The 56632-nt window shown below is 58.9% G+C and carries 57 protein-coding genes and 1 tRNA gene (1 of these 58 cut by a window edge); 22 read left to right on the forward strand and 36 right to left on the reverse strand.

Annotation, left to right across the window (positions count from 1 at the left end; all coding sequences use genetic code 11):
- Positions 1-140: 140 nt before the first annotated feature.
- The 6 genes from IAI51_RS07880 to queA form a co-directional block, all read right to left on the reverse strand.
- On the reverse strand, positions 141-689 hold the full coding sequence (locus IAI51_RS07880) for a glycine zipper 2TM domain-containing protein (protein ID WP_187677955.1): 549 nt from the start codon (positions 687-689) through the stop codon (positions 141-143).
- A gap of 121 nt (positions 690-810) precedes the next feature.
- Entirely contained in the window at positions 811-1725 is a 915-nt protein-coding gene (gene secF / locus IAI51_RS07885) for a protein translocase subunit SecF (protein ID WP_187677956.1), read from the reverse strand.
- A 9-nt stretch (positions 1726-1734) separates the two neighbouring features.
- Positions 1735-3603: a protein translocase subunit SecD gene (gene secD, locus IAI51_RS07890; RefSeq protein WP_187677957.1), complete on the reverse strand. Its 1869-nt coding sequence runs from the start codon at positions 3601-3603 to the stop codon at positions 1735-1737.
- A gap of 64 nt (positions 3604-3667) precedes the next feature.
- Positions 3668-4006, reverse strand: coding sequence for a preprotein translocase subunit YajC (yajC, locus tag IAI51_RS07895; RefSeq protein ID WP_007916913.1), 339 nt, complete (start codon positions 4004-4006; stop codon positions 3668-3670).
- A gap of 43 nt (positions 4007-4049) precedes the next feature.
- On the reverse strand, positions 4050-5165 hold the full coding sequence (tgt, locus tag IAI51_RS07900) for a tRNA guanosine(34) transglycosylase Tgt (RefSeq protein WP_170947342.1): 1116 nt from the start codon (positions 5163-5165) through the stop codon (positions 4050-4052).
- Between the two features lie 14 nt (positions 5166-5179).
- On the reverse strand, positions 5180-6244 hold the full coding sequence (gene queA, locus IAI51_RS07905; RefSeq protein WP_187677958.1) for a tRNA preQ1(34) S-adenosylmethionine ribosyltransferase-isomerase QueA: 1065 nt from the start codon (positions 6242-6244) through the stop codon (positions 5180-5182).
- 108 nt (positions 6245-6352) lie between these two features.
- Here queA and IAI51_RS07910 point away from each other — a divergent pair.
- Positions 6353-6437: transfer RNA gene (locus IAI51_RS07910), tRNA-Leu, on the forward strand.
- 166 nt (positions 6438-6603) lie between these two features.
- Here IAI51_RS07910 and IAI51_RS07915 read toward each other — a convergent pair.
- Together IAI51_RS07915 and IAI51_RS07920 are read right to left on the reverse strand one after the other, a co-directional pair.
- Positions 6604-6960: a hypothetical protein gene (locus IAI51_RS07915; RefSeq protein WP_187677959.1), complete on the reverse strand. Its 357-nt coding sequence runs from the start codon at positions 6958-6960 to the stop codon at positions 6604-6606.
- A gap of 74 nt (positions 6961-7034) precedes the next feature.
- Positions 7035-7295, reverse strand: a complete 261-nt coding sequence (locus IAI51_RS07920) for a DUF6429 family protein (RefSeq protein WP_187677960.1) — start codon at positions 7293-7295, stop codon at positions 7035-7037.
- Between the two features lie 228 nt (positions 7296-7523).
- Here IAI51_RS07920 and IAI51_RS07925 point away from each other — a divergent pair, with 228 nt between their 5' ends.
- Positions 7524-7853, forward strand: a complete 330-nt coding sequence (locus IAI51_RS07925) for a hypothetical protein (RefSeq protein WP_187677961.1) — start codon at positions 7524-7526, stop codon at positions 7851-7853.
- Between the two features lie 19 nt (positions 7854-7872).
- On the opposite strand, the gene IAI51_RS07930 is transcribed toward IAI51_RS07925, so the two are convergent.
- The gene (locus IAI51_RS07930; protein ID WP_187677962.1) at positions 7873-8241 is read right to left on the reverse strand and encodes a PH domain-containing protein; all 369 of its coding nucleotides are present in this window, start codon (positions 8239-8241) and stop codon (positions 7873-7875) included.
- Positions 8242-8286: 45 nt separating this feature from the next.
- Positions 8287-9033, reverse strand: coding sequence for a hypothetical protein (locus IAI51_RS07935; protein ID WP_187677963.1), 747 nt, complete (start codon positions 9031-9033; stop codon positions 8287-8289).
- Between the two features lie 119 nt (positions 9034-9152).
- Between IAI51_RS07935 and IAI51_RS07940 the strand changes: the two genes are divergently transcribed.
- The 5 genes from IAI51_RS07940 to IAI51_RS07960 all read left to right on the forward strand — a co-directional run bounded on the left by IAI51_RS07940 (position 9153) and on the right by IAI51_RS07960 (position 13086).
- Positions 9153-9518: a hypothetical protein gene (locus IAI51_RS07940; protein WP_187677964.1), complete on the forward strand. Its 366-nt coding sequence runs from the start codon at positions 9153-9155 to the stop codon at positions 9516-9518.
- Positions 9519-9619: 101 nt separating this feature from the next.
- Positions 9620-10357, forward strand: a complete 738-nt coding sequence (locus IAI51_RS07945; RefSeq protein ID WP_187677965.1) for a hypothetical protein — start codon at positions 9620-9622, stop codon at positions 10355-10357.
- Between the two features lie 72 nt (positions 10358-10429).
- Entirely contained in the window at positions 10430-12349 is a 1920-nt protein-coding gene (locus tag IAI51_RS07950; protein WP_187677966.1) for an alkaline phosphatase D family protein, read from the forward strand.
- A 231-nt stretch (positions 12350-12580) separates the two neighbouring features.
- A complete protein-coding gene (locus tag IAI51_RS07955; RefSeq protein WP_187677967.1) occupies positions 12581-12835 on the forward strand; it encodes a type II toxin-antitoxin system prevent-host-death family antitoxin in 255 nt (84 codons plus the stop codon).
- Complete coding sequence (locus IAI51_RS07960; protein ID WP_187677968.1) at positions 12832-13086, forward strand: Txe/YoeB family addiction module toxin; 255 nt, start codon at positions 12832-12834, stop codon at positions 13084-13086. Before IAI51_RS07955 ends, IAI51_RS07960 begins: the two co-directional genes overlap by 4 nt.
- Before the next feature lie 8 nt (positions 13087-13094).
- On the opposite strand, the gene IAI51_RS07965 is transcribed toward IAI51_RS07960, so the two are convergent.
- Complete coding sequence (locus IAI51_RS07965) at positions 13095-14267, reverse strand: aspartate aminotransferase family protein (protein ID WP_187677969.1); 1173 nt, start codon at positions 14265-14267, stop codon at positions 13095-13097.
- Positions 14268-14369: 102 nt separating this feature from the next.
- Here IAI51_RS07965 and IAI51_RS07970 point away from each other — a divergent pair, with 102 nt between their 5' ends.
- From IAI51_RS07970 to IAI51_RS07980, 3 genes are all read left to right on the forward strand, one after another.
- Positions 14370-15275: a LysR family transcriptional regulator gene (locus IAI51_RS07970; RefSeq protein ID WP_187677970.1), complete on the forward strand. Its 906-nt coding sequence runs from the start codon at positions 14370-14372 to the stop codon at positions 15273-15275.
- A gap of 54 nt (positions 15276-15329) precedes the next feature.
- The gene (locus IAI51_RS07975) at positions 15330-15746 is read left to right on the forward strand and encodes a GNAT family N-acetyltransferase (protein WP_187677971.1); all 417 of its coding nucleotides are present in this window, start codon (positions 15330-15332) and stop codon (positions 15744-15746) included.
- Positions 15747-15877: 131 nt separating this feature from the next.
- A complete protein-coding gene (locus IAI51_RS07980) occupies positions 15878-16582 on the forward strand; it encodes a hypothetical protein (protein WP_187677972.1) in 705 nt (234 codons plus the stop codon).
- A 69-nt stretch (positions 16583-16651) separates the two neighbouring features.
- Here the strand turns inward: IAI51_RS07980 and IAI51_RS07985 are convergent, their stop codons facing one another.
- The 9 genes from IAI51_RS07985 to hmpA form a co-directional block, all read right to left on the reverse strand.
- Entirely contained in the window at positions 16652-17143 is a 492-nt protein-coding gene (locus tag IAI51_RS07985) for a RidA family protein (RefSeq protein ID WP_187677973.1), read from the reverse strand.
- 333 nt (positions 17144-17476) lie between these two features.
- Positions 17477-18364, reverse strand: a complete 888-nt coding sequence (gene cyoE, locus IAI51_RS07990) for a heme o synthase (protein WP_187677974.1) — start codon at positions 18362-18364, stop codon at positions 17477-17479.
- A 10-nt stretch (positions 18365-18374) separates the two neighbouring features.
- A complete protein-coding gene (gene cyoD / locus IAI51_RS07995; protein WP_007916940.1) occupies positions 18375-18710 on the reverse strand; it encodes a cytochrome o ubiquinol oxidase subunit IV in 336 nt (111 codons plus the stop codon).
- Positions 18710-19333 (reverse strand): cytochrome o ubiquinol oxidase subunit III, encoded by a 624-nt coding sequence (cyoC, locus tag IAI51_RS08000; RefSeq protein WP_187677975.1) that lies wholly within the window; start codon positions 19331-19333, stop codon positions 18710-18712. The genes cyoD and cyoC overlap by 1 nt, the downstream gene beginning before the upstream one ends.
- A 3-nt stretch (positions 19334-19336) precedes the next feature.
- Complete coding sequence (gene cyoB / locus IAI51_RS08005; RefSeq protein ID WP_042560959.1) at positions 19337-21367, reverse strand: cytochrome o ubiquinol oxidase subunit I; 2031 nt, start codon at positions 21365-21367, stop codon at positions 19337-19339.
- 3 nt (positions 21368-21370) lie between these two features.
- Entirely contained in the window at positions 21371-22312 is a 942-nt protein-coding gene (gene cyoA, locus IAI51_RS08010) for a ubiquinol oxidase subunit II (RefSeq protein WP_187677976.1), read from the reverse strand.
- An 825-nt stretch (positions 22313-23137) separates the two neighbouring features.
- Positions 23138-23647, reverse strand: a complete 510-nt coding sequence (locus IAI51_RS08015) for a disulfide bond formation protein B (RefSeq protein ID WP_187677977.1) — start codon at positions 23645-23647, stop codon at positions 23138-23140.
- Positions 23648-23672: 25 nt separating this feature from the next.
- Positions 23673-24233: an ester cyclase gene (locus IAI51_RS08020; RefSeq protein ID WP_187677978.1), complete on the reverse strand. Its 561-nt coding sequence runs from the start codon at positions 24231-24233 to the stop codon at positions 23673-23675.
- 218 nt (positions 24234-24451) lie between these two features.
- The gene (gene hmpA / locus IAI51_RS08025; protein ID WP_187677979.1) at positions 24452-25633 is read right to left on the reverse strand and encodes an NO-inducible flavohemoprotein; all 1182 of its coding nucleotides are present in this window, start codon (positions 25631-25633) and stop codon (positions 24452-24454) included.
- A 163-nt stretch (positions 25634-25796) separates the two neighbouring features.
- Between hmpA and norR the strand changes: the two genes are divergently transcribed.
- From norR to IAI51_RS08050, 5 genes are all read left to right on the forward strand, one after another.
- A complete protein-coding gene (norR, locus tag IAI51_RS08030; RefSeq protein ID WP_187677980.1) occupies positions 25797-27356 on the forward strand; it encodes a nitric oxide reductase transcriptional regulator NorR in 1560 nt (519 codons plus the stop codon).
- A 113-nt stretch (positions 27357-27469) separates the two neighbouring features.
- Positions 27470-28372, forward strand: a complete 903-nt coding sequence (locus IAI51_RS08035) for a chemotaxis protein CheV (protein ID WP_187677981.1) — start codon at positions 27470-27472, stop codon at positions 28370-28372.
- Positions 28373-28399: 27 nt separating this feature from the next.
- Positions 28400-28858 (forward strand): GNAT family N-acetyltransferase, encoded by a 459-nt coding sequence (locus tag IAI51_RS08040; RefSeq protein WP_187678077.1) that lies wholly within the window; start codon positions 28400-28402, stop codon positions 28856-28858.
- 73 nt (positions 28859-28931) lie between these two features.
- Positions 28932-29258 (forward strand): hypothetical protein, encoded by a 327-nt coding sequence (locus IAI51_RS08045; protein WP_187677982.1) that lies wholly within the window; start codon positions 28932-28934, stop codon positions 29256-29258.
- An 83-nt stretch (positions 29259-29341) separates the two neighbouring features.
- Positions 29342-30091 (forward strand): YkgJ family cysteine cluster protein, encoded by a 750-nt coding sequence (locus IAI51_RS08050; protein ID WP_187677983.1) that lies wholly within the window; start codon positions 29342-29344, stop codon positions 30089-30091.
- Between the two features lie 84 nt (positions 30092-30175).
- Here IAI51_RS08050 and IAI51_RS08055 read toward each other — a convergent pair whose 3' ends face one another.
- The 4 genes from IAI51_RS08055 to IAI51_RS08070 form a co-directional block, all read right to left on the reverse strand.
- Entirely contained in the window at positions 30176-31321 is a 1146-nt protein-coding gene (locus IAI51_RS08055) for a transporter substrate-binding domain-containing protein (protein ID WP_187677984.1), read from the reverse strand.
- Positions 31322-31439: 118 nt separating this feature from the next.
- On the reverse strand, positions 31440-31679 hold the full coding sequence (locus tag IAI51_RS08060) for a hypothetical protein (protein WP_187677985.1): 240 nt from the start codon (positions 31677-31679) through the stop codon (positions 31440-31442).
- A gap of 111 nt (positions 31680-31790) precedes the next feature.
- Positions 31791-32096 (reverse strand): type 1 fimbrial protein, encoded by a 306-nt coding sequence (locus IAI51_RS08065; RefSeq protein WP_187677986.1) that lies wholly within the window; start codon positions 32094-32096, stop codon positions 31791-31793.
- A 286-nt stretch (positions 32097-32382) separates the two neighbouring features.
- Positions 32383-32742 carry a DUF6124 family protein gene (locus IAI51_RS08070; protein ID WP_187677987.1) on the reverse strand — a complete coding sequence of 120 codons (360 nt, stop codon included), beginning with the start codon at positions 32740-32742 and terminating at the stop codon, positions 32383-32385.
- An 880-nt stretch (positions 32743-33622) separates the two neighbouring features.
- Here IAI51_RS08070 and IAI51_RS08075 point away from each other — a divergent pair.
- The 7 genes from IAI51_RS08075 to IAI51_RS08105 all read left to right on the forward strand — a co-directional run bounded on the left by IAI51_RS08075 (position 33623) and on the right by IAI51_RS08105 (position 43574).
- On the forward strand, positions 33623-34783 hold the full coding sequence (locus IAI51_RS08075; protein WP_187677988.1) for an efflux RND transporter periplasmic adaptor subunit: 1161 nt from the start codon (positions 33623-33625) through the stop codon (positions 34781-34783).
- The gene (locus tag IAI51_RS08080; protein WP_187677989.1) at positions 34780-37881 is read left to right on the forward strand and encodes a multidrug efflux RND transporter permease subunit; all 3102 of its coding nucleotides are present in this window, start codon (positions 34780-34782) and stop codon (positions 37879-37881) included. The genes IAI51_RS08075 and IAI51_RS08080 overlap by 4 nt, the downstream gene beginning before the upstream one ends.
- Positions 37882-37889: 8 nt before the next feature.
- A complete protein-coding gene (locus IAI51_RS08085) occupies positions 37890-38567 on the forward strand; it encodes a heavy metal response regulator transcription factor (protein WP_007916978.1) in 678 nt (225 codons plus the stop codon).
- The gene (locus IAI51_RS08090) at positions 38557-39921 is read left to right on the forward strand and encodes a heavy metal sensor histidine kinase (RefSeq protein ID WP_187677990.1); all 1365 of its coding nucleotides are present in this window, start codon (positions 38557-38559) and stop codon (positions 39919-39921) included. The genes IAI51_RS08085 and IAI51_RS08090 overlap by 11 nt, the downstream gene beginning before the upstream one ends.
- Before the next feature lie 321 nt (positions 39922-40242).
- Positions 40243-40464, forward strand: coding sequence for a hypothetical protein (locus tag IAI51_RS08095; RefSeq protein ID WP_187677991.1), 222 nt, complete (start codon positions 40243-40245; stop codon positions 40462-40464).
- 193 nt (positions 40465-40657) lie between these two features.
- A complete protein-coding gene (locus tag IAI51_RS08100; RefSeq protein WP_187677992.1) occupies positions 40658-41974 on the forward strand; it encodes an OprD family porin in 1317 nt (438 codons plus the stop codon).
- A gap of 91 nt (positions 41975-42065) precedes the next feature.
- Positions 42066-43574 carry a sensor domain-containing diguanylate cyclase gene (locus IAI51_RS08105; protein WP_187677993.1) on the forward strand — a complete coding sequence of 503 codons (1509 nt, stop codon included), beginning with the start codon at positions 42066-42068 and terminating at the stop codon, positions 43572-43574.
- 100 nt (positions 43575-43674) lie between these two features.
- Here the strand turns inward: IAI51_RS08105 and lpxC are convergent, their stop codons facing one another.
- The 12 genes from lpxC to IAI51_RS08165 all read right to left on the reverse strand — a co-directional run.
- Positions 43675-44586 (reverse strand): UDP-3-O-acyl-N-acetylglucosamine deacetylase, encoded by a 912-nt coding sequence (gene lpxC, locus IAI51_RS08110; RefSeq protein WP_007916984.1) that lies wholly within the window; start codon positions 44584-44586, stop codon positions 43675-43677.
- 112 nt (positions 44587-44698) lie between these two features.
- Entirely contained in the window at positions 44699-45895 is a 1197-nt protein-coding gene (gene ftsZ, locus IAI51_RS08115; RefSeq protein ID WP_187677994.1) for a cell division protein FtsZ, read from the reverse strand.
- A gap of 67 nt (positions 45896-45962) precedes the next feature.
- Positions 45963-47222 (reverse strand): cell division protein FtsA, encoded by a 1260-nt coding sequence (gene ftsA, locus IAI51_RS08120; RefSeq protein WP_187677995.1) that lies wholly within the window; start codon positions 47220-47222, stop codon positions 45963-45965.
- Between the two features lie 15 nt (positions 47223-47237).
- On the reverse strand, positions 47238-48104 hold the full coding sequence (locus tag IAI51_RS08125) for a cell division protein FtsQ/DivIB (protein ID WP_187677996.1): 867 nt from the start codon (positions 48102-48104) through the stop codon (positions 47238-47240).
- A 4-nt stretch (positions 48105-48108) separates the two neighbouring features.
- On the reverse strand, positions 48109-49068 hold the full coding sequence (locus IAI51_RS08130; protein ID WP_187677997.1) for a D-alanine--D-alanine ligase: 960 nt from the start codon (positions 49066-49068) through the stop codon (positions 48109-48111).
- Positions 49065-50525: a UDP-N-acetylmuramate--L-alanine ligase gene (gene murC, locus IAI51_RS08135; RefSeq protein ID WP_187677998.1), complete on the reverse strand. Its 1461-nt coding sequence runs from the start codon at positions 50523-50525 to the stop codon at positions 49065-49067. The genes IAI51_RS08130 and murC overlap by 4 nt, the downstream gene beginning before the upstream one ends.
- Complete coding sequence (murG, locus tag IAI51_RS08140) at positions 50518-51588, reverse strand: undecaprenyldiphospho-muramoylpentapeptide beta-N-acetylglucosaminyltransferase (RefSeq protein ID WP_187677999.1); 1071 nt, start codon at positions 51586-51588, stop codon at positions 50518-50520. Before murG ends, murC begins: the two co-directional genes overlap by 8 nt.
- The gene (ftsW, locus tag IAI51_RS08145; RefSeq protein ID WP_370872556.1) at positions 51578-52795 is read right to left on the reverse strand and encodes a putative lipid II flippase FtsW; all 1218 of its coding nucleotides are present in this window, start codon (positions 52793-52795) and stop codon (positions 51578-51580) included. Before ftsW ends, murG begins: the two co-directional genes overlap by 11 nt.
- The gene (gene murD / locus IAI51_RS08150; protein WP_187678000.1) at positions 52792-54138 is read right to left on the reverse strand and encodes a UDP-N-acetylmuramoyl-L-alanine--D-glutamate ligase; all 1347 of its coding nucleotides are present in this window, start codon (positions 54136-54138) and stop codon (positions 52792-52794) included. Before murD ends, ftsW begins: the two co-directional genes overlap by 4 nt.
- Positions 54139-54143: 5 nt before the next feature.
- Positions 54144-55226, reverse strand: coding sequence for a phospho-N-acetylmuramoyl-pentapeptide-transferase (gene mraY, locus IAI51_RS08155; protein WP_187678001.1), 1083 nt, complete (start codon positions 55224-55226; stop codon positions 54144-54146).
- Positions 55226-56593, reverse strand: coding sequence for a UDP-N-acetylmuramoyl-tripeptide--D-alanyl-D-alanine ligase (gene murF, locus IAI51_RS08160; RefSeq protein ID WP_187678002.1), 1368 nt, complete (start codon positions 56591-56593; stop codon positions 55226-55228). The genes mraY and murF overlap by 1 nt, the downstream gene beginning before the upstream one ends.
- Positions 56586-56632, reverse strand: partial view of a UDP-N-acetylmuramoyl-L-alanyl-D-glutamate--2,6-diaminopimelate ligase gene (locus IAI51_RS08165; RefSeq protein WP_187678003.1) — the end only. The gene runs 1417 nt beyond the window's last position; 47 of the gene's 1464 nt are visible here — the last part of the coding sequence; its start codon lies beyond the right edge, outside the window — the gene reads right to left on this strand; its stop codon occupies positions 56586-56588. Before IAI51_RS08165 ends, murF begins: the two co-directional genes overlap by 8 nt.

Raw genomic sequence — 56632 nt, forward strand, 5'->3', positions numbered from 1 at the left:
GGCTGCGATCTTTTGGCTTTGTTTTTTTAGAACAGGATCAAAAGATCGCAGCCTTCGGCAGCTCCTACATTGGGGACTGGTTTAACTGCAGGGCACAAAAAAGCACCCCGCAGGGTGCTTCTTTTTAAACGCTCGGACGATTACTGAGCAGGCTCATTCTGCGACAGAACCAGCTTGCCTTCCTTGTCGACCGGAATCTGGTTGCCCGGATCACGATCCATCCGCACCTTGCCTTCCTTGCCATCCAGCGAATAACGCACGTCGTAACCGACAACTTTGTCACTGATGTCATTCACCGTGTTACAGCGAGTCTGCGTGGTGGTGTAGGTATCGCGATTCTGCATACCTTCCTGCACCTTGTTACCGGCATAACCGCCACCAACCGCACCGGCCACGGTGGCGATCTTCTTGCCAGTACCGCCGCCGACCTGATTACCCAGCAAACCACCCGCTACCGCGCCAATCGCGGTACCGAGGATCTGGTGTTGATCCTTGACCGGCGCCTGGCGGGTCACGGCTACATCCTTGCACACTTCACGTGGAGTCTTGATCTGTGTTTTGACCGGTTCAACAGCCAGTACTTGCGCATACTCAGGGCCGCTTTTAACCAGGCTGTAGGTGGCAACAGCACCCCCGGCAGTCACACCGACAGCACCCAATACCGCACCAACCAGCAACGACTTGTTCACATGAACCTCCTGACCATCACATGCGGGACGCGCCCGCGCTTCTCCCAGCCTTGGAGCATAAAAAAAGGCGCGAGTTCAACTCGCGCCTTTTTCGGCTGACAGCGGGGGAAAACGATGGCCGTTATGGACGGTCGTCGACTTCCTTCTCGGTGTTGACCGGAGGAATCAGATCCTCAGTGGTCAGGTTCAGCCAGATCAGCACCACGTTAGCGATGTAGATCGACGAGTAAGTACCCGCCAGAACACCGATAAACAGGGCGATGGAGAAGCCGAACAGGTTGTCGCCACCGAAGAACAGCAGTGCCGCGATCGCCAGCAAGGTGGAGATCGACGTCGCCATGGTGCGCAGCAGGGTCTGAGTGGTCGAGATGTTGATGTTCTCGATCAGCGTCGCCTTGCGCAGCACGCGGAAGTTCTCGCGAACCCGGTCGAATACCACGATGGTGTCGTTCAGTGAGTAACCGATGATCGCCAGCACCGCCGCCAGTACCGTCAGATCGAAAGTGATCTGGAAATACGACAGGATGCCGATGGTCACGATCACGTCGTGGATCAGCGAAACAATGGCGCCGACCGCGAACTTCCACTGAAAGCGGAAAGCCAGGTAGATCAGGATGCCGCCGAGCGCCAGCAGCATGCCGAGGCCGCCCTGGTCGCGCAGCTCTTCACCGACCTGCGGGCCGACGAACTCGACACGCTTGACCGTTGCCGGATTGTCGCCGCCGACCTTCAGCAGCGCTTCCGCTACCTGATGGCCCAACTGCGGGTCTTCACCCGGCATCCGCACCAGCAGATCGGTAGTCGCACCGAAGCTCTGCACGACGGCTTCGTGATACCCCGAAGTCACCAGTTGCTCGCGCACCTTGGTGACATCGGCCGGACGCTCGTAGGTCAGCTCGATGAGCGTACCGCCGGTGAAGTCCAGCCCCCAGTTCATGCCCTTGGTGAAGACACTGAACATAGCCAGCAGGGTGAGGAATACTGTGACGCCGAACGCGAAGTTGCGAACGCCCATGAAGTTGATTGTACGTAACATGGCAGCCCCTTAAATCCACAACTTCTTGAAGTCACGTCCGCCGAAGATCAGGTTGACCATTGCGCGGGTCACCATGATGGCCGTGAACATCGAGGTAAAGATCCCGAGGGACATGGTCACTGCGAAGCCTTTGACCGGGCCGGTGCCCATCGCAAAGAGAATCCCGCCAACCAACAGAGTTGTCAGGTTGGCGTCGAGAATCGCAGTGAATGCCCGGCCGAAGCCTTCGTTGATTGCGCGCTGCACGGTCATGCCGGCGGCGATCTCTTCGCGGATCCGCGAGAAGATCAGTACGTTGGCGTCAACCGCCATACCCATGGTCAACACGATACCGGCGATACCCGGCAGGGTCAGCGTTGCACCCAGCAGCGACATCAGCGCCAGCAGCAACACCATGTTCACCGACAGAGCGACAGTGGCGATGATGCCAAAGAAGCGGTAGATGGCGATGATGAACAGCGACACGAACAGCATGCCCCACAGCGATGCATCGATACCTTTGGTGATGTTGTCAGCACCCAGGCTCGGACCGATTGTGCGCTCTTCAGCGAAGTACATCGGCGCTGCCAGACCACCGGCACGCAACAGCAGCGCCAGCTCGGACGATTCGCCCTGACCGTTCAGACCAGTGATGCGGAACTGAGCACCCAGCGGCGACTGGATGGTCGCCAGGCTGATGATCTTCTTCTCTTCCTTGAACGTCTGCACCGCGACGTCTTTCTCGACGCCATTAACCATTTGCTTGGTGTAAGTGGTGACCGGACGCTGCTCGATGAAGATCACTGCCATGCTGCGACCGACGTTCGAACGAGTCGCGCGGCTCATCAACTCACCACCGTGACCATCCAGACGGATGTTCACTTCAGGTGTGCCGTGCTCGCCGAAACCGGCCTTGGCGTCAGTCACCTGGTCACCGGTGATGATCAGGCCACGCTCGATCTGCGCAGGTGGACGGTTGCCCTCACGGAATTCAAAGCTCTCGGAAGTGGCTTTCGAAGCACCCGGCTCTGCAGCCAGACGGAACTCAAGGTTGGCCGTCTTGCCCAGAATACGCTTGGCTTCGGCAGTGTCCTGCACGCCTGGCAGCTCAACCACGATGCGGTTGGCGCCCTGACGCTGAACGATCGGTTCGGCAACACCCAGCTCGTTGACGCGGTTACGTACCGTGGTCAAGTTCTGCTTGATGGAGTATTCACGGATTTCCGCCAGCTTGGCCGGGGTCATCGCCAGACGCAGCACCGGTTGACCGTTGAGGTCGGCCGGAACAATGTCGAAATCGTTGAAGTTCTTGCGGATCAGCGCACGGGCCTGTTCGCGGGAATCTTCATCGCTGAAGCCCAACTGAATGGCACCGCCCAGTTGCGGCAGACTGCGATAGCGCAGCTTCTCTTTACGCAGCAGGCTCTTGACGTCGCCTTCGTAGACTTTCAGGCGTGCATCGAGGGCTTTATCCATGTCCACTTCCAGCAGGAAGTGCACACCACCGGACAAGTCCAGGCCCAGCTTCATCGGGTGCGCGCCCAGATTGCGTAGCCATTGCGGGGTGGTCTGTGCCAGGTTCAGCGCGACGACGTAGTCATCACCCAATGCCTTGCGCACAACGTCTTTTGCCGGCAGCTGGTCTTCAGCTTTGGCCAGACGGATCAGACCGCCCTTGCCGTTGTCCGCCAGCGTGGCAGCCTTGACGTTGATCCCGGACTCTTTGAGCGCGGTGCTTACGCGATCCAGATCGGCCTGATTGACCTGCAGTGCCGTGCTGGCGCCACTGATCTGAATGGCCGGGTCATCGGGGTATAGATTGGGAGCGGAATAAATCAGACCGATCGCCAGCACCGCCAGGATCAGAATGTATTTCCACAGAGGGTATTTGTTCAGCATCACGCCGCCCGTTATGAACGCGGGGCGCCTTGCGCGCCCCGTCGATTGAGTAGAAGTTGGAACCTTAGATCGCTTTCAGCGTGCCTTTTGGCAGCGTGGCGGCGATGGCGCCTTTCTGGAACTTCATTTCCACGGTGTCGGAAACTTCCAGAACCACGAAGTCATCGGCCACTTTGGTGATCTTGCCGGCGATGCCGCCGGTGGTGACCACTTCGTCGCCCTTTTGCAGGCTGCTCAGCAGGTTCTTCTGCTCTTTGGCGCGCTTGGCCTGTGGACGCCAGATCATCAGGTAAAAGATGACCAGGAAGCCGACCAGGAAAATCCACTCGAAGCCGCCGCCCATTGGGCCGGCAGCAGCCGGTGCAGCTGCGTCAGCCATGGCATTAGAGATAAAAAAGCTCATTTAGCACTCCAGTTGCAAATGTTGAATCTTGGGGTCAGAAAACTCAGTCCAAAGGCGGAACGGGGAGCCCGCGTTTGGCGTAGAAGGCATCGACAAAGGCGGCCAATGTACCCTGTTGAATAGCCTCGCGCAAACCAGCCATCAGCACCTGATAATGGCGCAAGTTATGGATGGTATTGAGCATGCTTCCCAGCATTTCGCCGCACTTGTCCAGGTGATGCAGATAAGCGCGGGAGAAGTTCTGGCAGGTATAGCAATCGCAGGTCGGATCCAGCGGCGAATCATCATGGCGATGGAACGCGTTACGGATCTTCAGCACGCCTGTATCAATGAACAGATGCCCATTGCGGGCATTACGGGTTGGCATCACGCAATCGAACATGTCCACACCGCGGCGCACACCCTCAACCAGATCTTCGGGTTTGCCAACGCCCATAAGGTAACGAGGTTTGTCAGCCGGCATCATGCCCGGCAGATAATCCAGCACCTTGATCATCTCGTGCTTCGGTTCGCCCACCGACAAACCACCGATGGCCAGACCGTCAAAGCCGATCTTGTCCAGACCTTCCAGCGAGCGCATGCGCAGATCCTGGTGCATGCCGCCCTGAACGATACCGAACAGCGCCGCGGTGTTTTCACCGTGGGCGTTTTTCGAACGCTGAGCCCAGCGCAACGACAACTCCATCGACACACGGGCGACGTCTTCGTCAGCCGGGTACGGCGTACATTCGTCGAAGATCATCACGATGTCGGAACCCAGATCGCGCTGAACCTGCATCGACTCTTCCGGGCCCATGAACACTTTCGAGCCATCGACCGGAGAGGCGAAGGTCACGCCTTCTTCCTTGATCTTGCGCATCGCGCCCAGGCTGAACACCTGGAAGCCGCCGGAGTCGGTCAGGATCGGGCCTTTCCACTGCATGAAATCGTGCAGGTCGCCGTGCGCCTTGATCACCTCGGTGCCAGGACGCAGCCACAGGTGGAAGGTGTTGCCCAGAATGATTTCTGCGCCAGTGGCGACGATGTCACGCGGCAACATGCCCTTGACCGTGCCGTAAGTACCGACCGGCATGAAAGCCGGGGTCTCAACGGTGCCACGCGGAAAGGTCAGACGACCACGACGGGCCTTGCCATCGGTGGCCAGGAGCTCAAAGGACATGCGACATTCGCGACTCATTCTGTTTCCTCTGGGCCTGTTTGTTTAGGGGCAGTAGGTGCGGGATTACGGGTGATGAACATGGCATCACCGTAGCTGAAAAAGCGGTAACCGTTGTCGACGGCGGCCTTGTAGGCGGCCATGGTTTCGGGATAACCGGCGAATGCCGAAACCAGCATCAACAGCGTGGATTCCGGCAAATGGAAATTGGTGACCAGGGCATCAACCACATGGAACGGCCGGCCCGGGTAGATAAAGATGTCGGTATCGCCACTGAACGGCTTGAGCACGCCATCGCGCGCGGCGCTTTCCAGCGAACGCACGCTGGTGGTGCCAACGGCAATCACTCGACCGCCGCGCGCACGGCACGCAGCGACCGCATCGACCACGTCCTGGCCGACTTCCAGCCACTCAGTGTGCATGTGGTGATCTTCAAGCTTCTCGACGCGCACCGGCTGGAAAGTACCCGCGCCCACGTGCAGCGTGACGAATGCGGTCTCTACGCCCTTGGCCGCAATCGCCTCCATCAGCGACTGATCGAAATGCAGCCCCGCCGTCGGCGCTGCCACCGCGCCCAGGCGCTCGGCGTACACGGTCTGATAACGCTCGCGATCCGAGCCTTCATCCGGGCGGTCTATATAAGGAGGCAGCGGCATGTGCCCGACGCGATCAAGCAGCGGCAACACTTCTTCAGCGAAGCACAGTTCGAACAACGCGTCGTGACGCGCAAGCATCTCGGCTTCGCCACCGCCGTCGATGAGAATCTTCGAACCCGGCTTCGGCGACTTGCTGGAGCGCACATGGGCCAGCACGCGATGCGTATCGAGCACCCGCTCGATGAGGATTTCCAGCTTGCCGCCGGACGCTTTTTGTCCAAACAGCCGCGCCGGAATCACCCGGGTATTGTTGAACACCATCAAATCGCCCGGGCGCAAATGCTCAAGCAAATCAGTGAATTGACGGTGTGCCAAGGCGCCGCTCACCCCATCCAGGGTCAACAGGCGACTGCCGCGACGCTCGGCCAAAGGGTGGCGAGCGATCAGCGAATCAGGGAGTTCGAAGGTAAAGTCAGCAACGCGCATGATGGGGTTCGTCTAGCAGGGCCGGAAAGTCTAGCGGAAATATCGAAAATTGACCATGAAACGTGATTGACCAACGGTAATCTCATCTCTATACTTCGCCGCCATTGAGCCCTGATGGCGGAATTGGTAGACGCGGCGGATTCAAAATCCGTTTTCGAAAGGAGTGGGAGTTCGAGTCTCCCTCGGGGCACCAAAATTAAGAAAGGTCTTGCTTAGCAAGGCCTTTTTTTTCGTCTGCAATAAAGCCCCCCTTCACTCATTTGCCACCAGCTCACCTACGATCAGACTGGCCGTGCGTTGAAACCGGACGAAAGTGTTGATCACTAAAAGCGAAGATTTCTAAAACCCTAATCACAAGTTCAAAGCCTGCTGGCGATTTCTTCCCACATGTAGTCGTAGTTATATTTCAGCCAACGGACCAGCAACTTGTCGAACTGCCTGCGTAACCAGTTACGCTGCCGCGCCGCGAGCCTTTCCTCGATCTCTGCCCTTAGCCAGTCAGGGTCAAAACCCGTCCAGACAGTGGGTAAAACCGCTGCAATATTCGTAAAGCACACTGGCGCGACTTCTGTATAAAAAATCTCGTAAAGCACCGTTGGATCGACGCCTTTGAGCTGACGTGCGACGTAGTCGTAATCAGTTGGAAAATGGTTGAAAGGCTCGGACAGTGCGGCTCTGACGTTTGTCAGTTGTGGTTCAGTCAGAAAATGTCCCAATGCGAAAATTCCTCCTGCTCCTCATCTAGCGAGTCCGCGACCAGTCCTCTCGCTACAGTCGGCGTAGCAGTGACTCAGGTGTCGGAGTTGGAGGCAGGCTCAGCTTGAGCACGCCTTCCAAACAACCGCTCAGCTATCTGCCGACCTCGCTCCATGCCCTCCGCCGTCAACCAGATCGACTTGTTCCTGTTCACCGGGTTGCTGATGAATCCTTGTTCATGCAATCGATTCATGATTTCGAAGTCGAACCCTTTCCAGGCATTGCCGTCGTCGGAACTGAGCGCTGCCAACAGGGCAAGCACAGCTTCTTCCATCAGTTTGTCGTCGTATTCCATGGTCGTCGCTCCGCTTGTATCCAAGAGTTAACGTCGAGTTGTCAGGGCTCACCATAATACTCGCCGATCTCCGGAGGGAAATGGCGTTCGATCCAGTAAAGGTTACTGATCTGTTTCAGCGTGACCAATCTCACCCCGGGCTGCACTTGTTGATCCCTCTCCGTATAATCACGTCCATCTGAAAACAGCCCGCCATCTTTCTCTGAAGGACATCGCTCAAGGCACACCATGGAAACGTCACTGGAAACAGTCGCCCTCTTCTCCCTCAAACTCGCTTACGAGGAAGAAGGCCTGAGCCCGATTTTGCGGGACGACATGGTCATGGGTGATTATCAGAAAGACGTGTTCGAGCTGCTGGTGCGCCGTGGGGATGTGCAGACCATTCAATTCAAGATGAATGAGTGCCTGGGTTTGGCGATGAATGCATTGGGCGGTGTCGAGAAACCGCTGGGGCGCGAGCTGCACAAGCTGTCAGCCGATTTCAGCCAGGCGCAGTCGCTGGAGCAGCTTGATCAGCCGCTCCTCGCGCTCAAGGGTTACTTGAAAGACATTCTGTGACTGACCGCCCCGAGCGTTCTTACAACAGATGCTTTGAGATGTACTTCGAAATCTCGACCATCGAAGTCTTCCCGGTGAATTCGAATTTCACCTTCCCCAGCGACGAAAAGTAAATCTCCAGCTCCGAATCCAGATCGAACGTCCCTGATGTCTCCACGGAGTACGCGACGATGTTTTTGTACGGCAGCGAAGTGAAATCCTTCTTGCTGCCGGTAATCCCCTGGACGTTGACGGCGATGATGCGTTTGTTGGTAAACACCACGCCGTCGCGCATGGCCTTGTAGGAGTCGATCACTTCCTCCCCGTCCAGCAACAGGGCGGTGACGCGCTCGGCGTATTCATTGTTCTGCTTGAGTTTGAAGAAGCCTTTGTTGTTGAAGTCGATCATCTGTTTATCCCTTTATTCAAGAAAACATCCAAGTGTTGACGCAACTTAACGTCGGGCTTTCAGCACCCGAATATCCGTCGGAAACCCATCCGCACCGACAATATTCTTCCATGCCAGATACTGAAACTCGCCTCTTTCATCGATGTAGTCACCCTTCTCCACCGCTCGGCCACCCATGATCGCCACGCGCTTTACCTCCCCACAACCGCCATCCGAAGGCCTGACCGTATAAATCACATACGGCTTCACATACTGCGTCGCGCGGAAGTATTGGCCGCAGACTTCGTCGACGGTGATCAGCATGGTTTTCAGGCGTGCTTCGCCTTCGGTGTCTTCGTGCAGTTTCAGGAAGGAAATGTCACCGACGTCGCTGAAGCCGAGGGAGCGCGCGCGTTGGTATTCGGGGGAGTTCTGGTGGGCGATCCGACCTTCCTGCACGCCACGTTCCATTCTGCCGGCGAACTCGGCTTTGCCTTGGGCGATCATCGCCTCGGCCTGGGCGGCGACGTTTTCGCATTGGGCGAATTCGGCGGAACCCACGTGATCGGGAGTCAGGTTCGAGCGGTGCTCATTCATGGTTCGCAGATTGCTTTCCAGAGCAACCATCATCTCGTAGGCACTGGTTCGACCGCTCTGCACGTCGGCCAGTTTTCCCTGCACTTGCTGGCAGTTGCCGGCGTAATACTTCCAGCTGTTTTCCGGGTGTTCTTGCCAGGCGGCGAATGCCGGGGTCAGGGAAAAGCCCAGAGTGAGTGCACAAAACAGGCGCAAGGTTTTAGTGATTGCAGGCATGTGTAGTCCGTTACGAGGATAAGGGCAGTGGCGTGACGCTACTATTTTGATATCTTGCCGTCCACTTTCGCTGGAGGCGCACCAACCGCCTCTGCTATCGCGCACTCAGGAATGAATCAATGGATGCTTTGTTGTGCTTGCTGGTAATGGCCGGAACCTGGACGTGGGTCGTGAAGCAACGGGGTGAGTGGAATTTGTTACTTGCCAACCTTGCCGGTGCCGGAAGTGCCGTGGTGACTGGAATCGTATTCACGCTGATTTACGGTGGGGTCATTGGCACGACGATGGCGACGTCAAACCTGGATCGCAGCCTGGTGGTAATCATGAACAGCGCCGGGGTGTTGGCGGGTGTATGGATGTGGGTTGCCCATCGCCGTCAACCGGAGCATCCGGTCGCACGTCAGTTGCTGGGCGCACTGTGTGGTTTCGCCGCCGGATTTACCACGCTGGCGTTCCTTGCAGTGAATTATTTCCCCGGTTCTTGATAGCGCAGCGCTTCGATTTTGATATCTTGCCGTCCATCTTCAGGGCTCATCATCTGCTGCGCACTGTTTTCAGGTTTTTGAAGGTTTAAGGAAAGGATCGAATGGATTTTCTGCGTTTTCTGGCGTTTGTCGCGGCCTGGGGTTTCATGTGGCGCTGGGTGGTGAAGAACCGCGGTAGCTGGAATATTTTCTACGGCAACATTGTTGGCGCTGCGGGTGGTTTCATTGTTGCGATGGTGGTGCTGTCGATCACTTTATCGCTGTTTCCTTCTTCGCATGACTACGAGGCGGCGCAGGCTGAAAACACGCAGGTCGCCGAGCCGACCTCCCTATTGCCTGAGGCCGAGTCAATCACGCCCGCCGCTGAGCTGAAGGATGCGCCGGTTTTTGCTGCCATCGAGCCGGACGACAAGCCCTCTCCCGCCGACTCCGCATTGCTGCCGAACTACGCCAACCGGGCGCCGAAATCAATCGGGTTACAGACCGTGCTGGATCAAAGCGACTATCAGGGTCGCATGGCCCTGGCAGCGCTGAACAAGAAATTGCGCGGCGACGCACAGGCCGACAAGTCGATGATCGCGTATGTCATGTGCAGCCCGTTCGTGACCAGCACGTTGCGCTTTCCCAACTCGGCGCGCTTTGCTGACAGCAAAGGCCTCGTCAGCCATCGCTTCAAGGATCAGGTCTACACCTTCAGCAACACCGTCACCGCGCGCAACATGAACGGCGACGATGTGAAATACCGTTTCGATTGCTCCGTGCAGGAGCAGCCGAGAGTTGATGCGATTCCTGCCGAATGGCGCCTGCTGGGCCTGAAGCTGCAAAAAGCGGACTCTTAAGTCTCACTTAAGCGTTCAAGGCGCCGGCTGCGCTATCATCGCCGGCCTGTGCGCCTTGAGCTTTGTCCCCGGATGTCCCCAACACTTGATGAGCTGACCCCGTTGCCACCTGTTCTGGCTGGCCCGTTGATCCGACGGCTGGAGCCCAAACGCCTGGTACTGTGGCTGGTTGCTACACGCCCGCTGTCGCTGACCATGCGCTTGCAGGCTGTAGGAAACATTCCTCTCGATGCCGAGAAATGCGCAGTCATTGCCGTGGGCAGTCGAGCGTTCGTTCATCTCATCGATGTCAGACTCGAAAACGCCCTGCCCCTCGACGAATTTATCGACTACGACCTGCTGATTGATGACCAGGACGGTATCGCCGATTGGGCGCCGCACCTGTTGTATGGCGGCGCTACGTGTCCAAACTTCGTCGTGCGCTCGCGCATCGATCAGTTGCTCCACGGTTCCTGCCGCAAGCCGCATCACCCGGCGGTGGACGGTTTGCTCTGTGTCGATCAATTGTTGGCCGCCGAAACCGATTCACAGCAACGCCCGGCCCTGTTGATGATGAGCGGCGATCAGGTCTACGCCGATGACGTTGCCGGGCCGACGCTACGGGCGATTCATGCCTTGATCAAGCGCCTCGGCCTGTTCGACGAACACCTCGAAGGTGCCGTAGTCAGCGACAGCGCCAAGCTTTACGAACACCCGGCCAGTTACTACCACCGCGCGGATTTGTTACCGGCGCTGGAGAGCAACGAGACTCTGCGTGAGCGATTTTTCGGCGGCGCGCGTAAGCCGATTTTCACCAGCAGCAGCGCCGACAATCACCTGGTAACGTTTGCTGAAGTCATGGCGATGTACTTGCTGGTGTGGTCGCCGGTCGCGTGGACACTGATCAATCCGACAGCGCCAACGCTCACGCCCGAACGCCTCAAGCGTTACACCCTCGAACAAACTCGTATCGACGCCTTCAAGGCTGGCCTGGGCAACGTCGCCCGAGCACTGGCGCATCTGCCGAGCCTGATGATTTTCGACGACCACGACATCACCGATGACTGGAATCTGTCCGCGCAATGGGAGGAAACGGCCTACGGCCATCCGTTCTCCAAACGCATCATCGGCAACGCACTGATCGCTTATATGCTGTGCCAGGGATGGGGCAACAACCCGGATGCCTTCAAGGATGTACTGGAGAAAACCCGAGGTCTGATCGCCAGCGGCGATGATCACTACCTCGACAGCCCGGTACAGGACGATCTGATCGATGACCTGCTGCGCTTTCAGAACTGGCATTTTGTGCTGCCGTCCAGTCCCGCGCTGGTAGTCCTCGACACTCGTACTCGACGCTGGCGCAGCGAGTTGGCGCTCAAGCAACCGTCGGGGCTGCTCGACTGGGAAGCCTTGAGCGAGTTGCAGCAGGACCTGCTTGATCACCCGTCAGCAATCATCGTTTCGCCCGCGCCGATCTTTGGCGTGAAGCTGATTGAAACCGTGCAGAAGATCTTCAGTTGGCTCGGTTATCCACTGCTGGTCGACGCGGAGAACTGGATGGCCCATCGGGGTGCGGCGCAGGTGATCCTGAACATCTTCCGACACACGCGTACGCCAGGTAACTACGTGGTGCTGTCCGGCGATGTGCATTATTCCTTCGTCTACGAAGTGCTTATCCGACACCGCAAGGCCGGCCCGCGGATCTGGCAGATCACCAGCAGCGGCATCAAGAACGAATTTCCGCCGGCGCTGCTGGAATGGTTCGACCGGCTCAACCGCTGGCTCTACTCACCGCGCTCACCCCTGAACTGGCTGACCAAACGCCGGCGCATGCGCATCGTGCCGTACACGCCGGAACACGCCGAAGCGGGTGAGCGGTTATGGAACTCGGCGGGGGTTGGGCAGGTGTTTTTCAATGAGCAGGGGCAGCCGCGAGAGATCATTCAGCACAATTCGAATGGCGCGGCGAAGACGCGGATGCTGGCGCCGGATTTGACGGACTATCCGGACTGACGCACGACCCTTTTCCTACACTGAGGCTGCCACATGACGACAGTGTGATGGCTATTCAGGGTTCGCGACCGAGGATAGGGATTACAACTTTCTCAGAAACGTCTGCAGAATTCTTGAGTGATACTGAAGTTGCTCGCAAAAAGCCCATTTGCGAAACAACCACTGGTAGGTATCACCTTGTCATCATGTACTCATTTCTGTACGTTCTTTGCATCCAGCGAGGACTACAACATGCAAACCATCAACTACACCACAGCCCGTGCACACTTGGCAGAGACGATGGATCGGGTCAATGAAGACCGAGCACCACTTCTGGTAACCCGTCAAAAAGGTGAACCTGTCGTAATGATGTCTCTGACTGAGTACAACGCACTCGAAGAGACAGCCTACCTGCTGCGCTCTCCGGCCAACGCCGAGCGGTTGATCAAATCGATTGGCGAAATGCGCGCTGGAAAAGCCAAAGTCAGGCAATTGATCGAAGAATGAGAATCGAGTTCACGCCCATAGGCTGGGAAGACTACTTGTGGTTTCAGCAGAACGATAAGGCCGGGCTCAAACGTATCAATCTGTTGATCAAAGCAATCCAGCGCGAACCGTTCGAAGGAGTAGGTAAACCTGAACCGCTCAAGCACAACCTGAGCGGCTTTTGGTCACGACGAATAACTGCCGAGCATCGTTTGTTATATAGGATCGAAGGCGGAGAAATTTGCGTCATCACCTGCAAATACCACTACTGATCACTCGCTCAGTCTCTACCCAACGCCCGCCCGACACCTCTGACAATCATCTCCACCTCCCGCTCATCAATCGTCAGCGGCGGCAGCAGCCGTATGGTCTTGCCGCGTGTGACGTTGATCAGCAGCCCATGATCCCGCGCAGCGATCAATGTGAGATCGCGAATTGGCTGTTTCAACTCGATACCGATCATCAATCCCTGCCCGCGAATCGCCAGCACATTGGGGTTGTCCGCCAGTTCTGCGCGTAACCGAGCCAGCAGACGCTCACCCTGGACCCGCGCATTTTCCAGCAAACCCTGCTCTTCGATGATATCCAGCACCGTGCATCCCACCCGACAGGCCAGCGGATTACCGCCGAACGTGCTGCCATGGCTGCCCGGCGTGAACAGATCTGCCGCCCTACCCCGCGCCAGGCAAGCGCCGATGGGTACGCCGTTGCCGAGTCCTTTGGCGAGCGTCATCACGTCCGGGACGATGCCTTCATGCTGAAACGCAAACCACTGGCCGGTGCGACCGATGCCGGTCTGGATCTCGTCGAGCATCAGCAGCCATGCATGCCGACTGCACAGTTCACGCAGGGCTTTGAGGTAATTGGGCGGCGCCAGTTGCACGCCGCTTTCACCTTGAATCGGCTCGACCAGAATCGCCACGATCCGCTCACCGTGCTTGCGCTGAATGTTCTCCAGTGCTGCGAGATCACCGAATGGCACTTTGACAAAATCCCCCGGCAGCTCATTGAAGCCCAGGCGTACTGCCGGGCCGTCGCTGGCAGACAACGTACCGAGTGTGCGGCCATGAAACGCGTTGGCCATCACCACCACCAGCGGCTGTTCGATACCTTTGCGCCACCCATACAGCCGCGCGAGTTTCAGCGCGGTTTCGTTGGCCTCGGCACCGGAGTTATTGAAGAACGCCCGCTCCATCCCCGACAACGCAGTCAGCCGTTTTGCCAGTTGTAGCTGCCAGTCGATGCTGTACAGATTGGAGGTATGCAGCAGCAATCCCGCCTGCTCGCTGATCGCCGAAACGATCCGCGGATGCGAGTGGCCAACGTTGGTTACCGCGACCCCGGCAACCGCATCCAGATACTCGCGACCGGCCTGATCCCACAGTCGGGTGCCCAGGCCCTTGGTGAAACTCAGGGCCAGCGGTTGGTAGGTGTTCATCAGGGCGGCGGTCATGACTTCAAACTCCAGTGAAGGTCGGTGTGCTTGCAGTATGGTTAGCCACCAGAACTGGATAAACTCGGCAGAACTTCAATCATTTAAAAGCAGAGCTTGATAATGGATCTGTTTCAGTCGATGAGCGTCTACGTCAAAGTTGTCGAAGCGGGGAGCATGACCGCGGCCGCGTTGCAGTGCGATATGTCGACGACGATGGTAGGCAATCACCTGCGAGCCCTGGAGCAACGGCTCGGCGTGCAACTGCTGCAACGCACCACCCGGCGCCAGCGCCTCACCGAGTTCGGCAGCGTTTACTACCAGCGTTGTCTGGACGTGTTGGGGCTCGTGGCGGACTCCGAACGACTTGCCGAACAGGCCCTTGATGAGCCGCGTGGCATCCTGCGAATTACCGCTCCCCTGACCTTCGGCGTTGAACGCATGGCTCCGGCGCTCAGTGAGTATTCCCTGCAATGGCCGCAGGTCAAACTCGACGTGGTGCTGACCAACAGCCGCCCGGACCTTATGGAAAACGGCCTCGATGTCGCCTTCCGGCTGGGAAACTTCGAGCAGTCCAACCTGATTGCGCGGCCATTGATCGACTACACCCTGACGGTCTGCGCATCGCCGGACTATGTGGCACGACGCGGCATGCCCCTCACACCGCAAGACCTGCAACAGCATGACTGCCTGTCCTTCGCCTACCCTACCGGCGACGATTGGCAATCAGTGGAAAAGCGCTGGCGCCTCAGTGGTCCGGACGGAGAAATCATGGTCGACGTCAGCGGCCCGATGCTGATCAACAGCTCCGCCGGCTTGCATCAGGCCGCACGCACCGGCATGGGCATCGTGATGCTGCCTGACGCGCTGGTGGAACAGGACCTGCGCAACGGCAAACTGGTCACGGTCATTCCCGACTACCAACCGCCCAGTCGCCCATTGCACTTGCTCTACGCCCCGGATCGCTATCGACTGCCGAAGCTGCGGCGCTTTGTCGAATTCGCGATGAAAGCATGGGGCAGATCCTGACGACGGACGCCCGAAGCAGACTCAAATCAACGCAGGCAAAGGACTCGACAGCCAATGAACAACGCACTCACCGTACGCGATCTGCAACCCGCCGAAGTGGAATCGGCAAGGCGCTTTTTAGGCCTGCATGGCTGGGGACATCGCACGGGCGCCGCCGAATATTTTGCCCAACTGATCCAGAACTCTCAGCGTACTGCCGTCGCCTTCAAGGACGGGCAAATCATCGGTTTCGCCCGTGGCATCACTGACGGTTTATCCAACGGTTACCTGTCGATGGTGGTGGTTGACGGCCAACATCGGCGCGAAGGCGTTGGCCGCGCACTGGTCGAACATGTGATGGGCGACACCCCCGATATCACTTGGGTGCTGCGTGCCGGCCGTGAAGGTGCGGAGGCGTTTTTCGCCAGTCTGGGTTTTGAGGCGTCGGTGATTGCCATGGAGCGCCCACGCTTGAAACAGAGCGAGCACTGAGCAAAGGGCAAAAAACTCGACCGGCAGACTGTTGCTCCGTGACAACGCTGCCCCGCTCCCCTAAATTAGTCGACCTGAAAAAGCCCTGTGCTTGCTCATCTCCACTCAAGTTAAAAAGTAGTGAAATTTCAATGTCCGATTTCAACACCGCTGAATCCGTAGTCACCGAATCGTCCAAAGCGGAATACGAAAACTCCATCAATCTTTCACAACACCTGCCACAAGCCAAAATCATCAGCGAGATGGTGCTGGACGCTTTTCAGTCGACCCGCGAAAGCGACCAGATCCGCGAACTGCGCACCGCGATCCGTCAGGCACACGACCGCTTCGACGACGACAAGGCTTACGAACTGATGGGTGAACTCAAGGCCCTGAAGGACGCCGAAGCTGCGGACATTGCCGCGCTTGAAGACCTGAGCAGCAAGTTCTCGATCGGCCGAATCCTGTCCAGCTTCAAGGACGATCCGGCGTTCCAGGAAATCGTTTACGGTCTGGCGCTCAAAGTGCTGAACCATACGCATCTGGCGATCAGCAACCCGAGCGGCGGCAAGAGCAAAGCGGCACGGGCGAAGAAAGAAGTCGAAATCTTCACCATCAGCAAGGACGGCAGCAGCGTGACCCTGCCACTGCGCACGCCACGTTCGCGCCTGAGCGTTGATCGTGAAGCGCTGGAGTTCCTCGGTTTCACCTTCGTCGGTGAAGGCGAAGAAGCCGAAGTCGACGGCGAAACGTTCGTCGACAACGCTGGCACTGAACACGCGGTCAACCGCAAGAACATCATCACCGCCCTGCAACAGCAGACCGCGTTCGATGGCTACAGCATCGCCGCGCAGTAATACGGCAACGCTGACAGAAAAGCCCCGCACTAAGATTCAGGCGGGGCTTTTTGTTTTCCGGCGGGCGGGTTATGCGTCGGCGTGCAATGCCGCAATCATGTCGACTTCGATCGCCGCGTTCTTCGGCAACTGATAGACACCGACCGTGGTGCGCGTGTGCCGCCCGGCATCGCCGAGTACATGACTGAACACATCCGATGCGCCGTTGGCCACCTCGCTCAGGTCAACAAAGTCTGGGGTGGACTTCACGTACACCGTGACCCGCAACAACGCCCGGATCTTGTCCAGCGACCCCACCGCATCGACGATCAACGCCAGACAGCGCATCGCACTGATGCTGGCAGCGGCCTGCGCATCCTTGAGGGTCAACTCCAGGCCAACGCGACCGGGGTACTGAATCTTGCCATGGGTGCGCGGCACCATGCCGCTGATGTACAGCTCATCGTGATGTCGGATCAGCGGCGCGTAATTGCCGCCGGCGGTGTTCTCGCCGTAGATGTCGTAGTTGAGCTCTTGTGCCAGGGCAATGAAGCGTTCGTCGCAGGTCATCCTCTCTGTCATTTCGCCCAGCCTTTTGATTGATGCGTGAATAACAGTCGAGCACCTGAGGAATGGCGTGGCGCAATCACTGTCGTGGCTGGATCCAAATCTAGGGGGTTTACTCCGATACCGCAACTAACCCTGTAGGAGCTGCGGCACGCTGCGATCTTTGGATTTTGATTGTAGTTTTAAAGATCAGGATCAAAAGATCGCAGCGTGCCGCAGCTCCTACAAAGGTATCGCGTCGAAATGGCCTCTGCTCGCGATTGCCGACGCCTCGATCACCGAAAGCCAGCCAACAAAAAACCCCGCCTATCTCTCGATAGACGGGGTTTTTCTTGAAGCTTCGAAACCTTACGGCGCGTACGTCAGCAGCAGCTCGCTCGGCACCTTGAAGTCCAGGGACATCATGACGCTCAACGCGGTGATGGTGAAGATCGAGAACACGAACAGCTTGCGTGCCCAGACTGTGTCATCCACTGCCTTGTAGCCGGTCCAGGCCATGTACAACCAGTACATGCCCATGGCCGCGGCGACGGCGAGGTAGCTCATGCCGGCGTAGCCGCTGAAGGTCAGCATCAAGGTCGCCACGAGGAACGCCAGGATGTAGAGCAGGATGTGCTTCTTGGCCACTTGAATCCCGCGCTTCACTGGCAACACCGGAATCGATGCGGCCAGGTAATCGTTGAAGCGGAAGATCGCGATGGCGTAGGAATGCGGCATCTGCCACAGGCTGAACATCACCAGCAGGACCAGCGCGGCCATGTCGAAGCTATTGGTTACGGCGACGTAACCGATCACTGGCGGCATGGCGCCCGACAGACTGCCCACCAGCGTGCCGTGAACCGACTTGCGCTTGAGGTACAGGCTGTAGAAGCCGACGTAGATCACGAAGCCGATTACCGCGAACAGGGCGGCCAACGGGTTGGCCACCTTGTACAACAATGCAACGCCGAGAACACCAAGGATGGTCGCGTAGACCAGGGCCAGTTTCAGGGAGATCAAGCCCTGGACCAGCACCCGGTTTTTGGTGCGTTCCATCTTCAGGTCGATGTCGCGGTCGATGCAGTTGTTGAACACGCAACCGGAGGCTACAACCAGGGAGGTGCCGATCATGGCTGCCAGAAACACCGCCAGATCGACATGCCCTTTCGAGGCCAGGAAGAACCCGCCTGCCACAGAAAGCACGTTACCGAAAATGATCCCCGGTTTGGTGATTTGGATAAAGTGCTTGAGCGACATCGGGTCTACCTCACTTCGCCATCATGTACGTGTGGATGCTGAACATGATCCACAGCGACAGGCCAACCAGCAGCACGATCACGATGGCCGTGAAGACAAACGCGATCACGTTGTTACGCTGAGCGATGGAACGGTCCAGGTGCAGGAAGTAATACAGGTGAACAATCACCTGGATCACTGCGAACAGCAGAACGATTGCCAGCGTCGTCGCCTTCGGCAGGCTCGGGTACATCACCAGGCCGAACGGGATAACGGTCAGGATCACCGACAGGATGAAGCCAATGGCGTACGACTTTACGCTGCCGTGGCCAGCATCATGGCTGTCATGGGAGTGTGCATTAGCCATTACAGAGTCCCCATCAGGTAAACAACGGTGAATACGCAGATCCACACCACGTCCAGGAAGTGCCAGAACAGGCTCAGGCAGCTCAGACGGGTCTTGTTGGTCGCCGTCAGGCCGTGCTTGTTGACCTGGTACATCATGATGCCCATCCAGATCAGACCCGCGGATACGTGCAGACCGTGGGTACCGACCAGGGTGAAGAACGCGGACAGGAAGCCCGAACGGCTAGGACCGAAGCCCTCGGAGATCAGCAGGTGGAACTCGTTGATCTCCATGGCGATAAAGCCGGCGCCGAGCAGGAAGGTCATGAACAGCCAACCCAGAACCTGCTGCTTTTTACCTTTGAACAACGCCAGCATGGCGAAGCCGTAGGTGATCGAACTGAACAACAGCAGAGCGGTTTCGCCCAGCACGTATGGCAGTTCGAAGATTTCGTGGCCCGACGGGCCACCGGCAACGTTGTTTACCAGTACTGCGTACACCGCGAAGATCGACGCAAACAGAATGCAGTCGGTCATCAGGTAGAGCCAGAAACCGTATACGGTCATCTCGCCCGAGTCGTGGTGATGGTCATCGTGCCCATGTTCACCATGGGCGTGTCCGGCATTGGTCACTAAATTCGACATGGTTTAAGCCTGTTCCAACGAGGTTTCAACACGGGTGGCACCGGCCGGGATTTTCCCTGCCGCAACCAGACGCTTGTGCTGCTCGGCTTCGATGCGCTCGATCGTTTCAACCGGAACCATATAGCCCTGATCGTCACGTGCAGCGTGGATCACGAAGTAGACGACAGTGCCTACCAGGCTCGCGATTGCCAGCCACCAGATGTGCCAGATCATTGCGAAACCGAAGACGGTCAACAGTGCGCCCATCACCACACCAGTAGCGGTGTTGTTCGGCATGTGGATCGGCTCGTACTTGGCCGGACGCTGGTACGCAGTACCGTTTTCCTTGGCTTCGGTGAACGGATCGATGCAGTCAGCCTTAGGCAGCACAGCGAAGTTGTAGAACGGAGGTGGCGACGAGGTCGACCATTCCAGGGTATGTGCATTCCACGGGTCACCGTGATCGCAAACGTTCTCTGGCTTGTTGCGGTCACGCACCGACACGTACAGCTGGATCAGCTGGCAAGCGATACCGACAGCGATCATCACCGCACCGAACATGGCAACGTACAGGTACGGTACCCACTCAGGGTTGGTGGTGGCGTTCAGGCGACGGGTCATGCCCATGAAGCCCAGTGCATAGAGCGGCATGAACGCGACGAAGAAGCCCGAGATCCAGAACCAGAACGCTGCTTTACCCCAGCCTTCGTGCAGCTTGAAGCCGAACGCTTTCGGGAAGTAGAACGCGAAACCTGCGATGTAACCGAATACCGCACCGCCGATGATCACGTTGTGGAAGTGCGCGATCACGAACAGGCTGTTGTGCAGAACGAAGTCAGCACCCGGGATGGCCAGCAGTACGCCGGTCATGCCGCCGATGGCGAAGGTCACCATGAAGCCCAGCGTCCACAGAACCTGGCTGGTGAAGCGCAGACGGCCCTGGTAGATGGTGAACAGCCAGTTGAATAGCTTCACACCCGTCGGGATGGAAATCAGCATCGTCGCCAGACCGAAGAAGGCGTTGACGCTCGCACCCGAACCCATGGTGAAGAAGTGGTGCAGCCAAACCATGAAGCCCAGTACCGAGATCGCGCCCGAAGCGTAGATCATCGAGTGGTGGCCGAACAGTTTCTTGCCGGTGAACGCCGAGATCACTTCCGAGAAGATGCCGAATGCCGGCAGGATCAGGATGTATACCTCAGGGTGGCCCCAGGCCCAGAACAGGTTGACGTACATCATTGGATTGCCACCAAGTTCATTGGTGAAAATGTGGAAATCCATGTAACGGTCGAGGGTCAGCAGTGCCAGGGTAGCGGTCAGGATCGGGAACGAAGCCACGATCAGGACGTTAGCCCAGGTGCAGGTCCAGGTGAAGATCGGCATGTCCATCAGCTTCATGCCAGGGGTACGCATTTTCAGCACGGTGGCCAGGAAGTTGACCCCCGTCAGCGTCGTACCTAACCCGGATAGCTGTAGCGCCCAGATGTAGTAATCCATCCCCACGCCAGGACTGTATTGCAGGCCCGACAGCGGTGGATAAGCAACCCAACCGGTCTTGGCGAATTCGCCGACGCCCAGGGACAGGTTGATCAGCACAACGCCGGATACCAGCAGCCAGAAGCTCAGGGAGTTCAGGAACGGGAACGCAACGTCACGCGCGCCGATCTGCAGCGGCACTGCAAGGTTCATCAGGCCGGTGAAGAATGGCATCGCCATGAAGATGATCATGATCACACCGTGAGCGGTGAAGATCTGGTCATAGTGTTCAGGCGGCAGGTAGCCAGGCGAACCTTCCGTGGCCATGGCCAACTGGGTACGCATCATGATGGCGTCGGCAAAACCGCGCAGCAGCATGACCATGGCGACGATGATGTACATCACGCCGATTTTCTTGTGGTCGACCGACGTCAGCCACTCGGTCCACAAGTAAGTCCACTTTTTGAAGTAAGTGATTGCAGCGAACAGCGCCAGACCACCGAGGGCGATCATGGCGATGGTCACCATCACGATCGGCTCGTGGAATGGGACTGCTTCCCAACTTAATTTACCAAACATCGTTTACTCCTCTGCCCCGGCAGCTGAATGCGAACTCGAGTCAATTTCCGTGGCCGCCACTTCTTTCTCTTTCTTCTCGTGCTTCAGCGGCTTGCCCGGCTTCATACCTTCGTACTTGTCGACGATGATCTGGAACTGGTTCGGCGTGACCGAGGAGTAGAGTTCGACTGGGTTGTTCTGGCTCGGCTTGGCAAGGGCTGCGTATTCAACCTGATCAAGCTGTTTAGGTGACTTCTTGACTTCACTTACCCAGGCGTCGAAATCTTCCTGAGTGGTGGAGATAGCTTTGAACTTCATGCCGGTGAAACCCGCGCCGCTGTAGTTGGCGGAGATACCGTCCATTTCAGCGTTGCGGTCAGCGATCAGGTGCAGCTTGGTCTGCATGCCCGCCATCGCGTAGATCTGGCCGCCCAGGCCCGGGATGAAGAACGAGTTCATCACGGCATCGGAGGTGATCTTGAAGTTGATTGGCGTGTGCGCCGGGAACACGATCTTGTTGACCGTGGCAATGCCTTGTTCCGGGTAGATGAACAGCCACTTCCAGTCCAGCGCGACCACTTCGATGGTCACAGGCTTGACGTCGGATTGAATTGGACGATACGGGTCCAGTTCGTGGGTCGAAATGTAAGTGATGTAACCCAGGGCGATGATGATCAGCACCGGGATGGTCCAGACCGCCACTTCGATTTTGGTCGAGTGCGACCATTTCGGGGTGTAGATGGCGTCTTTGTTGGAGGCGCGGTACTTCCAGGCGAACAGGAAGGTCATGACGATGACCGGCACCACAACCAACAGCATCAGCAGGGTCGCGGTGATGATCAGGTTGCGCTGTTCCAGGCCAACCTGGCCCGTTGGATTGAGCAAGGTCATGTTGCAGCCTCCCAGCAACAACGTGCCGAGCAGCGGCACTAGGCCTAGTAATCTGGGGTACCTGTTTTTACTCATCTCACGACCTCTAAAGCAGCTTGCGCAATGCAGTTGGGTTTTGATCGCCAACACTTCACCCTGCCAAGGGTTGGCATTTTCTTTGGATTGAATAAGGGCCGCCCGTCGCGCGTCAGACGCTCGACAAAACCTGGGACAGCGGTCAGTTCTTATTCGAATTCGTGGTCAAAGGCCTTGTTACAGACCAATTCCATTTGGTGCGGAAAGTTGGAAGGCACCGACACCTGGGTGTCTTGAAAGCCTCACGACTTACTCGACACCCGACTTCCTGCTCGCCTCCTTAATAAAGGCTGAACAGTGCCGGGAATTCAGTGCGGGCGATTGTAGATAGGTAGCGCCCTATACACCATGTCTTATCCCGAAATAATTTTTATCCGTTCGAGCAACAATCCATCGCCATTTTTGCAAAAGTGCCGCATGTTATCGAAATCGATTCTCAACAAAAACACCAAATTTTGTAGGTGTACACGCCTCAGTTCAGACAGCTCCGAAGGCATTTCCTGAATGCCGGATCAGCGCAAAGCCCGATACCCCAAGGCTTCTGGCCATTTGCCTGCGCTTGTTAAAACTGCTTGATCTGGCACACGCGTGCAAAAGCCAAAATTCAATGAAACAGACCAATCCTTTTTTGTAACAGCGCACCAATCCGTGTCGCTGCGACGGCCTGCGACACGGTCTGTGTGACAACATGTCGCACATCTGCCGCACCCTCCCTTGCCGTTCGTCACGGTGTTTTCACAAACACCCTGAAATGCAAAACGCCCCGATTTGCTGAACCGCAAATCGGGGCGTTTTCTGTATCGGCCAATCAGCCGAATAGTTGACTCAGCGCAGTGCTTTTCGGTTACGCGAGGTCAGCAGTGGCACCAGAATCACCACCAGCACGAACGCCACCAGCGCCCATTGCGCCAGCGACAGACCGAGGATCGGCGGGTACGGGGTCGAGCAGAAACCGTCGACCTGAAAGCCCAGCGGGAAGATCTTCGCCAGCGGCAGATCATCGACAATCGGCTGCAACACGTCGATACCGCAGCTCACTGCCGGATAGAACTGGGTGTACACGTGATGCCCCGCCACGCCGGCGCCGGCAATCGCGCAAATCACCACCAGCGCTTCGAACACGGTGATGCTGCGCTTGGTTCGCATGGCCGCGCCGATGAACGCGAACAGCGCGATCAGCAGCAACGCATAGCGCTGCAAAATGCACAGTGGGCACGGCGCCTCGCCGAGCACGATCTGCATGTACAGTGCGCCACCGATCAGCGCCAGGCAGATGATGCCCAGCAGCACCAGAAAGCGCCGCTCACGTCCCAGTCGAATCGTTTCCTCGCTCATCGCGTTTCCCTTATATGTCCATGGTTCAGCTGGCCGGCGGCTGCGCTTGCAGTTGCGCCATCAGGCTGATGTTGTCTTCGATATGCCAATTGGCCGCAATGCGACCGTTGTCGATCTGATAGATATCGGTTGCCCGGAAGTCTACACGCTGCCCCTGCCCTTTGAGAGCCTTGAACGTGCCAGTGAAATGCCCGCGAAAGTGCAAATGCACTACCACGCGATCACCGGCGACGATCATTTGCTCGATCTCGCAACTCAAGTCAGGCACCGCCGTGCGAAAAAACTTCGACGCCAGCAATGGCCCGGTCGGCCCCTGCACCCGACCTTCGGGTGGGGTCTTGTCGACAAATTGCGGCGACAAGGCGGCGGTGGCCAAGGCCTCTTCACCGCTGTTCCAGAAACTGCCATAACGCCGCGCCGCCAGCTCCATGGCTTGCGCCTGTGCCTTGGGCAGGCTCTGATCGACAATCAGGGTCTGCGGTTTGATCAAGGCCGATTCGGCAGAGGCAAACGGACTGGCCAGCAAAGCGGCCGACAGGCCCAGAGCGGCAAGGCTGAAATGACGGGACAAGGTGAGGTGCGACATTAGGGCGATCCTGATCAGGTAAACGAACGAGCGCCTATCATCAGCATCGGGGAATAAACGATAAACCGGTTAAGAAACGATTAACCTTTAAACACTTTTTACGAATCAGGATCGTGTAACGGCAATCGCGAGCAGGCTCGCTCCCACATTGGATCTGCGTTGAACACAAATCCTGTGGGAGCGAGCCTGCTCTCGAATGAAGGCGACGCGGTTTCAGATCACTCCAAAGCAGCAGCCGGCCCGAAGAACTCATACCGGCTCTGCTTCTCCGGCACACCCAGTGCTTTCAAATGGCGCTTGATCGCCCCCATGAAACCTTTCGGCCCAAGGAAGTAAGCGTCGACATCACGCTGCGCCGGCAGCCACTCGCCGAGCAACTCCTCGCTCAACATCCCGACCTTGTCCGCCGCCGGGCTCACGCCGTCATCTTCGGCATAGCAGTAGAAACGCTTGAGCTGTGGATGACGTTCGGCCAACTCATCGATCCAGTCGCGGAACGCGTGGACGCTGCCATTGCGCGCGCAGTGGATAAAATGCACCGGACGCTCAGTCTCCAGCGCCGCTTCCAGCATCGCCAGCGTCGGGGTGATGCCGACACCGCCACTGATCAGCACCAGCGGCTTGTCGCTGGCGGTCAGGATGAACTCACCCGATGGCGGGAACAGCTGAATGCTCGCGCCGACATGCAGTTGATCGTGCAAATAATTGGAGGCTCGGCCCCCCGGTTCGCGTTTGACGCTGATGCGGTACTGACCGTTGTTCGCCAGTGCCGACAGCGAGTAGTTGCGGCGGATTTCTTCACCGTCGAGGATCAGCTTCATACCGATGTACTGACCCGGCTCGGCTGCGAGGATCGGGCCTTTGTCCGCTGGCTCGAAGTAGAACGAAATGATTTCCGCGCTCTCCTCGACCTTGGCCGCCACAATGAACTCCCGCGCCCCGCGCCAGCCGCCGACGGCTTGCTCTTTCTGGTCGTAGATGGCGGTTTCGGCGCCGATCAGGATATCAGCCAGTTGCCCGTAAGCCGCGCCCCAGGCACTCATCACTTCTGGCGTGGCGATCTCTTCGCCGAGCACTTCGGAGATGGCGCGCAGCAGGCAGGCACCCACAATCGGGTAGTGTTCCGGGAGGATTTGCAGAGCTACGTGCTTGTTGATGATCTTCGCCACCAGATCGCCCAACTGGTCGAGCTGATCGATATGCCGCGCGTACATCAACACGCCGTTGGCCAAGGCACGCGGTTGGTCGCCGCTGGCCTGGTGGGCCTGGTTGAACAACGGGCGGACTTCCGGGTATTCGGCGAGCATCATGCGGTAGAAGTGGGTAATCAACGCTTCACCACCGCTTTCCAACAGAGGCACGGTGGATTTGACGATGGCACGATCCTGGACGCTAAGCATAAGGTTGACTCCTGAGCTTCATTTAAAAGTTACCTAGGCTTATCAGTTTCCATGCCAACTAATTTATTCATATAAATCAGCAGCTTAAAAACATAGTAGTCAAATCGACTCAAAGCTCTTTATAGTCATCCCGACTACATCTTGTCTCTTTGACTACAAGACCATGACTGCCAAATCCCTGCTCACCGCTTTGCTTCCCCTCGTATCCGACCTCTCACGCGAACTGCCCGAGGGTGAACGCTACCGACGCCTGCTCGAAGCCATGCGCGCCCTGCTGCCGTGCGATGCCGCCGCGTTGTTGCGCCTCGACGGTGAATCGCTGGTGCCGCTGGCAGTCGATGGTTTGAGCATCGACACCCTGGGCCGGCGCTTCAAAGTCAGCGAGCATCCGCGCTTTGAAGTGCTGCTGGCGGGTAGAGGGCCGACCCGATTTGCCGCCGACAGCGACTTGCCTGATCCCTACGACGGTCTGGTCGACGGCCTCGACGATCACCTCGAAGTTCACGATTGCCTCGGCTGCCCATTGTTTGTCGATGAAAAACTCTGGGGCCTGATCACCCTCGATGCCCTCGACCCCGAGCGTTTCGAGCCGATCGAACTGGACGCTTTGCAAGCCTTCGCCAGCCTCGCCTCGGCCACGGTCAACGCCGCCGAGCGCATCGAACGGCTGGCAATCCGCGCTGAAGACGAGCACCAGCGCGCCGAGGTCTACCGTCAGGCCAGCGGTCAGCAGAGCCGCGAAATGATCGGCCAGAGCAAGGCGCATAAACATCTGGTGGAAGAAATCAATCTGGTCGGAGGCAGCGATCTGACCGTGTTGATCACGGGTGAAACCGGGGTTGGCAAAGAACTGGTGGCTCAGGCGATACATGCAGCCTCCAAGCGTGCCGACAAACCGATCATCAGCCTCAACTGCGCCGCACTGCCCGACACACTGGTGGAAAGCGAACTGTTCGGCCACGTGCGCGGCGCCTTCACCGGCGCCACCAGCGACCGCCGTGGCAAATTCGAACTGGCCAATGGCGGCACGCTGTTTCTCGATGAAGTCGGCGAGCTGTCGCTGACCGTGCAGGCCAAGTTGTTGCGGGTCCTGCAAAGCGGCCAGTTGCAGCGTTTGGGTTCGGACAAGGAACATCAGGTCGACGTACGCCTGATCGCCGCGACCAACCGCGATCTGGCCGAAGAAGTGCGCAGTGGCCGCTACCGGGCCGACTTTTATCATCGTCTGAGCGTGTACCCGTTGCGGGTGCCGGCTCTGCGTGATCGCGGCCGTGACGTATTGCTGCTAAGCGGTTTCTTCCTCGAACAGAACCGCTCGCGCATGGGCCTTAATAGCCTGCGGCTCACCAGCGACGCTCAGGAAGCCCTGCTCGCCTACACTTGGCCGGGCAACGTACGTGAGCTGGAACACTTGATCGGGCGCAGTGCGTTGAAGGCTTTGGGCAACTGCAAGGTGCGGCCGAAAATCCTCAGCCTGAGTGCGGCGGACCTGGATTTGCCGCGTGAGGTTGTGGATAACTCGCCCGAGCCGATTGCCGGGGTTGTCGCGGCGATGCCGTTGATCAGCGGGGATTTGCGCAGCGCGACCGAGGAGTATCAGCGGCGGTTGATCAGTGCGGCGCTGGAACGCAATCAGGATAACTGGGCGAGTGCGGCGCGGGAGTTGGGGCTTGATAGAGCCAACCTCGGACGGATGGCCAAGCGGTTGGGGATGAAAAGCTAAGCCCCCCACCCGACAACTGACCTAAAGCCCACCCCATAAACGCCGATAACCCGGCATCAATAGTTTCTGGCGATTTGCACCCTCGCCCACCACCTTTTCCACAGAAGGTTTATATGTCTTCCACCAAAGCCCGCGCAGACTCACTTTCGCTTCTGCTGTTTACCTTGCGCAGCGGCAAGCTGATGGCGATCAACCTGCTGAAAGTCAGTGAAATCATCCCCTGCCCGCCGCTGACCAAAATGCCGGAGTCGCACCCGCACGTTAAAGGCATTGCGACCCTGCGCGGCGCCTCGTTGTCGGTGATCGACCTCAGCCGCGCCATCGGCGAGCGTCCACTGGAAGACCCAAACGGCGGCTGCCTGATCGTCACCGACGTCAGCCGTTCGAAGCAGGGTCTGCACGTCCAGGCGGTGAGCAAGATCGTCCATTGCCTGACCACCGACATCAAGCCACCGCCGTTCGGTTCCGGCGGCTCGCGGGCCTACATCACTGGCGTGACCTCAGTGGACGGCACACTGGTGCAAGTGCTGGACATCGAAAAAGTCATCCACAGCATTGCCCCGGCGCAGATCGAAATGGCGCCGACCGACCTGTCCATGGAAGACGCCGATGTACTCGGCAACGCGCGGATTCTGGTGGTCGACGACAGCCAGGTGGCGCTGCAGCAATCGGTGCACACCCTGCGCAACCTGGGCCTGCAATGCCACACCGCGCGTAGCGCCAAGGAAGCCATCGACTGCCTGCTCGACCTGCAAGGCACGGCGCAACAGATCAACCTGATCGTCTCCGACATCGAAATGTCCGAGATGGACGGCTACGCCTTCACCCGCACCCTGCGTGAAACCCCGGACTTCGCTCACCTTTACGTGCTGCTGCACACCTCGCTCGACAGCGCGATGAACAGCGAAAAAGCCCGACTGGCCGGGGCCAACGCGGTGCTGACCAAGTTCTCCTCGCCGGAACTGACCCAACGCCTGATCGAAGCGGCCAAGCACGTCGCCGCCAACGGCCACTGAGTGTTGGGCGAGACCTACTGCTTTTTGATGCGGCGCGATCTGCAAGCAGACGTGCCGGAAATGGTCTGGCCGGAGGGTGTTGAGATCAGCACTTACCGGCCGGAGTTGGCTTTGGCGGTGCATCACCTGATGCAACTCGGTCACCGGGAAGGTGGGGGGCGAGTGCCAGATCTCGACACCTGGCAACGGCGCTTTGAAAGCGATCCGGAGTATGACCCGGCGCTGTGTTTCATTGCTCTTGATGCCGAGGGCGTAGTCGGTGTGGTGCAGTGCTGGACCAGTTCATATATCAAGAATCTGGTGGTGCATCCGCGCGCTCATGGCCGAGGTTTGGGTCGGGCGCTGCTGTTGAATGCATTCAAAACTTTTCAGCAGCGGCGCGAAGGATTTGTTGATTTGAAGGTGCTGGAAGATAACGTTCGGGCGCAGCGGTTGTATGAAAGTGCCGGGATGTATGTGGTTCGCCGGGAACGTGTTCCCGCCTGATAAACCGCCATCGCCAGCAACTTCCAGCCCTCAGGCATACTCCAACCTTGGTCATTACAAGGATGCCCCAACCATGAAAGCCATTACCGCAAGCCTGCTCTGCCTCACCGCCCTCGCCTCCCAGGCCCACGCTTCCAGCCCTGACGCCTGGGCCGCCTACGACAAAACCGTGCTCGCCAGTTGCACCAAAGCCAGCGGCCTGAAAAACGCCAAACCCGTCGGCACCCCCGCACAATTCGACGACCGCGTCGGCTACACCGCCGTGTTGCTGCAAGGCCAATACCCGCAAAAACACATGAAAGGCCAGCAAGGCACCGAACTGTGCCTGTACAACAAAAAGTCGAAAACCGCGTTCGTCACCGAGTGGGACTCGATCCGACCAACCGCCAAAGCCCAGTGAATGGCGCATAACTTGCTTCGATCCGGGTCTGCACGGCGATTTTCTGCCGCCGATTCACACCCTGATTGAAGATTGATCGCTCAATGACTACGACGTTTTCCTGCGTAGGTTGCGGCAAATGCTGCACTGACCATCATGTCCCCCTGACCCTGGCCGAAGCCCGCATGTGGGCGGCGGACGGCGGCCAGGTCATCGTGCTGGCAGAGGCTTTTCTCGGCAACGGTCTGGGCTTGCCGGCGCAGCAACGTGAACACGCCGAGCGGCGTTCGGCGCTGGTACGCAGCGGCGCATCGGACGTGCACGTGGCGATCACCTTTGCCGCGTACAACGTCGGCCCTTGTCGGAATCTTGACGAAGACAAGCTATGTCGCATCTACGAGCGTCGGCCTCTGGTGTGTCGAATTTATCCGGCGGAAATCAATCCGCATATCCCGCTCAACCCTGCAGCCAAGGATTGCCCGCCAGAGTCATGGGAACAGGGGCCGGCGCTGATCGTCGGTGGCGAATTGGTTGATCAGGAACTGATCAAACTGATTCAGCGCTCAAGGCAGGCGGATCGCGATGACATTCGGCTAAAGGATGCGATTTGTGCCGCATTGGGGATTCGTACCACCGCGCTCAAGGGCGACGGGTTCACGGCGTATCTGCCGAATATGGACGCTTTTGCAGCGGTGATTGATCAGGTGAGTGCGCAGCCACTGAGCGAAGCATCGAGTGAATGGCTGTTTCATTTGTCTGGCGATGATGTCGCCGGGCAGGTACTTGCGGCCGGGGCGCAAGTGGTGACGGAGCCGGCGCAGACGTATGCGTTTATTTCTCTGCGGGTGGCTTGATCCAGAAGCTGCGAATCACCGGCATTTAGCCATCAACCGCCAGTGCCCAGAGACGAGACGGTCGATGGATGAAGCTTCGATGACTCAGCGTCGAGCCACCGCCAGGCACTCAAGCTCCACTTTTGCGCCCGGCACCACCAGTTGTTTGCCGGCGAATGTAGTGCGCGCCGGTAAGCGGTCAGCCGGGAAATAACCGCGATACACCTCGTTCATGCCGGCAAAATCCTTGACGTCAGTCAGAATCACCGTGCATTTGGCGACGTGATACAGCGATGAACCGCTGCTGTGCAAAGCGCTACGCAGGTTCTCCATCACTTGAGTCATCTGCGGGCGAATGCTCCCTTTAGTCAGCTCGCCTTTGTCATTGAGCCCCAGCACGCCGGATAAGTAGATCGTGTCTCCAATCCTGACCGAATCAGAGAACGGAAACCCTTCGGCATTGGGCTGATAACGAAGTGACTCTTCAACGACGGGCGGAAGGTATCCTTCGGTAATCACTTGGTACACACCATTGAACTTCAGACGTTCAAGGGCGGCGTTCAGGTCATCGCGCAGTTTACTGTCGGTTTTGCGCACAGCCATGGCCACGCCGGTGCCCAGCATCGGATCTTTCAGCGGTGGACCAGCGAATTCAAATGCCGCACCTCGGGAATGCCGCAGCAGGGCCTCAGTGATTTCGATGGAGTCTTGTAGAGTGGCATCTATCTCGCCGGTCAGCAGGCTGGCGATCAACTGGTCGTTGAACTGAAAACTGCGCACCGTCACGCCAGACGGCGCCCATCGTTCCTTGGCGAACGCTTCACGGCTGGTGCCGGCCAGCACGCCGATACGTTTACCTTCGAGGGACCGGACATCCGGTTGCAGGTTGGAACCCTTGCGCGCGACCAATTGGCTGCTCAGCGGGTAGAGATTGTCAGTGAAGTCAATTCGCTCACGACGCGCCGCCGTGGCGGTCATCGGCATGATCACATCAAAGCGATTGTCCTCAAGTGCCGCGATGTTGGTCGCGTAATCCTGATCGACCCAGACGCAGCGCTTTTGCAACTCCGCGCACAACGCATTGCCCAGTTCGATGTTCAGCCCGACCAGCTCACCTTTATCGTTTCGGCTTTCAAATGGAGGAACAAGGGGCTCAACGCCGAAACGAATCGTCGGTTCAACCGCTGAGGACACGCAGCCGCTGGTCAGGGCTAACACCGACAAGATGGATATGATTTTTGCCAGAGACATTGAGATGACCTTCATCAAAGCATTCACGAGGGCATGAATCTTCGACGAGAGGTCATCGGAATTCCCAGAAGACGGATCGCTTATCCGTGTGGGAATAGTCTCTTTCTGAGAGAGAAACTCAGCGCTTGCCCATCGAACGACGGGTACCCGGCGGGGCCATGCCCGGGGTCTTGGTGTGACCGTTCTTAGCGCCGTTCTTGTACCACGGCTGGTTCGAGTCTTTGGCAGCGGCCAGTTCGCCCGGTTTGAACGGGAACTTGAACGCCGGGATCTCGGCTTTGGATTCGCTGGCGTCGGCCAGTTCAGCCGGGACATCGCTCACGGCGTCGTCAACCGGCGGTTGGATCGGGGAAGTCATGAAAGCTCCGCAAAACAAAAGGTCGCGCCCGGTAAGTGAGCCGCGAAGGCGCGCAGTATACCTGCGCGCCACAGGTGAGCACCTGAAGATTTGCAGCGTACGCCGAACGGTTTACAGGTACGTGATGGTGACGATGCCTTTATCGGTCGAGGTCTTCAACGGCTCAAAGGTCATGGTCATTGGCAGCGCGTCATGGCTGCACGCGTTGCGGTAAGTGTCGACGTCGAGCTTCAGACCGGGCTTGAGTTCGATCTGGCGAGACTCGCTGGAGCTCAACGTGCCGGCTCGCCCTACTTCACAGGCGGAATCGACGATCTGCCCGATAAAGCGGATTTCACCGGAGGTGGTTTGAGGGGCGGCCGAGACAGTGAGCGGAGACAGAACAAACACACTGAAAATGACGGTTATTAGCTTCATGGCAGGACACTCCCGTAGAGACCCACGCGGTGAAACGACTGGGCTATACACTTGTATCCGCTGCTGGGGGCGGATCTTGAGGAGCTTAGTAGGGGCAGCGCAGAAGAGTCCTGATTTGGGAATGATCAGTCCTTTTTTGGGACTGTTCAGTGGTGAGTTTGCATGTTGGTTCACAGGTTAGTGATGTTGTGTCATTTCAGCCGTCTTCGCGAGCAGGCTCACTCCCACAATTGGAATGCGTACTCCCGTGGAAGCCAGCCTGCTCGCGAAGAACGATAACGCGGACTCAGGTCTGCGGATCAACCCTATCCAGCGCCCGGTTAACTGCAAGCTCGGCGAGCATGATGATTTGCTGGATGCCGAGCGCCGTGTTGCGCTGTAAACCGATTAACTCATTGGCGAAATTACTGGTCGCCGCACTGGCGGACGCCAACGACTCACAGGCGTGGGCGAGCAGACTTTCGGTGTCGATGTTGGGACAGACCATGAACATGGTGCTGGGTCTTCGTGGTTTCGAGGGTTCGGGACAAAGGTAGAAATCGAGGGCGCGTTTTATGGCGTCGTGGTTTTTGATGCGGTCTTCGGCGCGGATGGCGTCGGCGAGGGGGGTGGATGTTTCTGGTGGATCCGGAATTAATTTATCCATCGAATGATTCCTTAAGCGTTGGAGCCACTTAATCCCGATCTCACTCGAAGAAGAGGTGGCAGCTATGTACGGAGTGAGATCACCGGAGAACCACCCAAACCCGGCCAGACCGAAGTCTGCCCGCACATAGCCGCCATAAAAAATGCTGACAGCACTAGCTGGCCGCGATTATGGGGGCAGTTGTCTTGGGTGCCAAATCGGGGATCTCACCTCCCGATCGCTGAGTTGTCAGCGACAGCCAAAGACTAGAGAGCGCACGTCCGACGGACAACCTGAAAACCTTGTGGGAAGGTTCTGGTGATTTCATACACCTCTAAACACAGCAAAGTAATCGGGTGACTGTGTGGGCCTCATCGCTGGCAAGCCAGCTCCCACAGAAAGCAAAAGCCAGATCAAAAGATCGCAGCCTGCGGCAGCTCCTACAGATGAGAAAGGTACAACCCTCACGCGGCGCATGCCGCCCCACTCAACACAATGAGCGTTAGCTCGAGTACCGCTTTTGATCTTAAAGCGCCCGTCGGAAGGCTGAGCGGAGGGATTGATCCGGGGGTGGGAGCGCAGCGACCGTTCGACGAAGTCGAACACATCGAGAGGAGGTGCAGCGCAGCAAACCGGAGGCGATGCGCCCGGATCAATCCCGCAGCGAAGGAACCCGAGCCACAGCGAGGGCCGAACGTCAGGGTAAAGCCCTTTGGTTACTTTGGGGCGTTTGCCAAAGTGACCCGCCGTAAGGGCGGAACCCTAATCAGCAACACCCGCAGCAACGGATATACACCCAGAAAACTGACAGCGCTGACAGCTAGCCGTCACCCTCCTGACCCCCAAACAAGTTTATAAATACCCAACCTGCCCAAACTCCATACCCTTGGCGCCCCAAAGCATGCGAATCCAAAAACACAAAGCCCTGCTAGCCACCCTGCTCATCGCCCTGGCAGCCATGGGCCTATGGTTTGCAATCAAACCGGCCCCGACCAAACTCGCCACCCCAACCGCCATCCCGGTACGAGTCATAACCGTCAGCGAAAAAGACGTCCCCCGCTACACCAGCGGCATCGGCTCGGTCCTTTCATTACACAGCGTGGTCGTACGCCCGCAGATCGACGGCACCCTCACCAAAATCCTCGTCAAAGAAGGCCAACTGGTCAAAACCGGCGACCTGCTCGCCACCATCGACGACCGCTCAATCCGCGCCAGCCTCGACCAGACCCGCGCGCAACTGGGCGAAAGCCAGGCCCAACTGCAAGTCGCCCTGGTCAACCTCAAACGCTACAAACTGCTCAGCGTCGACGACGGCGTCTCCAAACAGACCTACGACCAGCAACAAGCGTTGGTCAACCAGCTCAAAGCCACCGCCCAGGGCAACCAGGCCTCGATCGACGCCGCGCAGGTACAACTTTCCTACACGCAGATTCGCTCCCCGGTCACCGGCCGCGTCGGGATTCGTACAGTCGACGAAGGCAACTTCCTGCGCATGACCGACACCCAGGGCCTGTTCACCGTGACCCAGATCGACCCGATCGCCGTGGAATTCTCCCTGCCCCAGCAAATGCTGCCGACCCTGCAAGGCCTGATCAACGACCCGCAACACGCGCAGGTCAAAGCTTACATAGGTGCCGACACCGACGGCGAAACCGGCAACCTGCTCGGCGAAGGTCATCTGACCCTGATCGACAACCAGATCAACGCCAACACCGGCACCATCCGCGCCAAGGCCGAATTCGACAACGCCAGCCAGAAACTCTGGCCAGGCCTGCTGGTGACGGTAAAAATTCAGACGGCTCTGGAGAAAGATGCGCTGGTCGTCCCGCCCACCGTCGTACAACGGGGCCTCGATCAACACTTCGTCTATCGCGTGAACGGCGACAAGGTCGAAGCCGTGCAAGTGCAGATGGTTTATCAGGGCAGCGGCCAGGACATCATCAAAGGCGTGAAGGCCGGTGACGTGCTGGTCACCGACGGCCAGTCGCGGCTCAAACCCGGTTCAACTGTGCAGGTCATGACCGAGCCGCCGCAGGTGGTGCAAGCGGAGCCGAAACCATGAAGGAACACACAGGGGTTTCGACGTGGTGCATTGATCACCCGGTAGCGACAATTCTGCTGACCATCGCCTTGGTGCTGGTCGGCATCATTGCCTTCCCGCGTTTACCAATTGCCCCACTGCCGGAAGCGGAATTTCCTACGATTCAGGTCTCCGCGCAGTTACCCGGCGCCAGCCCCGACACCATGGCCTCGTCCGTGGCCACGCCGTTGGAGGTGCAATTCAGCGCCATCCCCGGCATGACCCAGATGACCTCCAGCAGTGCCTTGGGCTCAACCCTGCTGACCCTGCAATTCAGCCTCGACAAGAGCATCGACACCGCCGCCCAGGAAGTACAAGCGGCGATCAACACCGCCGCCGGCAAATTGCCCAAGGACATGCCGACGCTGCCGACCTGGAAGAAGGTCAACCCGGCTGACAGCCCGGTGCTGATCCTCAGTATCAGCTCGACGCAAATGCCCGGCACCGAACTCAGTGACCTGGTGGAAACCCTGCTGGCCCGTCAGATCAGTCAGATCGACGGTGTAGGCCAAATCAACATCACCGGTCAGCAACGTCCGGCGATCCGGGTGCAGGCCTCGGCGGACAAACTCGCGGCCATTGGCCTGACCCTCGCCGACATTCGCCTGGCGATCCAACAAACCAGCCTCAATCTGGCCAAGGGTGCGCTATACGGCGAATCCAGTATTTCCACGCTGTCGACCAACGATCAGTTGTTTCACCCCGAGGATTACAGCCAGCTCATCGTTTCCTACAAGTATGGTGCCCCGGTTCACCTGCGTGATGTCGCCAAAGTCGTCAACGGTTCGGAAGATGCCTACGTGCAAGCCTGGGCCGGTGATCGACCGGGGGTGAACCTAGTGATCTCGCGCCAACCGGGCGCCAACATCGTCGAAACCGTCGACCGCATTCAAGCCGCCCTGCCCGGCCTGGAAGCCATGCTGCCAGCGTCGGTGCAGGTGAAAACCCTGATCGACCGCACGCAGACCATCCGCGCCTCGCTGCATGAGGTCGAGATCACGCTGCTGATCGCGATCCTGCTGGTGGTAGCGGTGATGGCGCTGTTTCTGCGTCAGCTATCGGCGACGTTGATTGTCTCCGCAGTGCTCGGTGTGTCGCTGGTCGCCAGTTTCGCGTTGATGTACATCCTCGGCTTCAGCCTCAACAACCTGACGCTGGTGGCGATCGTGGTGGCCGTGGGGTTTGTGGTCGACGATGCGATTGTGGTGGTGGAGAACATCCACCGGCATCTGGAGGCCGGCGACGACATGCGCGAGGCCGCGATAAAAGGCGCCGGCGAGATCGGCTTCACTGTGGTCTCGATCAGTTTCTCGCTGGTGGCGGCGTTTATTCCGTTGCTGTTTATGGGCGGCGTGGTCGGGCGGTTGTTCAAGGAATTCGCCCTGACGGCAACCTCGACCATCATGATTTCCGTGGTGGTTTCGCTGACGCTGGCACCCACGCTGGCAGCGTTGTTCATGCGCAAACCGGTGCACCACGCCAGCGATAAACCGGGGTTCAGCGAACGCTTGCTCGGCTGGTACGAAAAAGGCCTGCGCCGCGCCCTCGCCCATCAGAAATTGATGATCGGCGTGTTTGGCTTGTCCCTCGCTTTGGCCGTCGCCGGTTACATCTTTATCCCCAAGGGGTTCTTCCCGATACAGGACACCGGTTTTGTCCTCGGCACCACCGAAGCCGCTGCAGATATTTCCTACGGCGACATGGTGAAAAAACACCTGGCCATGGCCGAAATCGTCGCCGCCGATCCGGCCGTGCAGGCGTTTTCCCACTCGGTGGGTGTGTCCGGGAGTAACCAGACCATTGCCAACGGTCGCTTCTGGATCGCCCTGAAAAAACGTGGTGACCGTGATGTGTCGGCCAGCCAGTTCATCGACCGAATTCGCCCACAACTGATGAAAGTCCCTGGCATCGTGCTTTATCTGCGCGCCGGCCAGGACATCAACCTCAGCTCCGGCCCGAGTCGTGCGCAGTATCAATACGTACTCAAGAGCAACGACGGCGCGACCCTCGCCACCTGGACCCAGCGCCTGACGGAAAAACTGCGCAGCATCCCGGCGTTTCGCGATATTTCCAACGATCTGCAACTGGGCGGCAGCATCACTCACATCAGCATCGACCGCAGCGCCGCTGCGCGTTTCGGCCTGACTGCGAGTGACGTCGATGAAGCGCTGTACGACGCCTTCGGCCAACGGCAAGTCAATGAATTCCAGACTCAGGTCAACCAGTACAACGTGATCCTGGAACTGGATACCAAGCAGCGCGGCAAGGCCGAAAGCCTCAACTATTTCTACCTGCGCTCGCCGCTGAGTGGCGAGATGGTGCCGCTGTCAGCGCTGGCCAGGTTCGACGCGCCGACCATCGGCCCGTTGTCGATTGCCCATGACGGCATGTTCCCGGCCGCCAACCTGTCGTTCAACCTCGCCCCCGGCGTAGCGTTGGGCGATGCGGTGATTCTGCTCAACCAGGCCAAGGCCGAGATCGGAATGCCGACCGCGATCAGCGGAAATTTCCAGGGTGCAGCGCAGGCGTTCCAGAGTTCGCTGGCCAGTCAGCCTTGGCTGATTCTCGCGGCGTTGGTGGCGGTGTACATCATTCTCGGTGTGCTCTACGAGAGCTTCGTGCATCCGCTGACGATCATTTCGACGCTGCCGGCGGCGGGCCTGGGAGCGGTGATCATGTTGTGGATCTGCGGCCAGGACTTTTCGATCATGGCGCTGATCGGCCTGGTGTTGCTGATCGGCATCGTCAAGAAGAACGGCATCCTGATGATCGACTTCGCCCTCGAAGCCCAACGCAACCGTGGGCTGACGCCGCAGGAAGCGATTTTCGAGGCGTGCATCACGCGGTTCCGGCCGATCATCATGACCACCCTCGCCGCCCTGCTCGGCGCGCTGCCGCTGATGCTCGGCTACGGCACCGGCGCCGAACTGCGCCAGCCGCTGGGGATCGCCGTGGTGGGCGGTTTGTTGGTGAGCCAGATGCTGACGCTGTTTACCACGCCGGTCATATACTTGTGGCTTGAGCGGCTATTTCATCGGCCCAAACCCATGCCTTTACCGGCACTGGCGACCACAGACTGAGGCGGGTCATGCGCGTTCTGATTATCGAAGACGAGGAAAAAACCGCGGATTATCTGCACCGCGGTCTGACGGAACAGGGTTACACCGTGGATCTGGCCCGCGACGGCGTCGAGGGCCTGCACCTGGCGCTGGAAAGCGACTATGCGGTGATCGTCCTCGACGTCATGCTGCCGGGCCTCGACGGCTTTGGCGTGTTGCGCGCATTGCGTGCGCGCAAGCAAACCCCGGTGATCATGCTCACCGCCCGCGAACGCGTTGAAGACCGCATCAAGGGCCTGCGCGATGGCGCCGACGATTACCTCGGCAAACCGTTTTCCTTCCTTGAACTGGTCGCGCGCCTGCAAGCGCTGACACGACGCAGCGGTGGCCATGAACCGGTGCAAGTGAGCATCGCCGACCTGTGGATAGATTTGATCAGCCGCAAGGCTACCCGTGCCGGCACGCGGCTGGATTTGACGGCCAAAGAGTTTTCCTTGCTTAGTGTTCTGGCCCGCCGTCAGGGCGAGATCCTGTCGAAAACCGCGATTGCCGAGATGGTCTGGGACATCAATTTCGACAGCGACGCCAATGTCGTCGAAGTCGCGATCAAACGCCTGCGGGCCAAGCTCGACGGGCCGTTCGACGAGAAACTGCTGCACACCATCCGTGGCATGGGTTATGTGCTGGAGAGCCGCGGTGTCCAGTAATTCTATTGCCCTGCGCCTGAGCGGGATGTTCACGCTGGTGGCGTTGGTGGTGTTTCTGTTGATCGGCGGCGCGCTGTATCAGCAGGTCGACAAGGGTTTGGGCCTGTTGCCGGAAGCCGAACTGGACGCGCGTTACAGCGTGCTCGAGTCGGCCCTCAACCGTTTTGGTACGCCCGAGCATTGGGTGAAGATCAACGCCAAGCTCAAGCTGCTGAGCGAAGAAGACAAACGCATTCGTTTCTGGGTGGTGAGCGGCAATCCGGGTTATGAGTTCGGCGAGCCGAATGCCGAGATCCGCGCCTTCGCCAAAGGCCCGACGGGCATGCATGACTTGAAGTTACCCGGCCAGCCTTACCCGTTGAAGGTGCTGCTGACCGAGTTGCCGGCCAAGGATCAGCGCCCGCCCCTGCGCTTTATGATCGGCATCAATACCGAGACCTTTCATGAGACCCAGCACAACCTGCTGATCGCCTTGATCGGCCTGGCCATTGCCGGTGTGCTGATGGCCTCGGCACTGGGCTATTGGGTGGCGCGGATCGGCCTCAAACCGCTGATCAAACTGTCCCATGAGGCGCAACGCCTGGCACCGCCGCTGCGGGCCGGGCGCTTGCGTCTTTCGCCATTGCCACCGGAACTTGAGCAGTTTGTCGACTCGTTCAACTCGACGCTGGAACGGGTTGAACAGGCTTACTCGCGGCTGGAATCGTTCAACGCCGATGTGGCCCATGAGCTGCGCTCGCCGCTAACCAATCTGATTGGCCAGACGCAGGTAGCACTGACGCGCGGACGTTCGGCCGAGCACTACTTCGAAGTGCTGCAATCCAATCTCGAAGAGTTGGAGCGGCTGCGTTCGATCATCAACGATATGCTGTTTCTGGCCAGTGCCGATCAGGGCAACAAGGCCACCAAACTGACTTCGACGTCGTTGGCCGATGAGGTGGCAACGACTCTTGAATACCTGGATTTCATCCTCGAAGACGCGCAGGTTCAGGTGCAGGTCAGCGGCGATGCACAGGTGCAGATCGAGGTCGCGCATTTGCGACGGGCGTTGATCAATCTGCTGAGTAACGCAGTGCAGCACACTGAAGCGGGTCAGGTGATCGAGGTGCGGATCGAGGTGGAAGCGCATCAGGTCAGCATTGGTGTAGCCAACCCCGGTTCGCCGATTGCCAGCGAGCATTTGCCACGGTTGTTCGAGCGCTTTTATCGGGTCGATGCTTCGCGCAGCAACAGTGGGAACAACCATGGGCTGGGGCTGGCGATCGTGAAAGCGATTGCGCTGATGCATGGCGGGGATGTGTTTGTGAGGAGTGATCGGGGGATGAATACCTTCGGGATTTATTTGCCGGTCTGAAAAGCCCCTCACCCTAACCCTCTCCCAGAGGTAGAGGGGACTGACCGTGGTGCTCTTTCGAAGTACGCCGACCTGAAATATCCAGTCGAACTCAGTTTCTGAAAAGCCCCCGATCGGCTCCCTTTCCCCCTCGCCCCCTTGGGGGCGGTCCGACGTTTCGGGAGGGTTGGGGTGAGGGGGTAAGCTCTTGGCACCAACGCAAGGCTCGACTTTTACCTCCTGCGCAACAGTCATTTATGAAAATCACGCTGTTTCCCACCGCCCGGCAACCTTATCTTTGCCCGCACCAAACAGCACTTGCCAAGCAAGAAGGTTTTCAAGATGTCCAACAGTATGGGTATTGCCAGCGCTTTCGTTTTGTCCTCATTGATCCTGTCGCCCATGGCGATGGCTGAAGAATCCCAAGCGTTCGTCGCGCAAAACAGCGCACGTGCCCAGGCGTACGATCAGCATCAGGCAGAAATGATGGCCAAGGCCAAAGACGCGACGCAGGCGCCTCAAGCTGCTGCCGCCCAGGCTCAAGCGTCCGAGAAAGACAGCTGAGTCGCGCACCGCACCGTTTCCCTCGACGCGGTTGTTTGGCTCTTCCCGTTCAACCGTCGTCATTCCAGGCCGCTGCCTTTCAGCGGCCTTTTTTCGTTGTGGTCTGAAAGCTGTTTGGTGCGTCTTTTACAACAAGAAACATCTAGCGCCTCAAGACATTGAGGTGCCGTTGACCCAAGGAGCTTTACCGCACGTGCGTTACCCAGTCCGTTACACGCCGCTGTTCATTGCAATTGCCGCAACGATTGCCCCCGCCGTTCACGCCGACGAACCCGCGCCAGAAGGTTTCGTCGAAGGCTCGAGCCTCAACCTCAACGCCCGCAACTACTACATGAATCGCAACCGCCTGCAGAAGGCGGACGACAACATCGAGTGGGGCCAGGGCTTTCTCGGCATCTTCCAGTCGGGTTACACCGAAGGCACGGTCGGTTTCGGCATGGATGCCCACGCCATGCTCGGGCTGAAACTGGATGGCGGTGGCGGCACGGACGGCTCCAGCATCCTGCCGATCAGCGATGGCAACGGTAAAGCGCCGGGGTCGTTCTCGACAGCGGGCGGCACCTTGAAAATGCGTGCGTTCGACACTGAACTGAAGGCCGGAGATCTATTCCTTACCAACCCGGTGATTGCCGGCGGTGACAGCCGCATGCTGCCGCAGACGTTTCGTGGCGTCAGCCTGACCAACCACAGCTTCGATGGCTGGTTGATTGAAGGCGGCCAGGCCAGTTTCACCAAGCCTTACAACCAGAGCGGTCACACACGAATCGGCACCTCGTACGGGACATTGGCCGATGGCGATGACAGCCGGCACCTGAACTGGGCCGGTGTGGCCTGGAGCGGCGTCGAAGGCCTGACCAGCAGCCTCTACGCCTCGGAACTGAAGGACATCTGGAACCAGTACTACTACGATCTGGATTACACCTGGCAAGTGAACGATCTGGTCAGCCTCAACCCGGGCCTGCACTTCTATCACACCCAAGACACCGGCGATGCGCTGCTCGGCGACATCGACAACAACACCTACAGCCTGCATTTCACCGTCGGCATCGGCAGCCACAGCGTCACTGCCGCGTATCAGCGGGTCAACGGCAATACGCCGTTCGACTACATCAGCCAGGGCGACAGCGTTTACCTCGACAACTCCCAGCAGTACTCGGATTTCAACGGCCCCAACGAGCGTTCGTGGAAGCTCAAGTACGCCTACGACTTTGCCGGTGTCGGCGTGCCGGGGCTGACGTCGGCGGTGTCCTACTCGCGCGGTACGGTTGACCTGACCAAAGTGGACCCGGACAGCGAGGGCTACTCAAACTGGTACAGCGCCGATGGACGCAACGCCAAGCACTGGGAACGCGACATCGACCTCAAGTACGTGGTGCAAAGTGGCGAGGCCAAAGATCTGGCAGTGCGCCTGCAATGGGCCACTAACCGTGGAGGTAACGGGTACGGCGCGATTGATTCAGACACAGATGAATACCGCGTAATCATCGACTACCCGATCAACGTCTTCTAAGATCGGCGCTACAGTAAAAAGGCCAGCCTGAAGGCTGGCCTTTTTGTGTCTGCAACTACGCTTATATAACTTCCCAACCGACAACCCCATCATGATCGCGAGCCGCACCCCACACGCTTCGGGCAAAACCGGACGCTCCGAACTGCTGCTGATTTGTGGCAGCTCGCTGACCGTGATCGCGATTATCTGCATCGTCACTTTTCTATTGATTCGTGAGCACGCCAACGCTCAGGAGTCGGCCACCCGCAGTGCCAAGACCATCGCTCAGTTGATCGATGCCGACGTGCTGCGCACCGTCGAGTTGTACGACCTGACGCTGCAAGGCCTGATCGCCGCCTCGCAACGTGATGACTTGCGCGACGTCACGCCGCAGATCCGCCATCTGGCGTTGTTCGACCGTTCGACCACCGCCCGCTACAAGGGCGACATTCTGTTGCTCGACAAGCATGGCGATGTGGTTGCCGATTCTTCGCGCGTCGAACCCAAACCCGGCAACTTCGCCGACCGCGATTACTTCCTTGCCCATGCGTTCAACCGCGACACTGGCATGTTTATCAGCCGCCCGTTCAAGACCCGTTGCGACTGCGATGAAGCCAATCAATGGCGCATCAGCTTCAGCCGACGCATTTCCTCTGAAACCGGGGAATTCGTCGGCGTGGCCGTGGCTTCGTTGAAGCTCGATTACTTCGACCAGTTGTTCAACAGCCTCGACATTGGCCACAACAGCACGCTGAACATCATCGACAACGACGGTGTATTGCTGGCGCAGAAGCCGCACCTGCAAAGCGACTCCATCGGCAAAAGCTTCGGCAATCGGCCCAATGTGGTGCGGATCCTGCGCGACCCAACCGGCAATGGCAGTTTCAACAGCGTTTCGAGCATCGATTTCCAACAGCGGCTCTATACCTATTCGCGAGTCGGCAATTTGCCGTTGACGGTGATCGTCGCACTGTCCGGCGATGAAGTCTTCGGCACTTGGCGGCGCACGGCGTTACTGATCAGCGGTGCCACCGGCATACTGTGCCTCGGTCTGCTATGGCTGACGTGGCTGCTGGCCCGGGAACTGCGCTTGCGCCACAGGGCCGAGCGCGAGCTGGCGCAACTGGCGGCCACCGACGCGCTGACCGGGGTAGCCAACCGGCGGATGCTCGATCAGGCGCTGCGCCACGAGTGGTTCCGCGCCCAACGTTCGGGCAAGCCGCTGTCGGTGATGATGATCGATGCCGACCACTTCAAGGCTTTCAATGACCTCCATGGGCATCAGGCTGGCGATCAGGCGTTGCGCGAGTTGGCCAAGGTGATCACGGCGAGTGTGCGACGACCGGCGGATCTGGTGGCGCGCTATGGCGGCGAAGAGTTTTCGGTGATTCTGGCCGAGACCGACAGCGCGGGCGCGCAGCAGATTGCCGAGCATATTCGTCAGGCGGTGGAGCAATTGCCGTGGCGCAACGGAGCGCAGGTGCCGATGACGGTGAGTATCGGTATTTGTGTCTGGACAGCGGCCAGTGAGATGACGCTGGAGCAGTTGTTGTTTGCGGCGGACAAGGCGTTGTATCAGGCCAAGGAGAGTGGCCGCAATCGGGTGGTGGTTGCTTCCTGAAAGTTCTGCGGCGAAGGCGCCAAGTCAGCAATACAAAAACAACAGGCATAAAAAAAGGCCATCCGAGGACGGCCTTCAAAAAACTAGAGAGGTTTTTTACTTACACGGCCGCAACAGGGCGCATGTAAGAGATTGGTGCGGTGCTGGCGTCTTCGAACGTCACCACTTCCCAAGCGTCTGTCTGCTCAATCAACTTGCGCAGCAGCTGGTTGTTCAGTGCATGACCGGACTTGAAGCCTTTGAACTCACCAATCAGGCTATTGCCCAGCAGGTACAGATCGCCAATGGCATCGAGGATCTTGTGCTTCACGAATTCGTCTTCATAGCGAAGGCCGTCTTCGTTCAGTACGCCATCGGCATCGACCACGATTGCGTTTTCAACGCTGCCGCCGAGTGCGAGGTTGTGCTTGCGCAGGTACTCGATGTCACTCATGAAACCGAAAGTACGGGCGCGGCTGACTTCTTTTACGAACGAAGTGCTGGAAAAATCCACGCTTGCACTTTGGGTGCGGTCCCGGAATACCGGGTGATCGAAATCGATCTCGAAGCTCACCTTGAACCCTTCGAAAGGGACGAAAGTGGCGCGCTTGTCGCCGTCTTCCACTGTCACTTCACGCAGGATGCGGATGAATTTCTTGGCGGCGTCCTGTTCTTCCAGGCCAGCCGATTGAATCAGGAATACGAAGGGTCCAGCGCTGCCATCCATGATCGGGACTTCGGACGCGGAGAGCTCGACGTAGGCGTTATCGATGCCCAGGCCAGCCATGGCCGAGAGCAAGTGCTCTACCGTGTCCACTTTGACGTCGCCGTTGATCAGCGTCGTCGACATAGTGGTTTCACCGACGTTTTCCGCGCGGGCAGGAATCTGCACCACAGGGTCGAGGTCAGCGCGACAAAACACAATGCCAGTGTCGACAGGCGCAGGCTTGAGGGTCAGATAGACCTTCTCACCGGAGTGCAGGCCTACACCTGTGGCACGGATAATATTTTTCAGTGTGCGTTGTTTAATCATGGCTTGGGCCGCTTCAGCGCAAATTGCGAACTGGTATCAACAAAGGCTGGCGATAATAGCAGACCGAGCCTTTGCTGAACACCAATCACCTTCATAGCCCTGATACATTCCATCAATCGGCCTGACGACGCAGGAATGCCGGGATGTCCAGGTAGTCCAGATCATCTTGCGGATTCATCTTCGCGGCAGCCGCAGCACCGGCCTGAGCCTGGTTGCGCATGACGGTAGGACGGTCCAGATCACGGTAGTTCACCGCCGGCGCTTCCTGACGGGACGGAGCCGGTTGTTGCACCTGAGAGGCAGCCATCGAAGTGTGAACGGTGTTGTCGATAACCTTCACAGGCTTCTCGATTTTCGCGCCCAGACCGGTGGCAACCACAGTCACGTGCAGTTCGTCGCGCATGTCCGGATCGATAACGGTACCGACCTTGACCATGGCGTGCTCGGAAGCGAAGGCTTCGATGATGCTACCCACGTCGGAGTACTCACCCAGGGACAGGTCAGGACCGGCGGTGATGTTCACCAGGATGCCGCGTGCGCCTTGCAGGTTCACGTCTTCCAGCAGCGGGTTACGAATGGCCGCTTCGGTGGCTTCACGTGCACGGTTCGGACCGCTGGCGCAGCCAGTGCCCATCATCGCCATGCCCATTTCGCTCATCACGGTACGTACGTCGGCGAAGTCGACGTTGATCATGCCCGGACGCTTGATGATGTCGGAGATACCGCGAACGGCACCGGCCAGTACATCGTCAGCCTTGGCGAAAGCCGACAAGAGGCTGGCGTCTTTGCCGAGGATGGTCAGCAGCTTCTCGTTAGGAATGGTGATCAACGAGTCGACGCTTTCGGACAGCATGCGGATGCCTTCGTCGGCGATCTGCATACGCTTGCGGCCTTCGAACGGGAACGGACGGGTCACGACCGCAACGGTCAGGATGCCCATTTCCTTGGCCACTTCGGCGATGATCGGTGCAGCACCGGTACCGGTACCGCCGCCCATGCCAGTGGTGATGAACACCATGTTGGTGCCCTGCAGGACTTCGGCAATGCGCTCACGGTCTTCGAGAGCGGCCTGACGACCTACTTCAGGGTTGGCGCCAGCGCCGAGACCTTTGGTCACGCCGGTGCCCAGTTGCAGGATGGTACGCGCGCCGATGTTTTTCAGCGCTTGAGCATCAGTGTTGGCGCAGATGAATTCGACGCCTTCGATGTTGCTCTTGACCATGTGATTGACAGCGTTGCCGCCGCCACCGCCAACACCGATAACTTTGATTACCGGGCTTGCGGGGATGTTGTCTACGAGTTCGAACATTTTCCCTCTCCTTACATTCTCTAGTTTTTTCGCCTACTGCGTTTTGTTGCGGTGTTGCGGTAAAGCTTTAGAAGTTGCCTTGAACCCACTTCTTCAATCGGTCCAGCAGCGGGGCCTGTGGCTCGTCGCTGCTGTAGCTGTCGCGGCTGCCGATGCCGGAGAACGAAACTCCGTCGGACTGCTTTTGCAGGCCGTACATCAACAAGCCAACGCCAGTGGAATAAATCGGGTTGCGCACCACGTCATCCAGGCCTTTCACGCCGTGCGGAACACCGAGGCGTACCGGCATGTGGAAGATTTCTTCGGCCAGCTCAGTGGCGCCTTCCATCTTCGACGTACCGCCGGTCAGGACGATGCCGGCCGGGATCAGGTCTTCGTAACCGCTGCGACGCAGTTCGGCCTGGATCAGGGTGAACAGTTCGTCATAACGCGGCTCGACCACTTCGGCCAGGGCCTGACGCGACAGTTCGCGCGGTGGACGATCGCCAACGCTCGGCACCTTGATGGTTTCGCCGGCACCGGCCAGTTTGGCCAGGGCGCAGGCGTAACGGATTTTGATCTCTTCGGCGTACTGGGTCGGAGTGCGCAACGCCATGGCGATGTCGTTGGTCACTTGGTCACCGGCAATCGGGATCACCGCGGTGTGGCGGATCGCGCCTTCGGTGAAGATCGCGATGTCGGTGGTGCCGCCGCCGATGTCGACCAGGCACACGCCCAGTTCTTTCTCGTCGTCGGTCAGGACCGAGTAGGCCGAAGCCAGTTGCTCAAGAATGATGTCGTCGATTTCCAGGCCACAGCGACGCACGCATTTTTCAATGTTCTGTGCGGCGTTGACGGCGCAGGTGACCACGTGAACCTTGGCTTCCAGACGTACGCCGGACATGCCCAGAGGTTCGCGAACGCCTTCCTGGTTATCGATCACGTAATCCTGCGGCAGGGTGTGCAGCACGCGCTGGTCAGCCGGGATCGCCACTGCCTGGGCAGCGTCGAGAACACGCTCAAGGTCAGCCGAGCTGACTTCGCGATCACGAATCGCGACGATGCCGTGGGAGTTCAGGCTGCGGATGTGATTACCCGCCACGCCGACGAACGCCGAGTGAATGCGGCAGCCCGCCATCAGTTGGGCTTCTTCGATCGCGCGCTGGATCGATTGCACGGTGGACTCGATATTCACCACCACGCCTTTTTTCAGGCCGCGGGACGGATGTGTACCGATACCGACGATTTCCAGCGTGCCGTCGTCCGAGACCTCGCCTACCAGCGCCACCACCTTGGAGGTGCCGATATCCAGACCGACGATCATTTTGCCGCTTTGCACGTTTGCCATGGGTCCTGCCTCTTCTTAATTCTTTGCGACAGCGGGTTGGGCTGTCGTCGGCGCTACTGGTTCCCGCCAGCCAACAGCGAGGCCGTTGGCGTAGCGCAGATCGATGCGCGCAATGTTCGTAATCTGTTCTTTGAGCGTCTTGTCATAGATGGCGATGAAGCGGCGCATCTTTTCCACCAGGTTGCCGCGTCCCAGCAGCAACTCGATGCCGGGGCCGGAACTGCCGGCACCGGTGGTCAGGAACCAGCTCCCGCGTTCACGCAATTCCAGGCGTGCAATCGAGAAGCCCAGCGGGCGCAACATCTGGCTCAGCACCTGGTACTGCTGCATCACTTGCTGCTGGGCCCGTTGGGGGCCGAACAGCTGTGGCAGGTGTTCGTAGTTCGCCAGTTCCCTGGGCGTAAACGCCTGGCCCTGGTTGTTCAGCAAAGACTCGTCACCCCAACGCGCCACCGGCAGTTGCTCTTCGAGGCGAATCACCACTTGATCCGGCCACACCCGACGCACTTCGGCGTGGGCGATCCAGGGCATTTGCTCAAGTTCCTTGCGCATGCTCGCCAGATCGATGGTGAAGAAGCTCGCCGCCACAAAAGGCGCGATTCGCTGCTGCACCGCTTGCTGGCTGATGTAGCTCAGGTCGCCCTGCACGGCGATCTTGGTGATCGGCCGGTCGGCGTAAGGCAGCAAACGCTGCGCGCCTTCGTAAGTACCGAACCCGAGCGCGACCAGCAGCACCGGCCAGAACAGGCTTTTCAGAAAACCGAAGTTGGCTTTCGGCAGGCGCGCGGACATCGGCTCTTTGGCCACCATTCGGCTGGCACCCCGCGGCACCGGCTTGCGGCCGGGTGCGGGTGGCTGATGTCTGAGCTGAGCGCCTTGCATCGTCTTAACCTCTAGCGTCTTCAACACTGGCGGCCAGAATGGCCAGAACCAGTTGCTGGAAATCCAGACCGGCGGCACGGGCCGCCATCGGCACCAGACTGTGATCGGTCATGCCCGGTGCGGTGTTCACTTCCAGGAACCAGAACTGCCCGTCGGCGTCCTGCATCACGTCCGCCCTGCCCCAACCGGCGATACCCAGCGCCTCACAGGCCTTGGCCGTGAGATCCATGAGTTCCTGTTCCTTGGCGGCATCCAGCCCGCACGGAATGCGGTACTGGGTATCGTTGGCGATGTACTTGGCGTCGTAGTCGTAGAACGTGTGCGGTGTACCCAGGGCGATTGGAGGCAACACCTGGTCACGCAGGGTGGCGATGGTGAACTCCGGACCTTGAATCCATTGCTCAACCAAGACTTGCGAATCGTAGGTACTGGCCGCTTTCCATGCGTCGATCAACTCGGACGCAGAACTCACTTTGGCCATCCCGATACTTGAACCTTCATGCGCCGGTTTGACGATCAAAGGGAAGCCCAGTTCCGTCGCTGCCGAAATACAATCGGCTTCGCTGCACAGCACGGCGTGACGCGGCGTCGGAATCCCGAGGCTGTGCCAGACCTGCTTGGTGCGCAGTTTGTCCATTGCCAGTGCCGAAGCGAGGATGCCGCTGCCGGTGTACGGGATGCCCGCGCATTCGAGCAGGCCCTGCATGGAGCCGTCTTCGCCGCCGCGACCGTGGAGAATGATGAAGGCGCGGTCGATTTTTTCGCTGAGCAGACGCTGCAGAAAGTCTGCGCCGACGTCGATGCCGAACGCGTCCACGCCAGCGCTTTGCAGCGCCTCGAGCACGGCGTTACCGGATTTCAACGAAACCTCACGCTCGGCACTCAGGCCACCGAAAAGCACGGCGACACGACCGAAGTCTTTCGGTGCGATGGTGGAGAACAGGTTGGCGTAGGCAGCAGTCATTTCAACTTCCCCTCGACCGACGCCGCCACGGCGCCAGCGAACAACTCACTTTTCAACAGTTTCGGTGCGAGACCGCCGATATCACCGGCGCCCTGGCACAGCAGAATGTCGCCGGCACGCAGCAGAGGCTTGACCAGCGGCGCCAGATCGACGCCACGCTCGATGTAGATCGGATCGAGCTGACCGCGCTGACGGATGCTGTTGCACAGCTTGCGGCTGTCGGCGCCCGGGATCGGTTCTTCGCCGGCCGGATAGACTTCCATCAGCAGCAGCACGTTGGCGTCGGCCAGTACATTGACGAAGTCGTCGTACAGATCGCGGGTGCGGCTGTAACGGTGCGGCTGGTAAACCATCACCAGACGGCGCTCCGGCCAGCCACCGCGCACGGCTTTGATCACGGCGGCGACTTCGGTCGGGTGGTGACCGTAGTCGTCGACCAGCATCACGTGGCCGCCGTCCACCGGCAGTTCGCCGTAGACCTGGAAGCGTCGACCGACACCCTGGAACCCGGACAGGCCCTGAACGATGGCTTCATCACTGACGCCTTCGTCGGTGGCGATGCAGATGGTCGCCAGAGAGTTGAGCACGTTGTGGTTGCCGGGCATGTTCACCGACACTTCCAGCGGCTCGCGGTCAGGACGCAGTACGGTGAAGAACGTCTGCATGCCTTGCTGGCGCACATTGATTGCGCGCACGTCGGCGTCTTCGCTGAAGCCGTAAGTCACGGTCGGACGTTTGACCAGCGGCAGGATTTCGCGCACCACTAGATCGTCCAGGCACATCACCGCCAAACCGTAGAACGGCAGGTTGTGCAGGAACTCGACGAAGGTTTTCTTCAGTTTGTTGAAGTCACCGTCGTAGGTCGCCATGTGGTCAGCGTCGATGTTGGTCACTACTGCAACCAGCGGTTGCAGATGCAGGAAGCTCGCGTCGCTCTCGTCGGCTTCGGCGATCAGGTAACGGCTGGTGCCGAGCTGGGCATTGGTGCCCGCGGCATTCAGACGACCACCGATGACGAACGTCGGATCGAGGCCACCGGCAGCGAACACCGAAGCGATCAGACTGGTAGTAGTGGTTTTGCCGTGGGTACCGGCGACGGCGATGCCGTGGCGATAACGCATCAGCTCAGCCAGCATTTCGGCACGCGGCACCACCGGGATGCGGCGCTCCAGCGCGGTCGCGACTTCCGGGTTGGACGTGTTGACGGCGCTCGACACCACCAGCACATCGGCAGCAGCGGCGTTCTCGGCGCGGTGGCCGATATAGATCTTCGCGCCGAAAGATTCCAGGCGCTCAGTCACCGGCGATGCTTTCAGGTCGGAACCGGACACTTCATAGCCCAGGTTCAACAACACTTCAGCGATGCCGCACATGCCCACGCCACCGATGCCGACGAAGTGGATGCGACGGATGCGGCGCATTTCCGGTTGCGGCATGGCTTTCTGATTCTCAACCATGGGCCACCTCCAGACAGGTATCGACCACGCTACGGGTGGCATCGGGTTTCGCCAGACGGCGGGCCGCTTGGGCCATTTCTTCGAGTCGTTGCGGTTGCATCAAGACCTCTGTCAGGCGCGCGGCAAGGTCCGCGGCACCAGTCGTTCTTTGCGGCATCAGGAAGGCAGCGCCTTCACGGGCCAAATAATCGGCGTTGCGGGTCTGGTGATCGTCGATCGCGTGGGGCAAAGGCACCAGCATCGAGGGCAGACCGGCAGCAGCCAGCTCACTGATGGTCAACGCGCCTGCGCGGCACACCACCAGGTCAGCCCAGCCATAGGCCTGGGCCATGTCTTTGATGAACGGCTGCACCTGCGCGTCCACGCCGGCGGCGCGGTAGCGCTCTGCAGTCACTTCATCGTGGTTTTTGCCGGCCTGATGAAACACCTCAGGACGCAAATCGGCAGCGACTTGGGCCAGGGCTTCAGGCAGCAACTTGTTCAACGGTTCTGCGCCCAGGCTTCCGCCAAGGATCAGCAAACGCGCTTTGCGACCGGCCAGAGCAGGTCGCGATGTGTCGAGGAACAGCTCGCTGCGCACCGGGTTTCCGGTGGTACGGCGGCTGTCCGACAGAGTAAAGGTGTCGGGGAATGCTTCACACACCCGGGCGGCGAACGGCACCAGCAACCGATTGGCGGTGCCGGCGACAGCGTTCTGCTCGTGAACAATCACCGGCACACCGGCCAGTTTCGCGGCGAGGCCACCGGGGCCAGTCACATAACCACCGAAGCCAACCACACACACCGGACGCAGCCGACGAATGATCGCACGCGCCTGCCACACCGATTTGAGCAGCATGAACGGCGCCTTGAGCAGCGACAGCTTGCCCTTGCCGCGCAACCCGCTGGCGTTGATGCGATGCAGTTCCAGCCCAGCGGCCGGGACCAGTTCGTTCTCGATCCCGCGTGGCGTGCCGAGCCAGTGCACGGTGTAGCCGCGCGCCTGAAACTCGCGGGCACAGGCCAGCGCCGGGAACACGTGGCCGCCGGTTCCGCCGGCCATGATCAATACGTTAGCGCCCATGATTCGGCTCCTCGGCGAAGTCGCTCTCATGGAATTCCATCTCTTCACTGCCCAGGTGGGTTCGACTCTCCCACTCGATCCTCAGCAACAAGCCGAGACAGGCACAGCAAATCACCAACGAACTGCCGCCGTAACTGAGGAACGGCAAGGTCAGACCTTTGGTTGGCAGCAGGCCGACGTTCACACCGATGTTGATCAGGAACTGACCGATCCACAGGAACGACAAGCCGTAAGCCACATAAGCGGCAAAAAACTGTTTGGCTTTCTCGGCCCACAAGCCGATGTACATGCCGCGAATACACACGAACACGAACAGCGCCACGGTGCACAGCGAACCCACCGCGCCGAGCTCTTCGGCCAGCACTGAGAACACGAAGTCGGTGTGTGCTTCCGGCAGGTAGAACTGCTTCTGCACGCTGTTGCCCAGACCCACGCCCAGCCACTCACCGCGACCGAACGCGATCAAGGCTTGCGACAACTGGTAACCGGCACCGAACTGGTCGGCCCACGGGTCGGCGAAGTTGGTCAGACGCGCCATCCGGTAAGGCTGCATTTGAATCAGCAAGACCACGGCCCCGACCGCCAGCACCACCATCAGCGAGAAGCGGAACAAGCCGACCCCGCCGAGGAACAGCATCGCCGCCGCAGCGCCCATCATGACGACGGTGGCACCGAAGTCCGGCTCCATCAGCAACAGTCCGGCCATCGGCAGCAGCACGATGAATGGCTTGAAGAAGCCCATCCAGCTTTCGCGCACTTCTTTCTGGCGCCGCACCAGGTAACCGGCGAGGTAGATCACCACGAACACTTTGGCGATTTCGGATGGCTGAACGTTGAAGAAGCTGAAACCGATCCAGCGCATCGAACCATTCACCTCTCGGCCAATGCCCGGGATGATCACCATTACCAGCAAGCCAAAGGCACCCAGCAGCATCAACCAGCCGAGGCGCTGCCAGGTGGCGATCGGAATCATCATGGTGACGATGCACGCGCCCAGCCCCAGCACCACATAAATAAGGTGACGGATCATGTAATACAGCGGACTGCCCGACTGCGCCGCCGCGACTTCGGTCGATGCCGAGGCGATCATGATCAGGCCCAGCCCCAACAATGCCAGGCAACCGGCAAGCATCGGGAAGTCGAGGTCGATCCCGCGCCCGGTGATGATCGGCGACGGATACGGCTTGATGATGTTGAGCAGGCTCATGCCAGTTCCTCCACGGCGCGGACGAACTGGTGACCACGGTCTTCGTAATTCTTGAACATGTCGAAACTGGCGCAGGCCGGCGACAACAGCACCACATCGCCCGCTTGCGCGGCGGCGCGACATTGCTCAACGGCTTCAACCAGCGAGGTGGCGCGAATCAGTGGCACGGCATCGCCGATGGCGTCACCGATCTTGTCCGAGTCGCGGCCCATCAGGATCACGGCGCGGCAGTTGGCCGCCACCGGATCACGCAGATCATTGAACTCGGCGCCCTTGCCGTCACCGCCGGCGATCAGAATGACCTTGCCGTCGATGTCCGCACCCAGGCCTTCGATGGCCGCCAGTGCGGCGCCAACGTTGGTGGCTTTGGAGTCGTTGTAATAAGCGACGCCGTCCAGATCACGCACCCACTGGCAGCGATGTTCGAGGCCGGCGAATGTGCGCAGGGCCGAAAGCATGGCGTCGAATGGCAGACCGACCGCATGGCCGAGCGCCAGCGCCGCCAAGGCGTTGGACTGGTTGTGGGCGCCACGAATCTTCAATTCGCGCACCGGCATCAGGTTCTGGAATTCGAAAGCCAGATACTTCTCGCCGTCTTCTTCACGGATACCGAATGCCTTGAAATCAGGTTTGCTCAGGCCGAAGGTCCAGCACGGCTGGCCCTCACCCATCAGCGGACGGGTCAGCGCATCCTGACGGTTGACCACGAACTGCTTCGCGCCACGGAAGATCCGGTGCTTGGCCAAGTGATAAGCCGGCAGCCCGCTGTAGCGATCCATGTGGTCTTCGCTGATGTTCAGCACGGTCGCTACTTCGGCGTTGAGCTGATCAGTGGTTTCCAGCTGGAAGCTCGACAGTTCCATCACGTACAGCTCGACATCGTCACTGAGCAGATCCAGCGCCGGCGTACCGAGGTTGCCGCCCACCGCCACGCGCTTGCCGGCCGCAGCCGCCATCTCGCCAACCAGCGTGGTGACGGTGCTTTTCGCGTTGGAACCGCTGATGGCCACGATCGGCGCCTGCGCGTTACGCGCGAACAGCTCGATGTCACCGGACAGTTTCACGCCACGGGCCGCGGCGGCTTGCAGGGCAGGGGTCGCCAGCGCCAGACCGGGGCTCACGTAGAGCTCGTCGGCACGGCACAGGAATTCGACGTCCAGCTCGCCACAACGCACTTCCACGTGCGGATAGTCACGCTTGAGCGTGGCCAGTTCCGGTGGATTTTCCCGCGTGTCAGCCACAGCAAACGACGTGCCCCGGTTCGCCAGGAAGCGAACCAGGGACATGCCGCTCTTGCCGAGGCCGACAACGATGCGGAAGTGGTCAGAAGCGATCAGAGACACTCGTTCTACCTCAGCTTCAGGGTGGCAAGGCCAACCAACACGAGAATCACGGTGATGATCCAGAAACGGACGATCACACGCGGCTCGGGCCAGCCCTTGAGTTCAAAGTGGTGGTGAATCGGTGCCATGCGGAACACGCGGCGACCGGTCAACTTAAAGGACGCAACCTGGATGACGACCGACAAGGTTTCCATCACGAACACGCCGCCCATGATGAACAGGACGATTTCCTGACGGACGATCACCGCGATGGTGCCCAGTGCAGCACCCAGCGCCAGTGCGCCGACGTCGCCCATGAATACTTGGGCCGGATAGGTGTTGAACCAGAGGAACCCCAGACCGGCACCGATCAATGCGCCGCAGAACACGATCAGTTCGCCCGCACCCGGTACATAAGGAATCAACAGGTATTCGGCGAATTTCACGTTACCCGACAGGTAGCAGAAAATGCCCAGGCCACCGCCGACCATCACGGTTGGCATGATCGCCAAACCGTCGAGGCCGTCGGTCAGGTTGACCGCGTTGCTTGAACCGACGATCACAAAGTAGGTCAGCACGATGAAGCCCAGGCCCAGCGGAATGCTGTAGTCCTTGAGCATCGGCAAGATCAACGTGGTTTCCACCGGCGTGCTAGCGGTCGTATAAAGGAAGATCGCCGCGCCGAGGCCAAACACCGACTGCCAGAAATACTTCCAGCGGCTCGGCAAGCCACGGGAGTTCTTCTCGATGACTTTGCGGTAATCGTCAACCCAACCTATGGCGCCGAACAGCAGGGTCACCAGCAATACGGTCCAGACATAACGGTTGCTCAGGTCTGCCCACAGCAAGGTGCTGACGCCGATCGAAGACAGAATCAGTGCGCCGCCCATGGTCGGAGTACCCGACTTGGACAGGTGCGATTGCGGGCCGTCGTTACGAACGGATTGACCGATCTGACGGTTCTGCAAAGTGCGGATCATCCACGGGCCATAGCACAGCGACAAAACCAGCGCGGTCAGCACACCGAGAATCCCGCGCAGGGTCAGGTACTGAAAGACCGCGAAGCCTTTGTAGAACTGTTGCAGATACTCCGCTAGCAGCAGCAGCATTAATGTTTCTCCAGACTGGACCCGCACAGAGCCGCAACGATGTTTTCCATCGCTGCACTGCGCGAACCCTTGATCAAAATGGTGGTGTTTGTGTCCTGCTCGGCGTCGAGGGCCTGGATCAGTTCGGCTTGCGTGCCGAAGTGATGCGCCTGTTCACCGAAAGCGTTTACGGCGTGAACCATGTTCGGCCCAACGGCATAAAGCGCGGAAACCTTGCCCCGGGCGTATTCGCCCACGTCGCGGTGCCCCTGCTCCGCCCAATCGCCCAACTCGCCGATATCTCCGAGCACCAGGACGGTGCGGCCGGAAAAGCCGGCGAGTATATCAACGGCCGCGCACATTGAGGTGGGGTTTGCGTTGTAAGTGTCATCGATCACGCGCATACCGTTTTTTGCCAGTTGCGCGACGGTGCGGCCCTTGACCGGTTGCACCGCGCCAAGCCCGGTGGCGATGCCGAACAGCGACACGCCCAACGCATGTGCGGCAGCAGCAGCGGCCATCGAATTGGCGACGTTATGGGTGCCGAGCAGATTCAGTTGAACGCGCTCCGAACCTTCAGGCGTGTGCAGATTGAACGCCGGGCAACCCCGGGCATCGGTGCTCAGGTCGCTGGCGTAGAAGTCAGCTTGCGAATTGCTCAGGGCGAAAGTCAGGACTTTGCGAGCACCCGCGCGGGTCTTCCAGATACCGAAGGCCTTGTCGTCGAGATTCAGCACGGCGATGCCATCAGCCGCCAGACCTTCGATGATTTCGCCTTTGGCTTCGACGATTTTTTCCGGGCCGCCGAACTCACCGACGTGAGCGGTGCCGGCATTGTTGAGGATCGCCACATGCGGCTTGGTCAACCCGACCGTGTAGGCGATTTCACCCAGACGCGAAGCGCCCAGTTCGATCACGGCCGAGGTGTGTTCCGCGGCCAGTTCGATCAGGGTCAGCGGTACGCCGAGGTCGTTGTTCAGATTGCCACGGGTCGCCAGCACCGGGCCGCGCGTGCGCAGGATGCTTGCGAGCATTTCCTTGACCGTGGTCTTGCCACTGGAACCGGTCACGGCAGCCACTGGCTGAGTGAAGGCGGCGCGGTTCAAGGCACCCAATTGGCCCAAGGCCTGACGGGTATCCTTGACCAACAACTGTGGCAACGTGCTGTCGGCGACTTCACGCTCGACCAGCGCTGCTACGGCGCCTTTGGCGGCGACGTCGTTCAGATAATCGTGACCATCGAAACGCGGGCCGGTCAGGGCAATAAACAGTTGGCCGGGCTTGATCGCGCGGCTGTCGATGCTCACACCGTCGAAACTGGCATCGGCGCTGATCAGGCGTGCGTCGAGCGCGTTGCTCAATTCACTGAGTTTCAGGGCTTTAAGCATGGGCCACCTCCCAAGCGGTCAAGGCGTGATCGGCCTCGA

This window comes from Pseudomonas sp. N40(2020) (assembly GCF_014472415.1).
In the GTDB taxonomy this organism is placed as follows: domain Bacteria; phylum Pseudomonadota; class Gammaproteobacteria; order Pseudomonadales; family Pseudomonadaceae; genus Aquipseudomonas.

What these genes read in the sequence shown, in the direction of transcription:
- IAI51_RS07920 (WP_187677960.1), bottom strand. Translation starts at nt 7,295, where the DNA reads ATGGAATACGACGACAAACTGATGGAAGAAGCTGTGCTTGCCCTGTTG.
- cyoB (WP_042560959.1), bottom strand. Translation starts at nt 21,367, where the DNA reads ATGTTTGGTAAATTAAGTTGGGAAGCAGTCCCATTCCACGAGCCGATC.
- IAI51_RS08070 (WP_187677987.1), bottom strand. Translation starts at nt 32,742, where the DNA reads ATGGATAAATTAATTCCGGATCCACCAGAAACATCCACCCCCCTCGCC.
- queA (WP_187677958.1), bottom strand. Translation starts at nt 6,244, where the DNA reads ATGCGCGTTGCTGACTTTACCTTCGAACTCCCTGATTCGCTGATCGCT.
- IAI51_RS07955 (WP_187677967.1), top strand. Translation starts at nt 12,581, where the DNA reads ATGCAAACCATCAACTACACCACAGCCCGTGCACACTTGGCAGAGACG.
- secD (WP_187677957.1), bottom strand. Translation starts at nt 3,603, where the DNA reads ATGCTGAACAAATACCCTCTGTGGAAATACATTCTGATCCTGGCGGTG.
- IAI51_RS08050 (WP_187677983.1), top strand. Translation starts at nt 29,342, where the DNA reads ATGACTACGACGTTTTCCTGCGTAGGTTGCGGCAAATGCTGCACTGAC.
- murG (WP_187677999.1), bottom strand. Translation starts at nt 51,588, where the DNA reads ATGGGCGCTAACGTATTGATCATGGCCGGCGGAACCGGCGGCCACGTG.
- IAI51_RS08125 (WP_187677996.1), bottom strand. Translation starts at nt 48,104, where the DNA reads ATGCAAGGCGCTCAGCTCAGACATCAGCCACCCGCACCCGGCCGCAAG.
- hmpA (WP_187677979.1), bottom strand. Translation starts at nt 25,633, where the DNA reads ATGCTTAGCGTCCAGGATCGTGCCATCGTCAAATCCACCGTGCCTCTG.
- ftsW (WP_370872556.1), bottom strand. Translation starts at nt 52,795, where the DNA reads ATGAGCCTGCTCAACATCATCAAGCCGTATCCGTCGCCGATCATCACC.
- cyoA (WP_187677976.1), bottom strand. Translation starts at nt 22,312, where the DNA reads ATGAGTAAAAACAGGTACCCCAGATTACTAGGCCTAGTGCCGCTGCTC.
- ftsZ (WP_187677994.1), bottom strand. Translation starts at nt 45,895, where the DNA reads ATGTTCGAACTCGTAGACAACATCCCCGCAAGCCCGGTAATCAAAGTT.
- IAI51_RS08035 (WP_187677981.1), top strand. Translation starts at nt 27,470, where the DNA reads ATGTCTTCCACCAAAGCCCGCGCAGACTCACTTTCGCTTCTGCTGTTT.
- ftsA (WP_187677995.1), bottom strand. Translation starts at nt 47,222, where the DNA reads ATGGCAAACGTGCAAAGCGGCAAAATGATCGTCGGTCTGGATATCGGC.
- IAI51_RS08060 (WP_187677985.1), bottom strand. Translation starts at nt 31,679, where the DNA reads ATGACTTCCCCGATCCAACCGCCGGTTGACGACGCCGTGAGCGATGTC.
- IAI51_RS08080 (WP_187677989.1), top strand. Translation starts at nt 34,780, where the DNA reads ATGAAGGAACACACAGGGGTTTCGACGTGGTGCATTGATCACCCGGTA.
- mraY (WP_187678001.1), bottom strand. Translation starts at nt 55,226, where the DNA reads ATGCTGCTGCTGCTAGCGGAGTATCTGCAACAGTTCTACAAAGGCTTC.
- cyoD (WP_007916940.1), bottom strand. Translation starts at nt 18,710, where the DNA reads ATGGCTAATGCACACTCCCATGACAGCCATGATGCTGGCCACGGCAGC.
- IAI51_RS07960 (WP_187677968.1), top strand. Translation starts at nt 12,832, where the DNA reads ATGAGAATCGAGTTCACGCCCATAGGCTGGGAAGACTACTTGTGGTTT.
- tgt (WP_170947342.1), bottom strand. Translation starts at nt 5,165, where the DNA reads ATGTCCTTTGAGCTCCTGGCCACCGATGGCAAGGCCCGTCGTGGTCGT.
- IAI51_RS08045 (WP_187677982.1), top strand. Translation starts at nt 28,932, where the DNA reads ATGAAAGCCATTACCGCAAGCCTGCTCTGCCTCACCGCCCTCGCCTCC.
- IAI51_RS08085 (WP_007916978.1), top strand. Translation starts at nt 37,890, where the DNA reads ATGCGCGTTCTGATTATCGAAGACGAGGAAAAAACCGCGGATTATCTG.
- secF (WP_187677956.1), bottom strand. Translation starts at nt 1,725, where the DNA reads ATGTTACGTACAATCAACTTCATGGGCGTTCGCAACTTCGCGTTCGGC.
- IAI51_RS08015 (WP_187677977.1), bottom strand. Translation starts at nt 23,647, where the DNA reads ATGAGCGAGGAAACGATTCGACTGGGACGTGAGCGGCGCTTTCTGGTG.
- IAI51_RS08095 (WP_187677991.1), top strand. Translation starts at nt 40,243, where the DNA reads ATGTCCAACAGTATGGGTATTGCCAGCGCTTTCGTTTTGTCCTCATTG.
- IAI51_RS08130 (WP_187677997.1), bottom strand. Translation starts at nt 49,068, where the DNA reads ATGACTGCTGCCTACGCCAACCTGTTCTCCACCATCGCACCGAAAGAC.
- IAI51_RS07980 (WP_187677972.1), top strand. Translation starts at nt 15,878, where the DNA reads ATGTCCGATTTCAACACCGCTGAATCCGTAGTCACCGAATCGTCCAAA.
- murC (WP_187677998.1), bottom strand. Translation starts at nt 50,525, where the DNA reads ATGGTTGAGAATCAGAAAGCCATGCCGCAACCGGAAATGCGCCGCATC.
- norR (WP_187677980.1), top strand. Translation starts at nt 25,797, where the DNA reads ATGACTGCCAAATCCCTGCTCACCGCTTTGCTTCCCCTCGTATCCGAC.
- IAI51_RS08055 (WP_187677984.1), bottom strand. Translation starts at nt 31,321, where the DNA reads ATGTCTCTGGCAAAAATCATATCCATCTTGTCGGTGTTAGCCCTGACC.
- IAI51_RS07965 (WP_187677969.1), bottom strand. Translation starts at nt 14,267, where the DNA reads ATGACCGCCGCCCTGATGAACACCTACCAACCGCTGGCCCTGAGTTTC.
- cyoC (WP_187677975.1), bottom strand. Translation starts at nt 19,333, where the DNA reads ATGTCGAATTTAGTGACCAATGCCGGACACGCCCATGGTGAACATGGG.
- cyoE (WP_187677974.1), bottom strand. Translation starts at nt 18,364, where the DNA reads ATGTCGCTCAAGCACTTTATCCAAATCACCAAACCGGGGATCATTTTC.
- IAI51_RS08040 (WP_187678077.1), top strand. Translation starts at nt 28,400, where the DNA reads ATGCGGCGCGATCTGCAAGCAGACGTGCCGGAAATGGTCTGGCCGGAG.
- IAI51_RS07945 (WP_187677965.1), top strand. Translation starts at nt 9,620, where the DNA reads ATGGATTTTCTGCGTTTTCTGGCGTTTGTCGCGGCCTGGGGTTTCATG.
- yajC (WP_007916913.1), bottom strand. Translation starts at nt 4,006, where the DNA reads ATGAGCTTTTTTATCTCTAATGCCATGGCTGACGCAGCTGCACCGGCT.
- IAI51_RS07985 (WP_187677973.1), bottom strand. Translation starts at nt 17,143, where the DNA reads ATGACAGAGAGGATGACCTGCGACGAACGCTTCATTGCCCTGGCACAA.
- IAI51_RS07950 (WP_187677966.1), top strand. Translation starts at nt 10,430, where the DNA reads ATGTCCCCAACACTTGATGAGCTGACCCCGTTGCCACCTGTTCTGGCT.
- murF (WP_187678002.1), bottom strand. Translation starts at nt 56,593, where the DNA reads ATGCTTAAAGCCCTGAAACTCAGTGAATTGAGCAACGCGCTCGACGCA.
- IAI51_RS08105 (WP_187677993.1), top strand. Translation starts at nt 42,066, where the DNA reads ATGATCGCGAGCCGCACCCCACACGCTTCGGGCAAAACCGGACGCTCC.
- IAI51_RS07970 (WP_187677970.1), top strand. Translation starts at nt 14,370, where the DNA reads ATGGATCTGTTTCAGTCGATGAGCGTCTACGTCAAAGTTGTCGAAGCG.
- IAI51_RS07925 (WP_187677961.1), top strand. Translation starts at nt 7,524, where the DNA reads ATGGAAACGTCACTGGAAACAGTCGCCCTCTTCTCCCTCAAACTCGCT.
- lpxC (WP_007916984.1), bottom strand. Translation starts at nt 44,586, where the DNA reads ATGATTAAACAACGCACACTGAAAAATATTATCCGTGCCACAGGTGTA.
- IAI51_RS08020 (WP_187677978.1), bottom strand. Translation starts at nt 24,233, where the DNA reads ATGTCGCACCTCACCTTGTCCCGTCATTTCAGCCTTGCCGCTCTGGGC.
- IAI51_RS08075 (WP_187677988.1), top strand. Translation starts at nt 33,623, where the DNA reads ATGCGAATCCAAAAACACAAAGCCCTGCTAGCCACCCTGCTCATCGCC.
- IAI51_RS07940 (WP_187677964.1), top strand. Translation starts at nt 9,153, where the DNA reads ATGGATGCTTTGTTGTGCTTGCTGGTAATGGCCGGAACCTGGACGTGG.
- IAI51_RS08065 (WP_187677986.1), bottom strand. Translation starts at nt 32,096, where the DNA reads ATGAAGCTAATAACCGTCATTTTCAGTGTGTTTGTTCTGTCTCCGCTC.
- IAI51_RS07975 (WP_187677971.1), top strand. Translation starts at nt 15,330, where the DNA reads ATGAACAACGCACTCACCGTACGCGATCTGCAACCCGCCGAAGTGGAA.
- IAI51_RS07935 (WP_187677963.1), bottom strand. Translation starts at nt 9,033, where the DNA reads ATGCCTGCAATCACTAAAACCTTGCGCCTGTTTTGTGCACTCACTCTG.
- IAI51_RS07930 (WP_187677962.1), bottom strand. Translation starts at nt 8,241, where the DNA reads ATGATCGACTTCAACAACAAAGGCTTCTTCAAACTCAAGCAGAACAAT.